This window comes from Aeromonas sp. R10-1, assembly GCF_040908465.1.
Classification (GTDB): Bacteria; Pseudomonadota; Gammaproteobacteria; order Enterobacterales; family Aeromonadaceae; genus Aeromonas; species Aeromonas caviae.
Map to the genome: position 1 here is coordinate 55,242 of NZ_JBFODT010000033.1, position 54,440 is coordinate 109,681.

At 60.8% G+C, this 54,440-nt stretch carries 61 protein-coding genes and 1 pseudogene (2 of these 62 cut by a window edge); 34 read left to right on the top strand and 28 right to left on the bottom strand.

Annotation, left to right across the window (positions count from 1 at the left end; genetic code table 11):
- Window positions 1-283, bottom strand: partial view of a DEAD/DEAH box helicase gene (locus AB5Y93_RS16205; RefSeq protein WP_368229833.1) — the beginning only. It extends 1,118 nt beyond the left edge of the window; only the first 283 of its 1,401 coding nucleotides appear in the window; it begins with the start codon at window positions 281-283; its stop codon lies beyond the left edge, outside the window.
- Window positions 284-621: 338 nt separating this feature from the next.
- Between AB5Y93_RS16205 and AB5Y93_RS16210 the strand changes: the two genes are divergently transcribed.
- On the top strand, window positions 622-1,407 hold the full coding sequence (locus tag AB5Y93_RS16210) for a substrate-binding periplasmic protein (protein WP_368229880.1): 786 nt from the start codon (window positions 622-624) through the stop codon (window positions 1,405-1,407).
- Between the two features lie 87 nt (window positions 1,408-1,494).
- Here the strand turns inward: AB5Y93_RS16210 and aroC are convergent, their stop codons facing one another.
- Window positions 1,495-2,583 carry a chorismate synthase gene (aroC, locus tag AB5Y93_RS16215; protein ID WP_323921189.1) on the bottom strand — a complete coding sequence of 363 codons (1,089 nt, stop codon included), beginning with the start codon at window positions 2,581-2,583 and terminating at the stop codon, window positions 1,495-1,497.
- 16 nt (window positions 2,584-2,599) lie between these two features.
- Complete coding sequence (prmB, locus tag AB5Y93_RS16220; protein WP_286700827.1) at window positions 2,600-3,535, bottom strand: 50S ribosomal protein L3 N(5)-glutamine methyltransferase; 936 nt, start codon at window positions 3,533-3,535, stop codon at window positions 2,600-2,602.
- A 65-nt stretch (window positions 3,536-3,600) separates the two neighbouring features.
- Between prmB and smrB the strand changes: the two genes are divergently transcribed.
- On the top strand, window positions 3,601-4,125 hold the full coding sequence (gene smrB, locus AB5Y93_RS16225; protein WP_041211465.1) for an endonuclease SmrB: 525 nt from the start codon (window positions 3,601-3,603) through the stop codon (window positions 4,123-4,125).
- Window positions 4,126-4,215: 90 nt separating this feature from the next.
- On the opposite strand, the gene AB5Y93_RS16230 is transcribed toward smrB, so the two are convergent.
- The 6 genes from AB5Y93_RS16230 to AB5Y93_RS16255 form a co-directional block, all read right to left on the bottom strand.
- Window positions 4,216-4,626 carry an SRPBCC domain-containing protein gene (locus AB5Y93_RS16230; RefSeq protein WP_042017133.1) on the bottom strand — a complete coding sequence of 137 codons (411 nt, stop codon included), beginning with the start codon at window positions 4,624-4,626 and terminating at the stop codon, window positions 4,216-4,218.
- A 46-nt stretch (window positions 4,627-4,672) separates the two neighbouring features.
- Entirely contained in the window at window positions 4,673-4,900 is a 228-nt protein-coding gene (locus tag AB5Y93_RS16235) for a DUF4287 domain-containing protein (RefSeq protein WP_319907427.1), read from the bottom strand.
- Between the two features lie 29 nt (window positions 4,901-4,929).
- Window positions 4,930-5,328, bottom strand: coding sequence for a GFA family protein (locus tag AB5Y93_RS16240; RefSeq protein WP_288213072.1), 399 nt, complete (start codon window positions 5,326-5,328; stop codon window positions 4,930-4,932).
- A gap of 207 nt (window positions 5,329-5,535) precedes the next feature.
- Window positions 5,536-5,901 (bottom strand): VOC family protein, encoded by a 366-nt coding sequence (locus AB5Y93_RS16245; protein WP_323956080.1) that lies wholly within the window; start codon window positions 5,899-5,901, stop codon window positions 5,536-5,538.
- 122 nt (window positions 5,902-6,023) lie between these two features.
- Window positions 6,024-7,469, bottom strand: coding sequence for a chitinase (locus tag AB5Y93_RS16250; protein ID WP_368229834.1), 1,446 nt, complete (start codon window positions 7,467-7,469; stop codon window positions 6,024-6,026).
- Window positions 7,470-7,657: 188 nt separating this feature from the next.
- Complete coding sequence (locus AB5Y93_RS16255; RefSeq protein WP_368229835.1) at window positions 7,658-8,851, bottom strand: methyltransferase; 1,194 nt, start codon at window positions 8,849-8,851, stop codon at window positions 7,658-7,660.
- 179 nt (window positions 8,852-9,030) lie between these two features.
- Between AB5Y93_RS16255 and AB5Y93_RS16260 the strand changes: the two genes are divergently transcribed.
- From AB5Y93_RS16260 to AB5Y93_RS16275, 4 genes are all read left to right on the top strand, one after another.
- A complete protein-coding gene (locus AB5Y93_RS16260) occupies window positions 9,031-9,609 on the top strand; it encodes an alkylphosphonate utilization protein (protein WP_039040739.1) in 579 nt (192 codons plus the stop codon).
- A gap of 521 nt (window positions 9,610-10,130) precedes the next feature.
- Window positions 10,131-10,766 (top strand): LysE family translocator, encoded by a 636-nt coding sequence (locus tag AB5Y93_RS16265; RefSeq protein ID WP_368229836.1) that lies wholly within the window; start codon window positions 10,131-10,133, stop codon window positions 10,764-10,766.
- 123 nt (window positions 10,767-10,889) lie between these two features.
- The gene (locus tag AB5Y93_RS16270; protein WP_039040737.1) at window positions 10,890-11,093 is read left to right on the top strand and encodes a hypothetical protein; all 204 of its coding nucleotides are present in this window, start codon (window positions 10,890-10,892) and stop codon (window positions 11,091-11,093) included.
- 121 nt (window positions 11,094-11,214) lie between these two features.
- Entirely contained in the window at window positions 11,215-11,793 is a 579-nt protein-coding gene (locus tag AB5Y93_RS16275; RefSeq protein WP_368229837.1) for a hypothetical protein, read from the top strand.
- Window positions 11,794-11,861: 68 nt separating this feature from the next.
- On the opposite strand, the gene AB5Y93_RS16280 is transcribed toward AB5Y93_RS16275, so the two are convergent.
- From AB5Y93_RS16280 to cmoM, 10 genes are all read right to left on the bottom strand, one after another.
- Window positions 11,862-12,353, bottom strand: a complete 492-nt coding sequence (locus tag AB5Y93_RS16280) for a histidine phosphatase family protein (RefSeq protein WP_368229838.1) — start codon at window positions 12,351-12,353, stop codon at window positions 11,862-11,864.
- A 38-nt stretch (window positions 12,354-12,391) separates the two neighbouring features.
- Window positions 12,392-12,613, bottom strand: coding sequence for a hypothetical protein (locus AB5Y93_RS16285; RefSeq protein ID WP_319885851.1), 222 nt, complete (start codon window positions 12,611-12,613; stop codon window positions 12,392-12,394).
- Window positions 12,614-12,705: 92 nt separating this feature from the next.
- Complete coding sequence (locus AB5Y93_RS16290; RefSeq protein ID WP_368229839.1) at window positions 12,706-13,014, bottom strand: putative quinol monooxygenase; 309 nt, start codon at window positions 13,012-13,014, stop codon at window positions 12,706-12,708.
- A 265-nt stretch (window positions 13,015-13,279) separates the two neighbouring features.
- A complete protein-coding gene (locus tag AB5Y93_RS16295) occupies window positions 13,280-13,765 on the bottom strand; it encodes a GNAT family N-acetyltransferase (RefSeq protein ID WP_368229840.1) in 486 nt (161 codons plus the stop codon).
- A gap of 16 nt (window positions 13,766-13,781) precedes the next feature.
- The gene (locus AB5Y93_RS16300; protein ID WP_041215097.1) at window positions 13,782-14,255 is read right to left on the bottom strand and encodes a cupin domain-containing protein; all 474 of its coding nucleotides are present in this window, start codon (window positions 14,253-14,255) and stop codon (window positions 13,782-13,784) included.
- A gap of 288 nt (window positions 14,256-14,543) precedes the next feature.
- A complete protein-coding gene (locus AB5Y93_RS16305) occupies window positions 14,544-14,930 on the bottom strand; it encodes a septal ring lytic transglycosylase RlpA family protein (RefSeq protein ID WP_043156536.1) in 387 nt (128 codons plus the stop codon).
- Window positions 14,931-15,080: 150 nt separating this feature from the next.
- Window positions 15,081-19,508, bottom strand: coding sequence for a chromosome partition protein MukB (gene mukB / locus AB5Y93_RS16310; protein ID WP_368229841.1), 4,428 nt, complete (start codon window positions 19,506-19,508; stop codon window positions 15,081-15,083).
- Window positions 19,509-19,553: 45 nt separating this feature from the next.
- Complete coding sequence (gene mukE, locus AB5Y93_RS16315; protein WP_029314572.1) at window positions 19,554-20,291, bottom strand: chromosome partition protein MukE; 738 nt, start codon at window positions 20,289-20,291, stop codon at window positions 19,554-19,556.
- The gene (mukF, locus tag AB5Y93_RS16320) at window positions 20,272-21,591 is read right to left on the bottom strand and encodes a chromosome partition protein MukF (protein WP_042863922.1); all 1,320 of its coding nucleotides are present in this window, start codon (window positions 21,589-21,591) and stop codon (window positions 20,272-20,274) included. Before mukF ends, mukE begins: the two co-directional genes overlap by 20 nt.
- 114 nt (window positions 21,592-21,705) lie before the next feature.
- Entirely contained in the window at window positions 21,706-22,482 is a 777-nt protein-coding gene (cmoM, locus tag AB5Y93_RS16325; protein ID WP_039040723.1) for a tRNA uridine 5-oxyacetic acid(34) methyltransferase CmoM, read from the bottom strand.
- Window positions 22,483-22,610: 128 nt separating this feature from the next.
- On the opposite strand from cmoM, the gene elyC reads away from it, so the two are divergent.
- From elyC to pfkA, 3 genes are all read left to right on the top strand, one after another.
- Window positions 22,611-23,396: an envelope biogenesis factor ElyC gene (elyC, locus tag AB5Y93_RS16330; RefSeq protein WP_043156258.1), complete on the top strand. Its 786-nt coding sequence runs from the start codon at window positions 22,611-22,613 to the stop codon at window positions 23,394-23,396.
- A 135-nt stretch (window positions 23,397-23,531) separates the two neighbouring features.
- Entirely contained in the window at window positions 23,532-24,287 is a 756-nt protein-coding gene (gene tpiA / locus AB5Y93_RS16335; protein WP_029314576.1) for a triose-phosphate isomerase, read from the top strand.
- Window positions 24,288-24,430: 143 nt separating this feature from the next.
- Window positions 24,431-25,402 (top strand): 6-phosphofructokinase, encoded by a 972-nt coding sequence (pfkA, locus tag AB5Y93_RS16340; RefSeq protein WP_010674852.1) that lies wholly within the window; start codon window positions 24,431-24,433, stop codon window positions 25,400-25,402.
- Between the two features lie 235 nt (window positions 25,403-25,637).
- Here the strand turns inward: pfkA and AB5Y93_RS16345 are convergent, their stop codons facing one another.
- Window positions 25,638-26,639, bottom strand: coding sequence for a tyrosine-type recombinase/integrase (locus tag AB5Y93_RS16345; protein WP_368229842.1), 1,002 nt, complete (start codon window positions 26,637-26,639; stop codon window positions 25,638-25,640).
- Window positions 26,640-26,726: 87 nt separating this feature from the next.
- Window positions 26,727-26,975: a transcriptional regulator gene (locus tag AB5Y93_RS16350; protein WP_368229843.1), complete on the bottom strand. Its 249-nt coding sequence runs from the start codon at window positions 26,973-26,975 to the stop codon at window positions 26,727-26,729.
- Window positions 26,976-27,135: 160 nt separating this feature from the next.
- On the opposite strand from AB5Y93_RS16350, the gene AB5Y93_RS16355 reads away from it, so the two are divergent.
- The 8 genes from AB5Y93_RS16355 (at window position 27,136) to AB5Y93_RS16390 (ending at window position 32,152) form a co-directional block, all read left to right on the top strand.
- On the top strand, window positions 27,136-27,453 hold the full coding sequence (locus AB5Y93_RS16355; RefSeq protein ID WP_368229844.1) for a Cox family DNA-binding protein: 318 nt from the start codon (window positions 27,136-27,138) through the stop codon (window positions 27,451-27,453).
- A gap of 49 nt (window positions 27,454-27,502) precedes the next feature.
- The gene (locus tag AB5Y93_RS16360) at window positions 27,503-28,018 is read left to right on the top strand and encodes a phage regulatory CII family protein (protein ID WP_368229881.1); all 516 of its coding nucleotides are present in this window, start codon (window positions 27,503-27,505) and stop codon (window positions 28,016-28,018) included.
- Window positions 28,019-28,031: 13 nt separating this feature from the next.
- Window positions 28,032-28,487, top strand: coding sequence for a hypothetical protein (locus AB5Y93_RS16365; protein WP_368229845.1), 456 nt, complete (start codon window positions 28,032-28,034; stop codon window positions 28,485-28,487).
- Between the two features lie 67 nt (window positions 28,488-28,554).
- Window positions 28,555-28,743: a hypothetical protein gene (locus AB5Y93_RS16370; RefSeq protein WP_368229846.1), complete on the top strand. Its 189-nt coding sequence runs from the start codon at window positions 28,555-28,557 to the stop codon at window positions 28,741-28,743.
- A 2-nt stretch (window positions 28,744-28,745) separates the two neighbouring features.
- Window positions 28,746-29,006, top strand: a complete 261-nt coding sequence (locus AB5Y93_RS16375) for a DNA-binding transcriptional regulator (protein WP_045526461.1) — start codon at window positions 28,746-28,748, stop codon at window positions 29,004-29,006.
- A gap of 184 nt (window positions 29,007-29,190) precedes the next feature.
- Entirely contained in the window at window positions 29,191-29,646 is a 456-nt protein-coding gene (locus AB5Y93_RS16380) for a hypothetical protein (RefSeq protein WP_368229847.1), read from the top strand.
- The gene (locus AB5Y93_RS16385; protein ID WP_368229848.1) at window positions 29,643-29,900 is read left to right on the top strand and encodes a hypothetical protein; all 258 of its coding nucleotides are present in this window, start codon (window positions 29,643-29,645) and stop codon (window positions 29,898-29,900) included. Before AB5Y93_RS16380 ends, AB5Y93_RS16385 begins: the two co-directional genes overlap by 4 nt.
- Window positions 29,897-32,152 carry a replication endonuclease gene (locus AB5Y93_RS16390; protein ID WP_368229849.1) on the top strand — a complete coding sequence of 752 codons (2,256 nt, stop codon included), beginning with the start codon at window positions 29,897-29,899 and terminating at the stop codon, window positions 32,150-32,152. The genes AB5Y93_RS16385 and AB5Y93_RS16390 overlap by 4 nt, the downstream gene beginning before the upstream one ends.
- 230 nt (window positions 32,153-32,382) lie before the next feature.
- Here AB5Y93_RS16390 and AB5Y93_RS16395 read toward each other — a convergent pair whose 3' ends face one another.
- The 4 genes and pseudogenes from AB5Y93_RS16395 to umuD form a co-directional block, all read right to left on the bottom strand.
- Window positions 32,383-34,398 (bottom strand): AAA family ATPase, encoded by a 2,016-nt coding sequence (locus AB5Y93_RS16395; protein ID WP_368229850.1) that lies wholly within the window; start codon window positions 34,396-34,398, stop codon window positions 32,383-32,385.
- A 406-nt stretch (window positions 34,399-34,804) separates the two neighbouring features.
- A pseudogene (locus AB5Y93_RS16400) lies at window positions 34,805-34,952 on the bottom strand (transcriptional regulator); the annotation flags it as partial.
- Between the two features lie 72 nt (window positions 34,953-35,024).
- Window positions 35,025-36,305: a translesion error-prone DNA polymerase V subunit UmuC gene (gene umuC / locus AB5Y93_RS16405; protein ID WP_368229851.1), complete on the bottom strand. Its 1,281-nt coding sequence runs from the start codon at window positions 36,303-36,305 to the stop codon at window positions 35,025-35,027.
- Entirely contained in the window at window positions 36,302-36,724 is a 423-nt protein-coding gene (gene umuD, locus AB5Y93_RS16410; RefSeq protein ID WP_368229852.1) for a translesion error-prone DNA polymerase V autoproteolytic subunit, read from the bottom strand. Before umuD ends, umuC begins: the two co-directional genes overlap by 4 nt.
- A gap of 104 nt (window positions 36,725-36,828) precedes the next feature.
- Between umuD and AB5Y93_RS16415 the strand changes: the two genes are divergently transcribed.
- Window positions 36,829-38,730: a P-loop NTPase fold protein gene (locus tag AB5Y93_RS16415; protein WP_368229853.1), complete on the top strand. Its 1,902-nt coding sequence runs from the start codon at window positions 36,829-36,831 to the stop codon at window positions 38,728-38,730.
- 110 nt (window positions 38,731-38,840) lie between these two features.
- On the opposite strand, the gene AB5Y93_RS16420 is transcribed toward AB5Y93_RS16415, so the two are convergent.
- From AB5Y93_RS16420 to AB5Y93_RS16430, 3 genes are all read right to left on the bottom strand, one after another.
- On the bottom strand, window positions 38,841-39,092 hold the full coding sequence (locus tag AB5Y93_RS16420) for an ogr/Delta-like zinc finger family protein (RefSeq protein WP_368229854.1): 252 nt from the start codon (window positions 39,090-39,092) through the stop codon (window positions 38,841-38,843).
- 62 nt (window positions 39,093-39,154) lie between these two features.
- Window positions 39,155-40,171 carry a phage portal protein gene (locus tag AB5Y93_RS16425; RefSeq protein WP_368229855.1) on the bottom strand — a complete coding sequence of 339 codons (1,017 nt, stop codon included), beginning with the start codon at window positions 40,169-40,171 and terminating at the stop codon, window positions 39,155-39,157.
- The gene (locus AB5Y93_RS16430; RefSeq protein WP_368229856.1) at window positions 40,168-41,994 is read right to left on the bottom strand and encodes a terminase family protein; all 1,827 of its coding nucleotides are present in this window, start codon (window positions 41,992-41,994) and stop codon (window positions 40,168-40,170) included. The genes AB5Y93_RS16425 and AB5Y93_RS16430 overlap by 4 nt, the downstream gene beginning before the upstream one ends.
- Before the next feature lie 191 nt (window positions 41,995-42,185).
- On the opposite strand from AB5Y93_RS16430, the gene AB5Y93_RS16435 reads away from it, so the two are divergent.
- From AB5Y93_RS16435 to AB5Y93_RS16510, 16 genes are all read left to right on the top strand, one after another.
- A complete protein-coding gene (locus AB5Y93_RS16435) occupies window positions 42,186-43,067 on the top strand; it encodes a GPO family capsid scaffolding protein (protein WP_368229857.1) in 882 nt (293 codons plus the stop codon).
- Between the two features lie 14 nt (window positions 43,068-43,081).
- Window positions 43,082-44,158 (top strand): phage major capsid protein, P2 family, encoded by a 1,077-nt coding sequence (locus tag AB5Y93_RS16440; protein WP_368229858.1) that lies wholly within the window; start codon window positions 43,082-43,084, stop codon window positions 44,156-44,158.
- A gap of 3 nt (window positions 44,159-44,161) precedes the next feature.
- The gene (locus AB5Y93_RS16445; RefSeq protein ID WP_368229859.1) at window positions 44,162-44,878 is read left to right on the top strand and encodes a terminase endonuclease subunit; all 717 of its coding nucleotides are present in this window, start codon (window positions 44,162-44,164) and stop codon (window positions 44,876-44,878) included.
- A gap of 110 nt (window positions 44,879-44,988) precedes the next feature.
- Window positions 44,989-45,450 carry a head completion/stabilization protein gene (locus AB5Y93_RS16450; protein WP_368229860.1) on the top strand — a complete coding sequence of 154 codons (462 nt, stop codon included), beginning with the start codon at window positions 44,989-44,991 and terminating at the stop codon, window positions 45,448-45,450.
- On the top strand, window positions 45,447-45,956 hold the full coding sequence (locus AB5Y93_RS16455; protein ID WP_368229861.1) for a phage tail protein: 510 nt from the start codon (window positions 45,447-45,449) through the stop codon (window positions 45,954-45,956). Before AB5Y93_RS16450 ends, AB5Y93_RS16455 begins: the two co-directional genes overlap by 4 nt.
- A complete protein-coding gene (locus AB5Y93_RS16460; RefSeq protein WP_368229862.1) occupies window positions 45,953-46,678 on the top strand; it encodes a phage virion morphogenesis protein in 726 nt (241 codons plus the stop codon). Before AB5Y93_RS16455 ends, AB5Y93_RS16460 begins: the two co-directional genes overlap by 4 nt.
- A gap of 1 nt (window position 46,679) precedes the next feature.
- Window positions 46,680-47,789 (top strand): DUF2586 domain-containing protein, encoded by a 1,110-nt coding sequence (locus tag AB5Y93_RS16465; RefSeq protein ID WP_368229863.1) that lies wholly within the window; start codon window positions 46,680-46,682, stop codon window positions 47,787-47,789.
- A gap of 3 nt (window positions 47,790-47,792) precedes the next feature.
- Entirely contained in the window at window positions 47,793-48,245 is a 453-nt protein-coding gene (locus AB5Y93_RS16470; protein WP_368229864.1) for a phage protein, read from the top strand.
- Window positions 48,246-48,261: 16 nt separating this feature from the next.
- On the top strand, window positions 48,262-48,576 hold the full coding sequence (locus AB5Y93_RS16475) for a phage holin, lambda family (protein ID WP_368229865.1): 315 nt from the start codon (window positions 48,262-48,264) through the stop codon (window positions 48,574-48,576).
- A 27-nt stretch (window positions 48,577-48,603) separates the two neighbouring features.
- Window positions 48,604-48,864, top strand: coding sequence for a putative phage tail assembly chaperone (locus tag AB5Y93_RS16480; RefSeq protein WP_368229866.1), 261 nt, complete (start codon window positions 48,604-48,606; stop codon window positions 48,862-48,864).
- A gap of 41 nt (window positions 48,865-48,905) precedes the next feature.
- Entirely contained in the window at window positions 48,906-49,049 is a 144-nt protein-coding gene (locus AB5Y93_RS16485; RefSeq protein WP_368229867.1) for a hypothetical protein, read from the top strand.
- Between the two features lie 4 nt (window positions 49,050-49,053).
- The gene (locus tag AB5Y93_RS16490) at window positions 49,054-50,931 is read left to right on the top strand and encodes a phage tail tape measure protein (protein WP_368229868.1); all 1,878 of its coding nucleotides are present in this window, start codon (window positions 49,054-49,056) and stop codon (window positions 50,929-50,931) included.
- Window positions 50,928-51,263 carry a DUF2590 family protein gene (locus AB5Y93_RS16495; protein WP_368229869.1) on the top strand — a complete coding sequence of 112 codons (336 nt, stop codon included), beginning with the start codon at window positions 50,928-50,930 and terminating at the stop codon, window positions 51,261-51,263. The genes AB5Y93_RS16490 and AB5Y93_RS16495 overlap by 4 nt, the downstream gene beginning before the upstream one ends.
- On the top strand, window positions 51,260-52,447 hold the full coding sequence (locus AB5Y93_RS16500) for a baseplate J/gp47 family protein (RefSeq protein ID WP_368229870.1): 1,188 nt from the start codon (window positions 51,260-51,262) through the stop codon (window positions 52,445-52,447). The genes AB5Y93_RS16495 and AB5Y93_RS16500 overlap by 4 nt, the downstream gene beginning before the upstream one ends.
- Window positions 52,440-53,030 carry a phage tail protein gene (locus tag AB5Y93_RS16505; RefSeq protein WP_368229871.1) on the top strand — a complete coding sequence of 197 codons (591 nt, stop codon included), beginning with the start codon at window positions 52,440-52,442 and terminating at the stop codon, window positions 53,028-53,030. The genes AB5Y93_RS16500 and AB5Y93_RS16505 overlap by 8 nt, the downstream gene beginning before the upstream one ends.
- Window positions 53,027-54,440, top strand: partial view of a phage tail protein gene (locus AB5Y93_RS16510; protein WP_368229872.1) — the 5' portion only. 758 nt of this gene lie beyond the right edge of the window; only the first 1,414 of its 2,172 coding nucleotides appear in the window; the start codon lies at window positions 53,027-53,029; its stop codon lies beyond the right edge, outside the window. The genes AB5Y93_RS16505 and AB5Y93_RS16510 overlap by 4 nt, the downstream gene beginning before the upstream one ends.

A 54,440-nucleotide genomic window follows, 5' to 3' on the forward strand; every position in this document is an offset into this window, starting at 1 on the left:
GCACGCTCTCGCCCACCTGGGCGGCCAGCTCGCGGGTCGGGGTCAGCACTAGGGCACGGATGCGATTCGGGGAGACCTTGCGCTTGCTTTCAGTCAGACGCTGCAGCATCGGCAGGGTAAAACCTGCGGTCTTGCCGGTCCCGGTCTGGGCGGCGGCCATCAGATCACGGCCAGCCAGTACCGCCGGGATCGCTTGTTGCTGAATGGGAGACGGGGTGTCGTAGCCTTGCTCGGCAACGGCACGCAACAAGGGTTCGGCCAGACCGAGGGAAGTAAAACTCATAGTTACCTGCTAGGGATAGGGGCGCCAAAGATCGTGGTGGGGCTCCTCTGCTGAGCCGATGCCATCTCACAGGATCCGGGCCTATAGAGAAAACAACGATTTCCCCGGGGAGCAGAGCAAAGGGGAAAGAATAGAGGCGCAGTCTAACGGAGTTGGCGCACTTAGACGAGGAAAATGTGATGCACCTCCCAGCGCGGCTGGAAATAGCGACAAAGGCAGGACAAAATGGCCCGAATCGCCGTATGTATCAAAGCCCCTGCACAGCCTGCCGGGGACGGCGCGATACACGGAACAGGAGGTTTTGATTGAAACGGAAGTTCACCCCCACCGCCCGGCGCATGCTGGGCCTCGTCTTGCCCCTGCTCTTCGCCCAGCCCCTCGTCGCCAGGGAGACCCTGTCGGTGGCCTGGAGCCACTGGCCCCCCTTCAGCCAGATCGCTGCCGACGGCACCCTCGGCGGACTGGACGTGACCCTGACCCGCCAGATCCTGGACAAGGCAGGCGTTGAGCCCGCCTTTCGCAACCTCCCCTGGGCCCGGGCCCTCTACCTCATGGAGCGCCAGCAGCTGGACGTGGCCATGGGCGCCCTGAAAACCCCCGAGCGGGAGCGGTTCGCCCGCTTCTCCGCCCCCTATCGGCGCGCCAGCTTCGTGCTGCTGAGCCAGCGCCCGCAGGCCGGAGAGCCCGACAGCTGGCAAGGGTTCACCGAGCTGGCAACCCTGTGCCAGGCCAAGGGGCTGCGACTTGGCAAGCTGCGGGGTACCCGCCCCCTGCCGATGAACGAGGAGTGCCCTGCCCTCGGGCAGGCGAGTGAATACAACAGCGATGACAGGCTGCTCACCCTCTTGCTGGCGCGCCGCCTCGACGGCGTCATCATGGAGTGGCAATACGCCCGCTACCACCTCGGCCAGCTCGGGGCGAGCGATGCCATCCAGTGTCAGGTGCTCTTGCACCAGCAGCCGGTGCGCCTGATGTTTGCCAAAGAGGCCGTGAACGATGAGGCGCTCGCCCGCATCGATGCCGCCATCGCCACCCTGCCCTCACCGGATCCCGCCTTTGCGCCGCCCCGCTGCCGCCTTGACGCAACCCGGCTCCCATCGTTCTCGACGCCATCGGCCCCCTGACGCCGACGCCGGCAAAAAACCATGAAAAAGGCGACCCTGGGGTCGCCTTGTGGTTTCTGGTGATCACTCACCCTGCCCGCAGCGTGATCAGCGCAGCTGCGGGGTCTGGGTGTGCACGCCCTGGTTCTGGGCGCGGTGGCGCAGCAGGTGATCCATCAGCACCAGGGCCAGCATGGCCTCGGCGATGGGCACGGCACGGATGCCGACGCAGGGGTCGTGACGCCCCTTGGTGATCATCTCGGTGGCCTCACCGCTGGTGGTGATGGTCTTGCCCGGCACCGTGATGCTGGAGGTGGGCTTGAGGGCCATGCTCACCACGATCTCCTGACCCGACGAAATGCCCCCCAGGATGCCCCCCGCATGATTGCTGGCAAAGCCGGTCGGAGTCATCTCGTCCCGGTGCTCCGAGCCTTTTTGCTCCACCACCGCGAAGCCGTCACCGATCTCCACCCCTTTCACCGCGTTGATGCCCATCATGGCGTGGGCGATGTCGGCGTCGAGGCGGTCGAACACCGGCTCCCCCAGGCCCACCGGCACGTTGCGCGCCACGACGCACACCTTGGCCCCCACGCTGTTGCCCTCTTTCTTGAGGGCACGCATGTATTCATCCAGCGCCTCCAGCTTGCCCGCATCGGGGAAGAAGAAGGGGTTCTGCTCGATCTGGCTCTCGTCGAACCCTTCCGCCTTGATGGGGCCGAGCTGGGAGAGAAAACCCACTATCTCGATGCCGTGCACCTGTTTCAGGTACTTCTTGGCGATGGCCCCCGCCGCGACCCGCATGGCGGTCTCGCGGGCGGAGGAGCGGCCGCCGCCACGGTAGTCACGCTGGCCGTACTTCTGGTGATAGGTGTAGTCGGCGTGGCCGGGGCGGAACAGATCCTTGATCTCGGAATAGTCCTTGGAGCGCTGATCGGTGTTCTCGATGAGCAGCCCGATGGAGGTGCCCGTGGTCCTGCCCTCGAACACCCCGGAGAGGATCTTCACCTCGTCCGCCTCGCGGCGCTGGGTGGTGTAGCGGGAGGTGCCGGGCTTGCGCCTGTCCAGATCCCCCTGCAAATCGTCTTCGCTTATCTCCAGCCCCGGCGGGCAGCCGTCGACCACGGCGCCCAGCGCCAGACCGTGGCTCTCGCCGAAGGTGGTGACCCGAAAGAGTTGGCCGAAACTGTTCCCTGCCATGGATGCTCCTTGCTGCTTAGTTCTTGTAAATGGCGAAATGGGCCTGGTACTGCTCGAGCTCTGCGCGGGTCATCACAAAGACGCCGTGGCCGCCGTTTTCGAACTCGACCCAGGTGAAGGGCACCTCGGGGAACTGGGCTTCCAGGTGGATCATGCTGTTGCCCACCTCGACCACCAGCACGCCATCCTCTTTCAGGAAGTCGGCGGCATTGGCTAGCAGGCGCTTGGTGAGCTTGAGGCCGTCGGAGCCCGACGCCAGCGCCAGCTCCGGCTCGTGGCGAAACTCGTCCGGCAGATCCGACATGTCTTCGGAGTCCACGTAGGGCGGGTTGGAGACGATGAGATCGTACTTGTCACCGGCCGGCAGATCCCGGAACAGATCGGAGCGAATGGGGATGACCTGCTGCTCCAGCCCGTGATCGTTGATGTTGCGCTCCGCCACGTTGAGGGCATCGACGCTGATGTCGATGGCATCCACTTCCGCATGGGGGAACTCGTGGGCCATGATGATGGCGATGCAGCCGGAGCCGGTGCACAAGTCCATGATCCGGGTCGGTTCGTCTTTCAGGAAGGGGGCGAAGCGGTTGGCCACCATCTCGGCGATGGGGGAGCGCGGAATGAGCACCCGCTCGTCCACATAGAACTCCCAGCCCGCATACCAGGCCTTGTTGGTCAGATAGGGCGCCGGAATGCGCTCCTGCACGCGGCGGATGATGAGCTCGGCGATGCGGTGGCGCTCGCTGGTGGTCAGGCGGGAGTGGCGCATGCCCGGATCCACGTCCGGCGGCAGATGTAACGCGGGCAGCACCAGTTGCACGGCCTCATCCCAGGCGTTGTCGGTACCATGTCCGTAGAAGATCCCGGCGTCGTTGAAACGACTCATGGCCCAGCGCAACATGTCCTGGATGGTGTGCATTTCGGCAACCACCTCATCGATAAATATCTTGTCCAAATCCACCTCCAAGTCGAGTAATATCCGGCCCGAGAATTTTATACAGCGAGCAAGACGAGTACCTGATGAAAAAAACGCCCTCACTCACAGACGAGGAAAGCCTGCTGTTTCGTGATGCTGTCAAAGGTACCCGGAAAATTAAGCAAGATACCATAAGGGCCTCCTCAAGCCCGGTCAAGCAGAAACGCGAAGTGCGCGAGAGCCGCGAAAAGCTTGGGGTTGACCACTTTTTCAGCGACGAGTACCAGCCCCATCTCGAGGCGGACGGGCCGACCCGTTACGTGCGCGACGACGTGTCAAAATTCGAGCTGAAAAAGCTCAAGCGCGGCAGCTACCCGCCGGAGATTTATCTGGATCTGCACGGCATGAACCAGCACCAGGCCAAGCAGGAGCTGGCGGCCCTGCTCACCCTGTGCCGAAAAGAGAACATCCACGTCGCCTCGGTGATGCACGGCATCGGCAAGCACATCCTCAAGCAGCGCATCCCGAGCTGGCTGGCCCAGCACCCCGCTGTGCGCGCTTTTCACCAGGCGCCGCGGGAGTGGGGGGGCGAGAGCGCCATCCTGGTGCTGCTGGACATCGAGGAGTGACCCCCTTCCCCGCCCCGCCTTGCTCCGGGCGAACGCCATAAAAAAACCACCGCCAGCTTGCGGTAGTTTTTTATTGGCGCCCCACAGGGGTCAGCCGACGGCTTCCATATGGCGCTTGAAGTTATCCAGGATGCTCTGCCACCCCGCCCGCTGCTGTTCGCCGCTGTGCAGGGACTCGGCATCGAACCGCTCCTCCACCCGGGTGCCCCCCTGCTCTGCCACGAACCGCACGCTCACCTCGCGGCCATCGTCCATGACGTAGCCGAGCCCCGTCGGCGCTGTGACCTCGGTGAAGGTCCCCTCGAAATCAAACCCCGTGCTGCCATCCCGCGCCGCCATGTGGTGGCAAAAACGCCCACCCACCCGCAGATCCACCCGGCTTTGGGGGCAGTGCCACTGCGGGGAGGCGGCGTTCCACGCCATGATGCTGGCGGGGGTGTTCCAGCCCTGCCACACATCGGCAATCGGCCTGGCAACCCAGACGCTGACGCTTATCTTCATCTCTCTGCTCCTCTGGCTTTCCTGCACGTTTTGCACTGTGGCACTGTCATGCCACGCCGGGCGCATCGGGCTGCGCCAAAAAGTGGGCCACCAGGGCATTGGCATGGCCGTGGCCCAGGCCATGCTCGGCCTTGAGCCAGGCCACCAGCGCCATGTGTTTGCGCTCCTCCCGCCCTGCCAGCAGGGTCAGCCAGTGGACGATGGGCTGGCCGTATTTCTGCTCAATGGCGGGAAAATAGAAGGCAGGCCCCTTCACCTTCGGTTGTTCATCCATGATGGCTTCTCCTCGGGGTGAGTACAGGCTCAGGGTTTGGGGGCGAACTGCTCGAACACCTGCTGTCCGGTCAGGGTCGGGGTGTCGTTCTTGAGGGCATAGAAGTCGGGCTTCTCGTCGATGAAGATCTGCCCGGTGAGCTCGAACCCCTGATCCTGAAACAGGCCGGCACAGAGGATGTACTCGTCCGTCGGCAACAGATGGTAGAAAAGATGGGTGCCGCAGGTGGGGCAGAATCCGCGCTCCGCCCACTCCGACGAGCGGTAGGCCACCGGGGCCATCCCGGTGAACCGCACGCCCTTGCCCCCGTGCACCGCGAACATGGGCCCCCCTGACCAGCGCCGGCACATGGCGCAATGACACAGGTTGACCTCCTTGTGATCGCCGCTCGACACGGTGATCCCGCCACACAGACAATGTCCTTCCATGATGCCTCCTGAGAGTTGGGGCGACAGACCGGGCGAACGGGTGCTCGCCTTCTTGCCGCACCAGATGAAGTAGCACGGGATCCGGGGGGCGGCAACTGACCATACCGGGGCCTCACCGCGGGGCTGAGGCTCCCGGAGCGGGAAAATCCCCCTCTTTATTCATTGTGTGAATGACTCAACACATCCCATGCACCAGATAAATAATGGTCAGGTTCCCTCCTGCAAGGCGATGCGATTCCCCTCGCAATCCCGACACTCCGCCACCCGGAGGCTCTCCCCGACCCGGGTGACGGGATAGAGACAGGCTCCGCCCGATGCCAGTGCTCGGGCCATGGCCCCCTCGATGTCAGCCACCCGCAGATAGATCCGGGTGCCATCCAGACTCGGCACATAGCTCTCCCCCTTCGCCAGGGCGCCGGAGCAGCCCGCCGTGCCACTTTCCAGGGGAAAGAGCGCCATCTCGTTGCCATCGATCTGCACCCGCTCCAGCACCGTCTCGAAGACCCCCTCATAGAAGCGAATGGCTCTCTCCATATCCTGTACCGGAATTTCAAAATGAATGGCGATGTTCATGGTCATCCTCCCTCGGTGTGAACCCGCAGGCTATCAGTGCCAAAAGAGGCGCAACAAGCCAGCGCGGCGATCAACAAGGGAGGCGCGCGGCCTCCCCGGAGTGCTTGCGCTTGTACTGACTCTCAGGTCACCGGTGCCCAGGGATCCCCCTTGCCCGGCTCGTTGCCCTGGGTCCACCACTTGGCCTGATAGATGATCCCCTTGTGGCTCACCTTGTTGCCCGCGGTGTAGACCTTGCCTGCCTCCCAGGCCGGTACCCCGTCCACCGGCGGCGTGCCGGGGTCGACCGGGGCCGGATCCAGCGTGGCCACCACCCGAACCTTGGGCCAGCTGGCGTGGGAGCCGTAGAAGTTGGTCACACACTTCTCGTAATCCCCCGGCACCAGGGCCGAATAGGCGGTCTGGTACCCCACCAGATCGCACTCGAAGGAGTAGCCGCCGGGTCTGTCCGGGTAGTATTTCCAGTTGCCGTCCCAGTTGGTGTAGAGCACGTCAGTGGCGCCGTTGAGGTTGAGACTGCCATAGGGGGTCTGCTGCCAGCAGGTGTTCTTCTCGTCCGCCAGCAGCGGAATCCCGTAGTGGGCCGCGAGCCCCTCCCAGTAGCGGATGCGGTTGACCGGCTGGCCCTTGTTCTTGTTCTGCTCGCCGCACTCGATGCCACCGTTGATGATGTTGATGGTGGTGCCAAAGCCGTAGCCGATGCCCGCCGCCAGCTCACGCTGGGAGGGCACCCAGGTCCGGTCGATGACGTGCAGCATGGCGGGTTTGGGAGCCTGGGGCGTCAGGAAGAACCAGATGGCGGAGGCGAGGTTGAGCCAGGAGTCCGCCACCAGCCCGGGGTTGTTGAGGAGCACAGAGGCGTCGCCGTCGAACATGGCCTCGGAGAAGGCGCCGTAGTTGAAGTGGTAGGAGAGCTGCTTGGCGCCGCGACCGAAATAGCCCTGACCGGTGCTGCAGGGCCAGCGCCGGTTCTGCCAGTCACTCTGGCCACACCCCGTGGTGTAGCCGGTCTGCCCCTCAGACCAGCCTATCTCCCGCACGTGCACCAGGGCCTGTTGCCACTCTTCCAGCCCCAGGGGGTTGTCGGAGACATTCTCCTTGGCAATGTGGCCGCCGGTCTCCTGGGCAAAGTGGGCGAAGGCGGTGATGATGGACTTCTTGCAGATGGCGTCCGCATTGCGCCCGTCCGTGTAGTCGCCGCAGAAGGCGGGGAACTTGCCCACTGCCCGCAGGAAGCGCTCGTAGGTGTACTCCGGGGCGGCCATCTGGGTCAGGAACTCCCAGTCCGATTCGGTGAAGACCCGCTCGACCCGCTTGACGTTGTCCGGGTTGCCGGGGGCGCGTGCCACGATGGCCTCCACCACCGAATTGGGCCGGGTGGCCAGGGCGTGGGACCAGATCCCGTACATGGGGTTGGCGGTCTTGGCCTGGGCCGCACTGGCAAGATCCGCCGCCGCCATCACATAGCCGCCGCTGTTCTGGGGATCGGGCTGGATTGTCATGGCGCTCTGGCCGGGCAGTGCCCAGACGAGGGCAACCAGGCAGGCGGTGCGCGTGAGCATGAACATGGGTAACCATCCTTGTCTTGAAAATGTCAGGGCGAGCATAGGCATCCTGGCAACTAAATTCACGACAAGAATTAAGAATTTGGCGAAATTGTGAGCCATGCCTCCCTGCACTCAGATGGCGCTCGTTTGCAGGGGGATCCAGCCCCTGGTCTTGTTGGCGCAGCCATCCAACCTGTGCGGACGCTTGTTCAGATCCCCCCTGCGCGCACCGCCCGGATCAGCAGATTGCGCGGGGTCATGGGTTTGGGACAGAAGGTGCCCACCTCCACCCGGTAGCCCTGCTCCTCGAGGAAAAGGGCGCGATCGAGCAGCAGCCAGATTTCCAGGGGGCGGCGAAACAGGTGGCGCACCAGCTCCATGCGGGCGACATCGCCAAAACGCCGCTCTCCCTGCGCCAGCAAGGCGGCGTAGTCGAGCCCCGCGGGCAAGCCCATCCCCTTGCGCTCGGCGGCCCAGTGGCAGAAATCCTCGAAGTCCCCGGTCAGCAGGCTCTTTTGCAGGTTGGGCACCGGCAGGTACTCATCCACCCCGCGCACCTGGCGCTGCAGGCAGTCGAAGGCGAGGCGCCACACCACCTCCCGCTCCCGCAACCGGGCGATGCGGGCGCCGCCGGTCACCGTCTCCTGCAGCGGCAGCTTCAGGTCGCTCTTGCCAAGGCGCAGGGCACTGGCCCTGGCGGCCCGGGAGAGGGGCGCATAGCGCTCTCCCCTGATGAGGTGGTAGCAACACGGGGAGAGGGTCACCCCCTGGGCGCCCCCCTCGGCCACCCGCGTCAGCAGATGGGTGTGCAGATCGCCGCAGGCATGGAGCGCCATGGCGTGATGGTCCGGGGCGATGAGGGCCCCGGACTCGGTGGCAAAGGCATCCGCCTCCACGAACCGCATGTTGGCGCCGTCGCGCGCGGCGAGCCGCCGCCCCTCCTCGCAGAGCGCCCCCTGCCACTCCAGGCTCAGGATCTCGGCGCCACGGTGCAACGACACCAGGCGTCCCAGATGCCCCTTGCCGGCGCACCACTCCAGATAGGGACCTTGGTGGGGGGGCAGGCAGCCGGTGAAGGCCTCTATCTGCCCCTGCTTGCGTCCCGGCATGTACATCGCCATGGCCCTGGCGCAGTGGACGGGTTCGGGGGCGAAAGTGGCAAGCTCGCCGAGGGCCTGCAACTCGGCCCCCGCCGGGATCCAGGGGGCGAGCAGGGTGCAGAGCGCATCCATGTCCCCGTCGAGGTGCGCTATCTCGTCAAGGGTCAGGGCTGCCAGGCACTTCGCAAGGGCTGGCTCCTCGCGGGCAAAGGCGATCCCCAAGTGGTGATAGGGCTGGTATTGCCACCAGCGTCGCTCGGCGGTGAGCAAGCAGTCCAGTTGTCGAAAACGGTGGGCCAGCACGGTGAACCTGTCCTTTGGCGCAAAAAGGGAGGCTCATTCTAGCGATCTGCCGTCAAAAAGCACTCGCCTGTGCGCCGCTGGTAGCCTGACAAAAAGCAGGGATTTGTGCTATATTCCGCCCCCTCATTCGCGCAGCCCGCCACGGCGAGCCGCTTTACCCCTATAAACGGAACCCAATCATGACCATCAATGCCATCCTGCAAGCCCGTGCAAATGCCAAATGCGAGCTGTGTGGCGCAGAACATGCGCTGACTGCCTTCCCGGTGCCGCACTCCCCCGCCAGCGACGACGACCACAGTGTGGCCCTCTGCGCCACCTGCCGCGGCCAGCTGGAGCAGCCGGACACCACGGAGGTGAACCACTGGCGCTGCCTGGGTGACAGCATGTGGAGCCAAGTGCCGGCGGTGCAGGTGATGGCCTGGCGCCAGTTGAAGGCCCTCGTCGCCCGGGGCGAGCTCTGGGCCCAGGACATGCTGGACATGATGTACATGGAAGACGAGGTCAAGGCCTGGGCAGACGCCGGCGTGACCAGCGACGATGACGACAGCGTGCCGACCGTCGACTCCAATGGCGCAGTGCTGGTGGAAGGAGACTCCGTCACCCTGATCAAGGATCTGGACGTCAAGGGCGCGGGTTTCACCGCCAAGCGCGGCACCCTGGTCAAGGGCATTCGCCTGACCAACAATCCGCTGCACATCGAGGGCAAGGTCAACGGCATGCAGATCGTGCTGGTGGCCGCCTACCTGAAGAAGGCCTGATTCCGACCCCTTCAACCCAGAAGCGCCCCCAGGGGCGCTTTTTTGTTGTCTCTGTTTCCTGCCGTTCGGGTGGCACCCGCGGGAAACTGGACTATCCTGCAAACCAGTTCCGCGGTATGCCCCTCCCCTGACTGTCAGTGCGCCAATGGAGAGGGCCTTCCCGGCACGCATGGAAAGACCCCGGGCACCCTGATCCCCATGGCGCCCACAAAACCAAGGAGCCGCCCCATGGCCAGCAAGAAAGAGATCAAGAAGAAGATCGCCGTCCGCCAGGCGAAAATCGCCAAGCACGAAGGCAAGATCAAGAAGCTGAAAAAGGCCCTGAAATAAGGGCTGACAACCATAAAACCGCCTGATGGCGGTTTTTTTATACATATCCTTGCCTATTGCATTTCCTGCCGCAGACCATGCTGCACCGGATTGCCCTCCCCTGAATCCTCTTCGGGGGCCGGGAGAGACGCCGCTGGACGACTCGTCAAAGAGGCTGGCATCATGCCAGCTTTGACGCCAAGGACGTGCTCATGAACCCGAATACCTGGATGCTGTTTGCGCTGGCCTATCTGCTGGCGACCCTGACCCCTGGCCCCAATGTGCTGCTGGTGGTCAAGAACGGTCTGCAACACGGCTGGCGCGCCGCCCTTGTCAGTATCCTCGGCAACCTGGGGTGCCAGGCCATCCTCATCGGTCTGGTCGCCATGGGGGTGGGGGCCATGCTGCAAACCCTGCCTCCCCTCTTTGTCGCCCTCAAGCTGGCGGGGGGTGGCTACCTGGTGTATCTGGGCTACAAGGCGCTGCGCGCGGCCAATACCAATGCCCAAGGGCTCTCTCCCTCCACCGCTCGGGGACGCACCAGAACCACCCTCTCCTTGTTGCGAGAAGCCTTTCTGGTCTCCGCCAGCAACCCCAAGACCATCGTCTTCCTCTGCGCCCTGCTGCCCCAGTTCCTCGATCACCAGAGTCCGCTGACGCTGCAGTTCATCACCATGTACCTGACCATCTGCGCCATCGTCAGCCTGGTGCATCTGTGCTATGTCGCCCTGGCCAGGCGCGCCGGTCGCTACTTCAAGCCAGGTCGCAGCGAGCGCCTCGTTGGCCGCATCACCGGCGGGCTCTTCATCACCCTGGGCGGCGCCATCCTGCTCAGTGGTCGTCCCTGATCCCTGTGCCTCACCGCGGCTGACATTATCTGCACCATCGGCGCCGCTTGGGCGCCGCGGATCCCGGCCACCGGGGCTAGAGTTGTAGGCGTGTCTGTATATGAGCCTGCGGTGGAGCGCCATATGTATTCCTACACCCTCACCTTCCGGGAGGAGGCCGACAAGCTGACGGCCCCCGAACACGAGATCCGCCTGCAAAGCCCGGCACAGGCCGGTGATTTCATCATTCTCTCCGATGGCAGTCGCCATCAGGTGATGTTCGTCACCCACCGCGCCCACTACAGCAGCCTCTACCTCGACAAGGGGGTCCGCATTCCCCAGAGCTGACGCAGGCATCGTCTTTCGCTCCCTCCTGCTATGGTGAGATAGGGCTGCAGCTCGCCAACGCAAGCCCCTTGCCGCCCAGGGAGCGGCAAGCCCGAATGACCCATTGCCAGAGGTATTGATCATGTTCAGACAGACCGCGCTCATCCTGACCCTCACCCTGTTGGGCAGCGCCCAGGTTCACGCCATCAACCACAAATACGCCGAGCAGCTGGAACGCTCCGGCTGCACCCAGGTGACCGAAGCCCAGGGCTGCGATATTCACAAGAGCAAGGCGGAAAACGCCAAGGCAGGATTTGGCACCGCCGACGGCGGATTGAACATGAGCTATGAGCAGAAGCTGGAGCGCTCAGGCTGTACCCAGGTGAGCGAGCTCAACGGCTGTGACATCAACAAGAGCAAGGCCGAGAACGCCGCCGCCGGATTTGGCGCCGCCCCCGCAGCGGCCAGCGCCAGCCCCTACACCGGCAACTGGGTCGCCACCTTCCCCGAGACGGGCGCCACGGTCGCGAACATCCGCATCGATGACAAGGATCAGGTGTGGGTCAACGACAAGCAGGTCAGTGCCAGGAAATCCGACGGCGCTCTGGTGTTCAAGGAGGGCATGGTCATCTACACCATCCAGGGGGATCGCCGCCTCAAGGGAGAAGATGGCTGGGTCGACAACGACGCGGGCACCAAGGGGCCCATCGCGGCCAAATGACCCCGTCACCATCCCGACAAGGGGAGCCGAGGCTCCCCTCGTCGTTTCTGCCTGCAACCGACGCCTCTCTACCCCTTCTTCGGAAAGTCCAGCACGGCCACCACCGGCGAGCAGGACGGGAGCGCCGACCAGGAGGGGGCATCGAAGGTGAATCGGGCGATGGCGCAGGTCGGCATGCAAGTGATACCAGAGGAAAAGCCATGAGCCAGGTCGGTGAAGGCAGGATCATGGCCCACCAGCAGCACGCAGGCGAGATCATCTGAAAGCGCCCCCACCACCCCGAGAAGGGTCCCGGCATCGCTCTCGTAGAGGCCCTCGTCGATGACGATGCGGTCCGGGGAATAACCCAGCTCCCCGGCAAGCAGCCGGGCGGTCGTCAGGGCCCGGCAGGCGGGGCTCGAGAGGATGAGATCGGGCTTCACCCCCAGGTGTGCCAGGCGAGCCCCCATCAGGGGCGCATCGCGCAGCCCGCGCGCAGCCAGCGGACGAGCGCGGTCAGACAAAGATGCGTCCTTCCAGCTCGACTTGCCATGACGTACCAGGATCAGGATTCTTCTCATGACGCACTCTCTGGTTGATAAGGGCGACAGGCAGCCCCTCAGACCGCCCCACGTTTGCCGGCATGAAGGGGAAGCAGCACCATGACCATCATGGTCAGCAGCACACCCCCTACCCCCCAGCCTACCTGTTCCCAGTGTACTGTCTCCCCGGTCAGCATGCCGGTGAGCAGCACAGTGGCGCAGATGAGGGTCCAGCCGGTCAGGTGGAGGAAGGACTCCCCCCGGTAGCAGCGCTTGATCAGGATGGGGTTGAGGGCCATGGCCACGCAGCCGAGCAGGTAGATGCGATTGCCGGGAGCGAGGCTGAAGGCAAAAAGCCCGATGAGGGGATCATCGGGCTCTGCGGCAAGGATCAGGGGCTCACTTCTTCCATGAAAACAAGCCGAAGGGGTTCGGCCAGCAGCTCGTCCGCCTGGCGGGCGAAAGCCTGGAAATACGCGGTCTCACAGTGGGCATTCAGGGCGGCCTGACTCACGAAGGCTTCCCGCATGTAGAAGGTGCCGGGTTCATCCTTCAACTCGAACAGCACGTAATCGAGGTTGCCCGGCTCCTGGCGAGTGGGACCAATCAAGGTAAGCAGGGCATCGCGAAGGCGCTCTCTCATGCCGTCACGGGCCTTGAGCACCGCGATCGATACCAGTTTGTCTGTCTCTTTTTTCATCCAGTTTTCTCCGTTGTACATCGTCAACACGCCAGAGAGTGCAACCTGGACAGCGATTTATACTGCCGGATGCGCCCCCATCAGACGTTGCCCAGTGTAGGCAGGACGGTGGGGGCCATATAGGGGGGCAGAATGAACACTGTGTTCAACGGGGTGGATAACCACGCCGTGCACGGAGGAACAAACGAGTGGGAGGGATCATGGCGCAAAGGGTGGCAACGGGACCCGCCAGGAGGCGGCACGGCTTGCTGACCCCTGGTCCAGTCTAAGGGCCTGCAGACCAGCGCTCAACGTCAAGGCAATAGGTGGTGAAAGGGTGTTCGCCCAGGCGCGTTTTCCTCACCCAGATGGCCCGTCTGGCGAGGGACAGATAAGGCGGGCGGGTATCCAGCAAGTGAAAGAGTATCGTCCGATGGCCAAGCTCCCTCGCCCACCTCATCATCTCGTTGAAAATCGCCACGCCGCTTCCCCAGCCGGCCCTGGCGAGCACGATGGCAAGCTCCACCCCCTCGTCATCGGGCTGGATACCGCACCACCCCGCCAGGGTGCCGTCGAGGAAGATGGCGCGCACGCGGCAACCTGGCAGGGCGTCGACTCCCAGCTTGTACGCCATCCAGTCGCGCACCCCGGCCACATCGAAAAGCGGGTGAGGGATCAGGTGCTTTCGCAGCGTCTCGTCGTTGAGCAGCGGCAGAAAATCCTCTGCCCTGACAGCAGAAAAGGGGCTGAACACCATGGAGGTCTCTCTCATTGCCCGAAGAGGCACCCTAGTAGGGGGTGCCATCCTTGTGTCTGGCTGACCAGGCGCCATCGGCACCCTGTACCAGGGCCAGATCGTCGTCGGGATAGTCGACGGTGTCCCCTGGCAGCCTGTCCCCCACCTCGAGATAGACGGCGTCCACCTCACCGTGGTTGAGCAACTGGTGGGCCAGGCCGCTGCCCCCCTTGAAGCCGATGCACTCCCCCGGCGACATCCGGTACTCCTCCTCCCCGTGGCGCAGGGTGGGATTGCCCGAGAGCACATAGACGAACTCGTCCTGCAGGCCGTGATGGTGCTTGAGCGCCGAGATGGCCCCCGGTGCCAGGGTCGTCAGGTTGACCCCGAAATTGGCAAGGCCGAAATGATCCCCCAGCCTGCGCCGGGTGCGGTGCTTGACCAGGGAGGCAAAGGGCTCCGGATAGAGGGACTTTGCCTTGTGCTCGGGGATGGCCGTTGCCTGAATGGCACGCTTGTCAGTCATGTTCTGATCCTCCCTGTGAATGACGTCTCTCTTTATAGCCTGCTCCTTAGCTGCGAAACATGGGCAGGGGGTTGAAAGGGTGTCTCACACACCATGCCATGCCCGATTGCCGCCAGATGGCAAAGACGCCCTGATTTTCGTTTGGCTATCTTAATGGCACACCGGAAAATGGGAAGTCACGTTGGCGACCTCACCAATGGAATGAAGAAGATGGCCCGCGATCACCGGGAAATGCCCTCTTCCAGCGGCCCGGGTATGGAGGGGCACCGGCACATGCAGACCCGGTGACTAGAGCACCTCAATCCTGACCTTGATAAGCCCGGATCGGGGATTGCCGATGGCGCTGAACGCCGCCCTGGAGAGATCGATGATGCGCCCGCGGGGGAAGTTACCCCTGTCGTTGACCCGCACCACCACGCTCTTGTCGTTGGCAAGGTTGGTGACCCTCACCAGAGCGCCAAAGGGCAGTGTCATGTGGGCGGCGGTGTTGGCGTGGCGCTGGTAAGGCTCCCCGCTGGCAGTGCGTTTGTTGTGGTAGCGATCGGCGTAATAGGAGGCGAGCCCCGTCTCGCTATAGCCTCGCCAGTTGCCCGCACTGCCTGCATCAGGCTGGCTGCTGCAGGCCGCCAGCAGCAGGCACAGGGAGGCCAGCAGCCCTTTTTGTCGCGTCGTCATGCGTTGCTTCCTCGATGGGACAGAGCGACCAGCATCGCCAGTCGGGCTTCCGTTAACAGGGGCCTACTCTCTCATATTTCCCATGGAAAACGGGAGGCCCAGGCCTCCCGTTTTGCGTATCGCTCCGTCAGCCCCTGTCAGGGGAAGGGGTCAGGCGATGAGCTTGTCGTCGGCGAAGCCAAAGCCGCGCAGCCCCACCACATGCACATGTTCGTGCTTGCCCTGCACCTTGCGGATGAGCTTGTAGGTAGTGCCCTTCTCGGGGCTGATGTTCTCCGGCGCCGCGATAAGTAGCTGCATGTCCTGGCGCTCGCACAGCTCGAACAGGGTGGCGATGGATTTGCCATCAAGCCGCGCCGCTTCGTCCAGGAACAACAGGCGGCAGGGAGCGATGTCCTTGCCGCGCAGACGGCGGGACTCCTCCTCCCAGCTGATCAGCACCATCAAGAGGATGGCCTGACCGGTGCCGATCGCCTCGCCGGTGGAGAGGGCGCCGCTCTCGGCCCGCAGCCAGCCGTCGGCCCCGCGCTGCACCTCGATCTCCAGCTCCAGGTAGTTGCGATAATCCAGCAGCACGTCCCCCATCACCTGATAGTTGCGCTCCCCCTGCTCCACCTGCGGATTGAGACGCTGGAAGAGCTTGGCCATGGCCTCGGAGAAGCTGAGCTCCTTGTCGGCGAAGAGATCGTTGTGCATGGCGCTCTGATCGGCGAGTGCGGTCAGGAGGCGAGTGTGGGCTTCGCGGATATTGACGTTGAGACGCACCCCGCGCACCAGACCAAAGGCGATGTTCTGCAGGCCCTGGTTCAATACCCGGATGCGGTTCTGCTCCCGGCGGATGATGTTGGTGATCTTGGCCGCCACCTCGTGGGAGGAGAGCGACAGATGGGTTTCCCGCTGCTTGAGCTCATCGGCGAGGCGCGCCAGCTCGATCTCCATCTCCTCGATGGCTTCCACCGGATCGTCCGAGCGGATGATGTCGTTGCGGATGCGATCTTTCAGGTAACGGTAGACCTGCACGTAGAAGGCGACCTTCTGCTCGGTGCTGCGGTTGCCTTCCGACAGACGCAGCGCATCACGCAGGGCCTCGTCGTGGGCCACCGCCACCCGCAGGGCGCCGAGGGCCTTGTCCGACATGGAGCGCAGCTCGTCGCTGTCAAGATAAGCCAGCTCGCGCTTGTTCAGACGCTTCTCGACGTCGGTCTCCCGTGCCAGACGCACCACCCGCGACCAGCTCGCCTTGTGACCCACCAGGGATTTGCGGGCGCTGTAGTAATCCTTGCCTTCAAGCTTGAGACGACCGCCAAGGGATTCGATTTCGCGCTTGCACACCTGCAACTGGGCCTCGGCGCTGGTGCGGCGGGTCCGGGTGCGGATAAGCAGCTCTTCAATCTCTTTCTTGTGGGCACGGGCCTTCTCTTCCATGTCATCCGACAGGGTCAGCCCCATGGCCGCCAGCTCCTGCTCGAACTCCGCCAGGGTCTGGCCCTTGGCCGAGGCGCTGGAATCGAGCGCCGTGCGCAGTTGCAGCGCCTCGGTGTGGCGCTGGGTGATCTGCTTGTGCTGCTCACCGGCGGTGCGGGCGGCAAGCTCCGCCGCCTTGAGCTTCTCTTTGAGTCGCTCGCTCATCTCGGACGCCTTGCCCAGCAGGTCTTGCGCATCCTGATAGGCAAAGTGCGGCAGACGGGCCACCAGCTGATCGAGGGCGTAGCAGCGGCGCTTCTGCTCGGCCAGCAGGTCGCTCACCTCGTCAAAGGCCGCCTGCAGGGCCGCCAGATCCTGGGGATCCTGGCGCAGCACCTGCACCATGGTGTCCAGTTTTTCCAACGCCTTGCCGTGCCTGGCGATAAAGGCTTCGGCTGTTTTAAGGGCCTCGACGTCGGCATGAGCCGCCTCGAGGCGGGCCGCCAGGTCTGCCTCGGCAAACAGGTGGGCAAAGGGCAGCATCCCCTGCACCAGCTGGATATGGCGGGTCAGCTGGGCGGCGGCTGCTTTGGCATCACTCAGCTGCTTGTTGCACTCGGCGATGGTTTCTTGCAGCTTACGCTGCTCGTGCTGTTTGGCCTGCACCTCGGCTTCGGGGTCCGGGCGGAAGGCGATATCCAGATGCTGACCGATAAAGTCGCGGAAGTGGCCGTAGAGACGGTGGTACTTCTGCTGCTCGAAGGCGGCCTTGGCGTAGCCCTCGATGAGGTTTTCCCGCTCAAGATCGAGCTGCTCGATCCGTTTTTCCCGGGCGGCGCGGCCAAACAGCGGCAGCTCGGGGTAGCGGGAGAAGCGCACCTGACGCTTGCTGGTGCGCACCAGCACGGCGTCCCCCAGCTCATCCGCTTCCACCAGATCCTCGTCAAAGGAGTCTGGGTTGCCCTGGATGAGGTAGATATCTTCCGGGCAATCTTCCAGCTTTTTCAGCCGCTCGATGGCGCCTTCGAGGTCGAGCACCACCAGGGCGCTGCGAGCCGGGCCGTAGAGTGCGGAGTAGTAAGGGGCATCATCGATGGAGATGTCGTCATAGACGTCCGAGAGCAGCACGCCCCCCACCTGCTCGGCGATGCGGGCAAGACGCGGATCCGCCTCGCCGGCACCCAGCTGCAGGTTGCGAATTTGCATCTCCAGCGCCTGTTTCTGGCCCTGAATGCGGTTGCTCTCCTGCTCGAACTCCCGCTCCTTGTCGAGCACGCTCTGCATGCCGGAAGAGAGTTCTTCGGCGGTGGCCAAGGCCAAGCCACTCTGCTCGCGCAGTTGCTCGAGTTTTTCAAAGGATTTGAGCCAGCGCGGGGCCAGCTTGGTCAGTTCCGCGATATCGCGACCCAGCTGAGTGCCCTGATGCTCGAGGCTGGCGCAGCGCTGATTGGCCTCTGCCTGCTGCTCGGAGAGCTCCTCCTGGCGGGTGCGCTGGGCTTCGAGGAAGATCTCCAGCTCGTCCTGGCTGGCAATGTGCTGACCAGACGCCTGGGCCAGCTCGTCTCGCAGCCGCAAGAGCGTCTTCTGGCTTTCGCTCTCTTTCTCGAGGCGAGCCAGGGCGACGCGCAGACCCTGCCCCTGGGCAATGCGGGCCTTGTCTTCGATGTGGCGCTTGAGCAACCCCTGCGCGGTGGGCCAGGCGGCCTCGCGCACTGTCTCGGGTGCGATGCTGAGCAGCAGCGCCAGCGCCGCTTCGTGTTCGGCCACCGCCGCCTTGGCCAGCGCCAACTGCTGCTCGGCCCCCAGCACCCGGCTGGTCAAGCTCTGCTCGGCTGCGCGGAACTGATGCAGGGTGTCGCTCGCCTGCGCAGGCTCGAGCCCCGGCAGCTCGCACTGCTCGCGGGCGTTTTCCAGGGCCTGCACCGCCTGACGGTACTGGATGGCGCGGGTCTGCTGGATATCGAGCGCCTGCTGGTAGTCGGCGAGCTGGGTCTTGAGGCTGTCCACCTCTGCCTGGGCCAGCTCCTTGCGCTCCTCCACTTCCAGCAACTGGCCATGGATCTCTTCCACCACCGCCTGCTGCTGCTCGAGCTTGTCGTTGAGCTCCGCCAGATCGGCGCGGTAGAGGGCAATCTTCTTTTGCAGCGCCACGGCCGCCATCACCTTGGCCAGGTGCTCGGCGGCGGACTCCAGCTCGTCGGTCAGGAGCTTCTCGCGGTTGGTGAGCTGATCCACCTCGTCCGCCAGATAGATGGCGCGCTGCTTCTCCTCGGCCAGCAGGCGGCGTTTGCCGGCGAGCTCAGAGCGTGCCTTGAGGGCCAGCTCGGAGAGGCGGCTCTTCTCGGCGGCGCCTCGCACATACTCTGCGGCCACATAGTGGGTGGTCTCGGTGATCAGGTTCTTGAAGAGATCCCGCTGACCCTGGGTCTCCTTGATGGCTTCCAGGGTGCGGCGGTTCTCGTAGATGGCCGCCTCCATGTCCTGGAACGCCTTGCGCACCCCGGAGTTCTCCGGCAGCAGGTATTCACGCAAGGAGCGGCTGATGGAAGACGAAATACCGCCGTAGAGGGAGGCTTCGATCAGGCGATAGAACTTGCCGCGATCCTTTTGATCCCGCAGCTTCTTCGGGGTGATGCCGAACTCGAACATGAAGTTGTGATAATCGGTCACCGTATTGAACTTGGCGACCTTGATGGCGCCAAGCTCCGCTGCCGCCCCTTTCAGATCGGCGAAGGCACGTACCCGGCCCTTGCCGTCATCGAGCTTCTCCAGCAGCAGATCCGTGGGCGCCAGGTGCTCGGGCACATCCACCAGGGCGAACGGGGTGATGTTGACCTTGTTGTCACGGTTGGCCACCTGCTCCAGGTGCACGCCGACCCAGATCCGCTGCTCGCGGCTGTTCATCACTTCCAGCAGCGAATAGCAGTGGCCACGCTGCAGCTTGCCGTAAAGCCCCTTGTCGCGGGAGGCACTGCTGGAACCCGCCTCCGTGGTGTTTCGGAAGTGGAGCAGTGACTGGTCGGGAATGAGGGCCGCTATAAAGGCCGCCATGGTGGTGGACTTGCCCGCGCCGTTGCCGCCGGACAGGGTCGTGACCAGCTGGTCGAGATCGAAGGTGCGGGCGAAGAAGCCGTTCCAGTTGACCATGGTCAGGGATTTGAATTTGCCTCTCACGCCACACTCTCCATCAAACCGGCAGACACCATCAGTGCCGGCACATTAACGTTGCAGATCATCTTCCACCTCCAGCTCCAGCTGCTCTTCGTCCAGATCCTCTTCAATATCCTCGAACAGGGAATCGCTGCTCGGCATCTCGTCGTCGTGGAAAATGGCCTCCCCTTCCTGGATCATCCGCAGTTGCACAGCACGGGGATCCTCGTCGGAGCGCACATCGGCGGCGAAGCGGAATACGGACTCGTTGACCCGGAATTTGTCGCTGTTGCCAAGGGGGGTGATCATCCCGAGGCGTTTGAGGCGACGCATGGAGGTGCGGATCTTCTCGAGGAGCTTCTTCTTGTCGAGATCAGTGCCGCCGGAGCGGCTGTTGACCATGCGCAGCAGTTGCTTCTCGTCCGCCAGACTCAGCACCTCTTCTTGCAGCTCGCCCATGGCGAACACCCCTTCAGAGGCGAGCCTGTCCGGGCTCAGGAACAGGTAGCAGAGCACCTTGCCCACCAGCATATCGAGCTCAGATAACACTGTTGTTCCGATGTCGGCGCTCGGGCGCGGACGCAGGTAGAAGAAGCCTTCCGGCGCCTTGATGAGTTCCACCTGATAGCGGCCGTAGAAGATCTCCAGCTCCTGGTGGTACTCCACCAGGGCAGAGTGCTGCTCGAATTCGTCGGCACTGATGTGGCGACCGGAGCGCAGGGCGGTATCGATGCGCGGAAACAAGGGGTTGGCGATGGCCTCTGCGAGACGCAGGGGCAAGGGGAATTCAGTATTGATCGATGACATAGGCCTGAACCTTGGATCCAGCTTGGTTGATGGGTTTCCATGCGGGTTGGCGGTGGTGCTCGCGCTCACCGCTGGCATGGCCGAGACGCACGGCCTGATCGATCAGGAGGCGCGCCACGTCGAAGTGGGCATGGGCCGGGTAATCCAGCAGGTATTCCCGCAGCACGTCGGCAAGATCCAGCCGATCTCCCTGCTCCGGGTAGCGGGCCAGGTAGCGCTCGATGCGCTCCGCCAGCTCCTGGTTGATGTCCACCATCTCCACATACTCCATCTCGAGGGGCACCTCGCCGGTCACCTCCTCGTCGTGGATGGCGATGGTTTCATCCCGCAGCTCCAGCAAACGGGGCTCTTCGGCCACCCGCAACAACCAGCTGTGCTGCTCGAAGTTGCGGATGGATTCCCGCAGCCGCTGGCTGAAGGCGCGGTTCTTGTCCATGTCGATGGCGTTGCGGATGAACTTGTGGACGTGCCTGTCATAACGGGACCAGAGCTCGATGCACTGCTGGCCCCACGCGGTGATGACGTCCAGACGCCCCTGCAGGGCGTGGGTCAGCTCTTCTACGTGGAACAGATCCTCACGCCCCTGGGCCGCTTCCTGAATGTTGAGCAGCCCCGCCTGCAGGCGGTGGCCGGCGGCGTCCAGGGTGTCCTGCAACTCGCGCAGGGTCTGGCCGGTCTCGTGCAGGAGCTTCTCGCAGCTGTGGATGGCATCGACCCAGTTCTGGGTCAGCAGGGCCGCGATCTCGCTCTTGACCTGGTTTTGCTGCTCGTCCATGGCGCGCTGGGTGAGATCGATGCGCCCGAGCGTCTCTTCCAGGGAGAAGGAGAGGCGCGGCAGCACCTCGGCGTCCCACTGCTCCCGGGTGTTGGTCTCGAGCGCCGCCTTGCGGGCGGTGTCGAGCTCGGCCGCCAGGTGCTCGAGCAGGATGGAGAGCTTGATGGAGTCCACCTGGCGCTGATCCATGAAGAAATCGACGATGCTCATGCCAAGGCGCGACAGGCGGTAGAGGCTCTCCCCCGCCACCATGTCGGTGGTGAAACGCGACAGCAGTTGCTGGCGAATGAGATCGTTGATGGCGTTGTTGGCGCGACCGGTGAGGGTCTCGTCCATCTGGCCGAAGGCACTGCTGACATAGCCAAAGGCATCGTGCAGCGCGGCCTCCGAGAGATCAGACTCGTCCTCGGAGAGCGTCTTGATCGCTATCAGAAAGGCCAGCCTGTCGGTGGGGAGGTTCAGCGCCAACCCCTCCTGTCTGACCCATCCCACCGTCTCTGGCAGGGTACGGGATGTACTCATCATGACGTTATCATCTCGTTGTTATAGTCGGCAGGTCTTTGCCCGCCGTGGTGATATAGGCCGGGGTCGGTGGCGCCCCGGCGGCTGGATCCCGCATCGTATTCACGCCGGTGTGTCTCAACCGGCCGGTTTCTGGGCCATCACATGGATGTAGCGCCCCAGGGAAACAAAGGGCTCCTGGCGGCAATATTGCTGCTCCATGGCCAGCAGGTCCTCGAACTTCTCGACCTGATCCTGCTTGTGGCGCATGTAGTCGTGGATGACGCGCACCCCGGTCTTGCCGATGATCCGCAATCCCCCCCGACCTATCCAGTCATAGACCTGCTCCGGCAACTGGGGATTGGTGGGAGTCAGGGCTGTCTGGCGTTTCTTGCGAAGGCCCAGGCGCACATAGTCGAAATTGCCCACCACCAGGCTCTGGAACAGGAGGCCGTGACGATTGTAAAAAAGCAGCGACAGTATGCCCCCTGCCTTGACGAAAGGGAACAGACCCAGCAAGGTCTGGCGCGGCTCGGCGAGCCACTCCAGTACCGCGTGACAGAGCACCAGATCGAAGGTGCCGGTCACCTGGTGCTTGAGATCCTGAATGGGGCAATGGATGAGACGAATTCTGTCTTCCAACCCCTTCTGGGCGATCTGCTCCCGGGCCAGATCCAGCATTTCTGCCGACAAATCGCACAGCTCCACCTGATGGCCCATGGCCGCCAGTTTCTGGGCGAAGTAGCCAAAGCCGCCGCCGGCATCCAGGATGCGCAGCGGCCGGTTGCCCAGGCGCGCCAGGCAGGCTTCGATGTCACTCCAGACAATGGTGGTGCGAATGCGCCCCTTGGTGGAGTCGTAAATGTTGCGAGCGAACTTGTCCGCGCGCCCGTCAAAACTCTGATCTTGCTTCAAAACACACTCATCTTCGACCGCCCCGCCATGAGGGCCGCAGGAGGAACCACACAGAATTGGGCCACAGGAAAAAAGAGGGGTATTCTGTCACATCCCGAATTTGCTGAAAACTCAAGGACGTGTCTGTCGTGTTCGAGCTCAACTTCTTTGTCATCAAGAAATGGCTGGGCCATCTGCTGATGCCGCTCCCCTTCTCTCTCTCCTTGTTGGTGCTGGCGCTCGTGCTGCTCTGGTTCACCCGCTTTCAAAAAAGCGGCAGGCTGCTGGCGACCCTCTCCTTGGTGATCATCGCCCTGATGGGGACGCGGCCGGTGAGCTACGAGCTGGCCCGCAGCCTGGAGCAGACCTATCCCCCCTTCGAGGTGAGCCAGCATCCTGACATCCAGGCCATCGTCGTGCTGGGCAACGGTCATGTGAGCGATCCGGCCATCCCAGAGCGCGCCTGGCAAAACAACATCTCCCTGGCGCGCACCCTGGAAGGGGTTCGCCTGGCCCTGGCCTATCCAGAGGCCGAGCTGGTCTTCTCCGGTGCCGTGGCCGGGGATCCCCTGTCGAACGCCGAGGTCAACGCCCGCATGGCGGAAAGCCTTGGCATCCCGCGCGCGCGCATGACGTTGTTTGAAAACAACAAAGACACCCATGACGAGGCGGTCAGCATCGCCGCCCACCTCAACGGCAAGCGGGTGGCGCTGGTGAGTTCTGCCACCCACCTGCCCCGGGCCATGGCCCTCTATCGCAGTCAGGGACTCGATGCGGTGCCGGCTCCCACCGATTACACCGCCAAGCAGAGTCAGGAGCCGCAACCCCTCTACAGCTACCTCCCCAAGGGGCGTTATCTGATGTATTCCGAGGCTGCCATTCACGAGTGGATTGGGGTATGGTGGGCCCGTTTGCGTGGGCAGGTCACCGAGTGAGCAATCGCGCCTTGCATTCCTGATTTGGATCAGGAAAGCGAAAAAAAATTACGTCATTTGCCGCCGGGTCAGCTATCTTGGGCTCGGTTCAATTCATATAATGTTGCGCAATCAAATGCCTAGGAGATATAGAAGATGAGACAGCACCTGGTAATGGGTAACTGGAAACTGAACGGCACCAAGGCTTCTGTAGAAGCCCTGATCAAAGGACTGACCCCGGCCGCTGCCGCTCATCCTTCCGTGCAAGTGGCCGTCTGCCCGCCGGTTATCTTTTTGGGTCTGGTTGAACAGCTGACCGCTGGCAGCAAGATCGCCTACGGTGCCCAGAACGCCGACGTTCACGAGTCCGGCGCCTTCACCGGCGAAAACGCCCCCTCCATGCTCAAAGCCTTCGGCTGCACCTACTCCCTGGTCGGTCACAGCGAGCGTCGTACCCTGCACGCAGAGACCGACGACGTGGTGGCTGCCAAGTACGAAGCCATCCAGAAGGGCGGCCTGATCCCCGTGCTGTGCATCGGTGAAACCCTGGCCCAGTTCGAAGCCGGTACCACCAACCAGGTGGTCGAGACCCAGCTCAAGGCCGTGATCGATCGCTGCGGCATCGCCTCCTTCGAGAACGCCGTCATCGCTTACGAGCCGGTATGGGCCATCGGCACCGGCAAGACCGCCACCCCGGAGATCGCACAATCCGTGCATGCTCACATCCGTCAATACCTGGCCGGTTTTGATGCAGCCGTGGCTGCCAAGGTACAGATCCTGTACGGCGGCTCCGTGACTGGCGCCACCGCTGCCGACCTGTTCGGCCAGCCGGACATCGACGGTGGCCTGGTGGGTGGCGCGTCCCTGAAAGTGGACGACTTCTCCCAGATCATCGCTGGCGCCGCCAAGTAAGCGCCAAGCAAAGAGGGGCCCCGCCCCTCTTTGCATATCGCTTTCCTATGGACCCTCTCGCCATAGGAAAGCCGATATAGTAAAAGCGGCCAGCCGTATTTTTCAGAATCTTGATTTTCGACAACTCAGATCCAGAGGCACTCATGACCAAACAAATCAAACGTATTGGTGTTTTGACCAGTGGTGGTGACGCACCGGGTATGAACGCAGCCATCCGCGCCGTGGTGCGCGCCGGTCTGCATCATGGCCTGGAAGTTTACGGCATCTATGATGGCTACCTCGGTCTGCACCAGGACCGTATCGTCAAGCTCGAGCGTCACAGCGTCTCCGACGTCGTGAACCGTGGCGGTACATTCCTCGGCTCCGCCCGTTTCCCCGCCTTCAAGGATCCGAAAGTCCGTGCCGAAGCGGTCGAAAACCTGAAGAAACACGGCATCGATGCCCTGGTGGTCATCGGCGGTGACGGCTCCTACATGGGTGCCAAGAAGCTGACCGAAGAGGGCTTCCCCTGCATCGGCCTGCCGGGCACCATCGACAACGACATCGCCGGTACCGACTTCACCATCGGCTTTGACACCGCCCTGAACGTGGTGGTTGACGCCATTGACCGCCTGCGCGACACCTGCAGCTCCCACCACCGCATCTCCGTGGTCGAGATCATGGGCCGCCACTGCGGCGATCTGGCCATGTCTGCCGCCGTTGCCGGTGGTGCCGAATACGTGATCGTGCCGGAAGTGGCCTTCGACAAGGAGAAGCTGCTGCAACAGATCAAGGAAGGGGAAGCCAAGGGCAAGAAGCACGCCATCATCACCATCTGCGAGCATGTCACCGACGTCAACGCCCTGGCAAAAGACATCGAGGCCATGACCGGCCGCGAAACCCGCGCCACCATCCTGGGTCACATCCAGCGTGGCGGTTCTCCCACTGCCCGTGACCGTATCATGTCCAGCCGCATGGGTGCCTTCGCCGTCGAGCAACTGCTGGCGGGCCAGGGTGGCCGCTGCGTCGGCATTCAGGGCAACGAGATGGTGCACCACGACATCATCGACTGCATCGAGAACCTGAAGCGCCCGTTCAACCAGGAGCTGTACGATCTCTCCACCACCCTGTTCTAAGGGCTGTGGTCTGACAAAAAACCCTCCTCTGGAGGGTTTTTTTATCCCTACACGGTTGGGCTGTAAAAGTGATCCCCCGTATTTACTGGGTTACAAGGTGCTGTAAGTAGCTGTTGAGTGCCACTGTGTGGACTAAATGTGGACACATTTTTGTGCCTGCTGCGTCCACCAGGTCATACCAACTCCTTATTGATTTGTAACAATGGGGCCTCCTGGGCCCCGGTTTATTCAGCTATTACACTGCTTGTTCGGGTGAAACCCCTACCCCACCCCGTAACGGGTTCAGCGCCACTGCATCTTGTAGGTAGTCAGGCGCGAAATGGGCATACGTCATCGTCTGCTGGATACTTGCGTGCCCCAGAATTCGCTGCAGCGCGATAATATTGCCGCCATTGATCATGAAATGAGTGGCATAGGTATGTCGCAAAATGTGCAGTGCCTGCCCCTTCGGGATCTGCGGCTTAGCCGCTTTGATTGCCAGCCTGATCTGCGTGTAATCTGCGTCGGGAAACAGCAGCCCCTTGTCCACGCCGGAAATGAACTGCTCCACTTCCGCAGAGAGCGGTACCACCCGTGAACGCCCGTTCTTCGTCTCAACAAACATCGCCCGCTGGTTGATCACGTGCTCGGCCCGCAGCTCTGCCGCCTCGCTCCAGCGAGCTCCAGTGTTGAGGCAAAACACCACGATTTTCAGATCATCCCCCGTCAGAGTCGCCAGCAAGGTATGGATCTCCACCAAGGTGAGATAGCTCATCGCCGTAGGGACCGTCTTCAACTTACCAACCCTGCCCACCCGATTCTCTTCCTGGTACAACTTGGCGTTGATCAAGAAGGTGAACATACCGCTAAGGCAAGTGACTTCGCGGTTCACCGTGCTGGCTTTACAACCAGACATCAACCGCTGGGTACGATAGGCAGCAATGTGTAACTCATCGAGCTCGCAGGCTCGTAAAGAACCCATCTCCTGATCCATTCGTTCAAGCACCAGCTTGTTTCGTTCCCCCCACTTCGCATGTTGGCCGTGATAGGCCCACCAGAGTCGGATCAGCTCTGCCAGAGGTCGGGCATCCTTCGGCTTATCCAGCCAGGCCTTGTCATGCTGATTGGCCAGCACATACCGCTCAAAAGCTGTCGCCTCGTGCTTCTTGTCAAATTTGCGCCGGACTCGCTTTCCGTTGCGGCCCTGCGGTCTTACGTCCACTTCGTAGCGACCATCATCGAGCTTCTTAATCGTCATAAGAGAGCCCTCCGATTTTCACTGCGTCATTCGCCTGATGGCTCAGGCTCATGTTCTCAATGGCGTCGAGAAACGCCAGGTGCAAGGTCAGCCAGTTTGCTTGCCGGAGGCTGAACAGTCGGTTTTGTCTTGCCCAAAGTGTGCGAGAGCCGGTGCAATCTGACCGGCTGCCGGGTCAGTCGTATCAAACATCAACCAATCTCGATACTTAGCGAATGTAGGATGAGAGAGGATTTTTACTAACGCACCCATTCCAGGCTCTTTCCCCTGATTTTCATATCCCGCGATTGTTCCGTAAGGAACACCTACTGCTTCTGAAAAAACTTTTCGGTTCATCCGCTCAGACTCCCGCATCAATACAAACTTTTGTCCTATCGGAGTTGACATAATTATCCTATTGAGTAAATCTAACGCCAATGGGAGCCGCCATTGCTCGATAAGGTTAGGCAAAGGCAGCCGCAAGCCGCTGCAAGCAGCCAACGAGGAAGAATACCAGATGAGACGCACAGCCAGTACCGAGCCAAAAACCACCGAATCGAAAAAGGCATCCGAGATCCCATTTCTGGTTAGTTCTCGCTCGGATGTGATCACCCAAGAGCTGTTTGCTCTGGAACTCGGTAAATCAAACGGCGCCGTCAAGGACATGGTTGATGACGGCAAGGTGCCCTATGTCGAGATGAAAAAGCCGGGGGGCGTACGCGCCGAGCGTTACATCTACCTTCCCGCATGGAACGCGGGTATGAAGCTGGCCTTTGAGAGTCGTCCCAAGGAGATCCGAGATGGTTGGCTCACATGGCTGGGGCTGAGTGTGTGACCCATCGCGATAACCTGCAGACACGATAAGGGGGCGAGGGATGAAAGACATGTATGTCGATTGGGCCAGCACACATCCGCACTGGGTCAGCGCCTGCCAGCGATTTGCTGAGACACACAAGGGAAGCGTGGCTGAGATCGCACGCTCCATCGGCATGAATCCACAGACCCTGTGCAACAAGTTGAACCCAGAGCAACCTCATGAGCTGACTGTCGCCGAGCTGATTGCCCTCACCCATGCCTGCGACGGTGACGAAACCCTGTTTGACGGGGCCCTGCTCTGCTGCGGCCTGACAGCTGTAGCCATCCCCCAGACAGAACGAGCCCCTTCCCTGCCCCATCAGGCGATCGACCTCAACGCCAAGGTGGCCAGCATTGGTCAGCGGGCACTGGAGCTAACCGACCGGGGCCGCATTACACGCTCCGAGCGCAACACCCTGGTGAGCGTGGCCACCTCGGCCATGGGGTCACTCGCCATCTTGATCCATGACATCGAGGCCCGCTTCCAAGCGGTGCCGACCCTGGCCTGCGCCTCAGACATTCTGCTGCAAGCCGCAACCATGTAAGGGAGACAACCCCATGCAACCACACCTCAACACCGAACAACGAAATCTCGCTGGCCTGACGCCATCAGAACAGGTCGCCCTGAATACTGCCGGCTGCATGCTACTGAGAGAGCTGTTTGGCAAGACGAGCTCCAGCCTGAACGTTGATTGGCTAGCGATCGACACCACACAGAAAACCGCCATCTTGACCATCGCTCGCCAGCCGAGAGATTCCCTGATGCACGCCACCCTGTCGGCGTTACCACACCAGCAACGTGAAGCGATCCGGTTAGCCGTTATCGCCCTGGATTATCAGAAGTTGTTCCGCTGCGGCTGTGACACGAAAGCATGGCACCCCGCCCCCACCACCAGAGCCATGGGAGATATCGAGCGAGAGAAGAAAGAGAGAGCCGCCCGCCTGCGAATGAAGAATGCGGTGCTGGCTGGCCGTGAGATGTGCAAACAAGGCCCGCGACCAATCGGGCAATAAAAAAGCCCGCATTACGGAGCAGCAACTCCAAGCGGGCCTTCTATCAACAACGTATGAGGAAGTCGACATGGCAACTTTAGCGATCCCCTGCGCCCTGCGCAACCTTCGCATCCAGCAACGCAAGCTAATGGGCCGCTATGGCACCCGTCTTAGCCAACATCCTGACGGGATTGCGCTTATGGAACGCACCACCGCACTGGCTTGGGCTTCTCTGTTCAGCCGCATCACCCCCTGCACTCTTTCACAAGGAGCCTGACCATGCACACACAACCAACCCAGATCAATCTGCTCAATCACCATGCAGCCAAGCGACTGCGCCAGTTGCGGGAACAGTTGAAGCTGAGCCGCCCCAAGTTTGCCGATCAGCTCGGCATTCCGCCCACCACGCTCAAGAACTACGAGCTGGGATACCGCGAGATCGGCGGCGGATTGTTCCTACTGATAGCAAATCACCCGGAGCTGAAACATCACTGCGACTGGCTGCTGACTGGCATCGCCACGCCGGAGGTGCTGGCATGAGCCGGATCTTTCATCCCGTATCGGAACAGGAGGCACTGGCCCGAGCGGCAGAGCTGCCCCTTAACCTCGCCAGATTAACCCGTGTGCGTTTGCGGGGACCGGAAGGACGCAACCTGCGTGCCCAGGGCAAAACCAGCCAGGGCTGGCACCAGCTCTTTGTCAGCTTGAACCGGAGGACCTGCCCATGAGCGACGCCATCAAGATTGCCCGTCATGCCCCCAAGCTCGTCGAGGGGTTGCTGGCCGACATGTTCGCCGCCAATGCCGAAGATAACCGCATCGCCCTGGGCGGGATTTACTCCGGCCAGCAATACATCCAGCTCCAACTGGTCGCCACCTGCAATCCGGCCGCCCTGCTGGATGACGACAGCGGTGAGGACGATGACGAAGAGGGGCCAGCCATGACCCCAACTCATGGCCCGTTGGTCACTCACTGGCTGGCAGCCCGCGCCGAGTTTATCGCCGCCGGAGGCGAGGCCAGGGGGGATAGAGACATCTCCCGGGAGCTGCTGGCGCTCGGGGCCGTGCGATCCGTCTATTGGCTGGCACTGGGCCAGGGTGAAACTGCCCTAGCCAGGGAAATCGGCGACTGGTGGCACGAGTGCGCCCCACTGCACGGACAAGGTGAGGTGATCCAATGACTCATCACCTGCAGCAGGAACTGGCCAGCCTGATGCACCGTTGGCAAGAGACCTATCGGGAAGACGCAGCGCGGCTGCGTCTTTATCAGAAGGAGCTGGCCAATGCGCGCCGGCTGCCTGCCCGCCCCCGGGCCAGTATCACGCTACTGCTGCGCCAGTGTGCGGCAGCTCGCCGCATGAAAGCCCATGCGCAGCAGACCATCCAAGGCTGCCAATCCCGCATTACCTTGTTGTCCGGTACCGCCATACAATGAGTCGAACAGCCACCCGGTTGCCGCTGTCGAAAAGGACGCTGCGGCAGCGTATCGATACCCTTTCCAATGCTCTGCCCGGCGTCAATCTTGACGCCGCTTTCGTTGGCACACCCGGTCAATCTGATCTGGCGTGGGCCGTGCAACTGCTCGATGGCCTCTCCCCTCAGCTCAGCTTGACCCTGTTCAAGCAATACGTGCGACGCCGCAAAGATGGCAGCACCCGCCATGCCCGCAATGGCAACATCTGGCTTCGTGAGCGGACCAAGCTGGTGCGCAGCCTTATCCAGACCCTGCCAGTGGATCCGCAGGCCCTGCGCGATGAAGAGAGCCGCAAGCGGCTGGCGCACAAGTTCGCCAACCAGACGGCCGCCATCTGGCACAACATAGAGCAGGGCATCAAGGCCGGCGATGAGCCGGATCTGCTGCAGGCATGGGAGGTCATCCGCCAGCCTGCAGACCAGTGGGGTTTTATTGGGGAGCTACCCGAATTCAAAACCGAGGAGGTGCGTGATAACTGGATCCTGAGTGTGATGGTGCGCCTGCTCTCTGCCAAGTGGTGGGAAAAGCGCATCAACCGCACCTGGGACAGACTGCAGGAGCACATCAACATTGTGCTCGGCAAGGTGCGCAAGGGAGTGTCGGCGTATGTGTCGAACGCCACCATGAAGGTGGTGCGCGAGCGCAAGCGGGCCATGATGCGCTGGTTGGCCGAGTCTGAGGTGATGAACAAGCAGTATGATCTGGTGATCTCGATGAAGGATTGCTGGGAAGCCAGCCACGCCAACCCAGTCAACCGCCGCAACGAGATGATGGTGCGGATGCGCGGCTTTGAGGATTACGCCGAAGAGCAAGGGCATGTGGGGGTCTTCTTCACCTGGACGGCCCCTTCCCGCTTTCATGCCTGGACACAGAAGCACGACGGCAAGACCGTAGAGAACAAGCGCTATGAAGGGGCTACGCCGCGCGAAACCTGCGCCTATTTGGCCAAGCTGTGGAGCCTGACCCGGGCCGCGCTCAAGCGGGCCGATGCCCCCGTCTACGGCTTTCGGGTGTGCGAACCACATCACGACGGTACCCCGCACTGGCACATGCTGCTCTTTATGCGCCCAGCCAACAAATGGCGGGTGATCAGCACCCTGCAACGCTATGCCCTCACCGATGATCATCAGGAGCTGGTGCGCGAAATCCAGGGGCGCCCCCCCTTCACTGACATAAAACCCCGTTTTGACTGGAAGGAGATAGACCCGGCCAAGGGCGACGCCACCGGCTACATTGCCGCCTATATCGCCAAGAACATCGACGGTGAGCATGTGGATGGTGATCAGGAGTCTGACACCCCAGCTGATCAAGGGGCTCAACATGCATGCGCTTGGGCCAGTTGGTGGGGGATCCGCACCTTCCAGCAGATCGGCGGCGCCCCTGTCGGGGTCTGGCGCGAGCTGCGCCGCATCAGCAACGCCAAGAAGCATGGTGATCTCGTGGGCCCACCTAAACCGGTGCTGCAAGACCCACGCTTTGAGGCCGCCCGCTTTGCCGCGGATAACGGCATCTTCCGCTGCTACCTGCAGGCCATGGGCGGCGCCCTGGCGACTCGCTCCGAACACCCCATCAAGTTGGCCCACCTCATCGAGGAGCAGGCCAACGCTTACGGTGAAGACATCAAGCGCCTGATGGGCCTGCACACCTCCCGGCTGGGTGTGCGCACCCGTTTGACTGGGTGGGAAGTGGTACCTGCCGGTACCTTCGAAGCCACCAAGGCCGCCGAGGGTTCGGTTTGGGGGGTTGGGGTTAAGTCGGGCGACAGCCCGGCTCCTTGGAGCTCTGACAATAACTGTACGCGGCCAGATCCTGATGCCTTCGCAGACCAGATCATGAGGGAACAATGGGGGTTATCACCCTTCTCCATCGACCGTTTACGGGATGGCGCCAGTGTCTGCACGGACGGTTTCACCCTCTGGCTTGAGAACGGCCAGCTGCAGTCGAGCAAAGCACTCCCGAGTGAGCCTGATTGGGAGCCCGATGGCCAGCCGTCAGCAGAGCAGGCCGATAGGGATGAATACGCGATTCCGGACGGTGACCAAGAATGGCCGATTCTGGTTGAGCTATGCGGCAAGGTGTACCAGATAAAGGGGCATGCTGGTACATGCAACTGGATAGCGATGCTACCTGAACCATACCAGTCAGAAATGTGGCGAGTACTGGAGGGGATAGATATACCGGAGTGGATGCAAGAACAGGAAGACTACAGCTAACCAATGTAGAAAGTATAAGGTGAACCATAATCCCAAGGACGCCAGCACCCAAACCGTCTGGCAGTAAAGGCTATCGCCACTTGGATAACAGGGTGACTTACATCTTTCAGCAGTGCTGGTCACCCGGCAAAACCATCTTGTGGATAGGACTGCTGCTAGGTAAGCAGCAGTCCGTGGTTTTCGCAGTCCCACTTTGTTCTCATCCAAGATTTTTTACGTTCCCATCACTTTCACTTCAATGCTTTGTTAATAGCCTCAATTAACTTACCCCATTGTGAAACCTCTTCAAAATATAAGTCAGCAGCAGTATGACTCCTTGTCCAGCGAATATACGCCTTAGCCAGATCATATTTCGAGAACCCTTTTATTTCACTTGAAAACAACTCTGCGATCGGCCTTTTAAATTGTTCCTTTGCCTTTTGCACAAGGTCAATATTATACTCTGATTTGACTATGTCAACGAGAGTGGTTCGTAATATGTCTTCTATCTCTGCTTTCGGTACATCACAATAATCTTTTGTACGAAGAATATTTTTATTCCCTAATGTGTGAACGAGACTTTCTTGTTGAGCCGCCTGGTCACCTGCATTGTCAGAATCCAGTATTGCTGCAACCTTTAAGTTGTGTGCATGCAGTATTGTAGCGTAATAAACTACTTTTCCTGCTGTATTAGCAAAAACTAGCGCTACTTTGTTGTTTATATATGGCTTGCCGGCTGCTTTAAGTAGTTCGGAAGTTGCCTCAACATACCAATAATCTGTTATCCCCTCTAATATTAAGTTTCGCTGTTGGGAAAATAAACTATTTGCAAGATCATAACCAAGCGCTTCTTGCAATGGAAGCATTCCCGCAGGATCTTCTGAAGATAAAGTAGTATGAACTTTTGTTCCTGCTTCACGAGTCTTCATTTCCACTACTCGAACAATATCTAACTCATCTGGGCCAACAAGAAATGGTGAGTGGGTTGAGAAAAGTGTTTGATTGGCCTTTGATAACCGCGAAATTGTTTCCCTGAAATCTCTTTGTTTCAGAGCATGTAAACTCATTCCTGGCTCATCTAGAAGTAAAATTGCATTTTTATGTTTATCCATGGCTTCAGCAAAAAATACTACGAAAAATGAGACCAACCACTGAAAACCTTCCGACCTCTGGTCTAGTTCTACTTCAACGCCAAGATCATCTTCAACCACTACTTTCAGATATTGGCCATCAGCAGTAACTTTTAGTTTGTCTGCCTCTGGTCTATCAGGGTTCGGCATCCATACTGCTCTAATCTCTTTTGTGAGTTTTACACTTGCGGCATTTAACTGGTACGTTCTAGAATCCAGGTTGTCTCGATAAGTCCTTAGAGCAGCAACATCATGTATATTTGGACTTGGCGTTGAGCCTAAATTTGCTAGTTCACGAGGAGTAAATCCGAGTAATTTTAGTAGACACAAGTTCCCATAATCATAGTATTTATCATCCAAAATATCACTCTCAACTCTTTGTGCAAGATGTTCCAAGTGAATTGATGGCTTTACTTTAAAATAGTTATTAAACAAAATGAAAACAGGCGTGCGCTCCTCAAGTTTTTTTAAAACGCTATCATAATTTTCATTGAAATTAGTGGCAGCCAGCAAATCATCATATCTTGCCTCTTCATTTTTATTGCCTTCGTCAACAAACTCTAAGTGTTTTTTCAACCACTCACTTAATTGTTTTGCATTACCATTTGATATAAAAGTAGAACCAGTCCAACTAGACACTATTATTTCTAGTGCAGAAGATGGTTTAGTCCCTTCCTCCCCTTGCTCTAATTTTTCATATTGCTTATCCATATGTAACGCCATACGATTCAAGCTTTTATTGATGCTTTGGTATGTTATTTTATCTGGGGCATCAATTAACGAATGGTAGCCCTTATTATTTAAGTTACGATATAGTTTGTATTTGCAATTGTGGAACTCAGAAGGAATTACGGCTTTATCCTCGTCCTCAAGCTCAAAATACCCAGTAACTACTGTAACATCATCCACACTAACTTGACCGGTAGTAATATCGTTATACCTGGATCTAGGATAGTCTCTAAGAGCATCAAACCCTTCGACATCCTTGGGTTTCTTTAATTGCTGAAGTGCACGAAGCAATACAGTCTTACCTGATTCATTCGGCCCAACCAATATTGTTTTTAGATGTTCAATATCAAATTCACCGGTATCAATTATGCTTCTATAATTTTCTACCTTAGCTCTTGTTAGTCTCATTTCCCCTCCTGATTTATAAAATCTCTCTAGACTAATAGCGATATAACATCCACAACACTAGGTACCATTCGTCTCTCAGAAAGTAACATTGCTACCGCACGAGGTTTCAGCTCCTCGCATGTTGTTTTTAATTGTATTGAAGATACAGTAATTATCAGACACACCTCGGTTGCGTTTAGAACTTTGAGGGCCGGATGAGTAGGATATCAAACGTTGACCGCGTTAGTGAGTGATAGATTAACTGTCGAACAACTTTTCTTTGGTCAGCAAAACTTAGGAAATGAAAAAGATAGGTAGTTGCGACCGATACTGGTCTGTACCTTGTGGCGTATGGCGTATGGCGTATGGCGTATGGCGTATGGCGTATGGCGTACTATAAAGCGAAAGAAGTAAACAGCTGGGAATGCTAACCTTCGAGTACCAACTGCCGCCCCTCAGGCGTCAGCGAGCCCATCAAGCTCAACACCAACTGATTCGTGGTCTTGGCTGACATACTCGGTGTGGGTAAATGATAAGGTAGTCACCCAGATCTGGCCAAACTTCTCATCGGTACACGGCAACACGCTTAAGCCCTCCTCTTCCTGCGTGACCGGACACAACTCACGCGCAGGTGATCTTGAGAGAGGCTATGTTTTCACTACCAGCAATTCGCCAATCGCCGTGGTATAGCGGGGGCTTAGCTGCTCCCGCTTCATCATCCACTCTCGGGTGTCACGGCCACGGGCCGCGAAGTAGACCTTTCCCAGCCGCCCCTGGTTGATCTTGTCGATGACCTGCATCAGCGCATCGCTGCGTGGGGATTGCTGCTGTGGGGCGAACAGGTCCCCTTGCTGCATGCTGGCGGGGGTGAAGTCGGCCAGCATGACGCCGCCTTTCTGGTATCGTTGCTCATCGCGCCAGATGCGGGGCAAGAGCACCGGGATCAGGGCCAGCAGGGCCCGGGTGTCATGGGTGGACATCGCCAGCTTGGTGCTCACCTGGTTGCCGTAATAGGGCTCCCGGTCGCTGAACGGGCTGGTGCGAATGAACAGGGTCACGTGCCGGCAGCACATCCCCTCCCCCCGCAGCTTCTCGGCGGCCCGCTCCATGTAGCCGGCCAACGCCTGGTGCATGGGGCCTATCTGGGTGATGCGCTCCCCAAACGAGCGCGAGCAGATGATCTGCTGCTTGGCCTGGGCCTCCTGCTCCAGCTCGGCGCAGGGGATCCCCCGCAGCTCCTGCACGGTGCGCTCAACCACCACGCCATAGCGGCGCCGCAGCGCCTTGGGGTCGGCAGCGACCAGGTCGGCCACGGTCTTGATGCCCTGGGCCTCCAGCTTGGCCGACAGCCGCCGGCCAATACCCCATATCTCGTCAACCGGGGTGATCGCCATGAGCCGAGCGCGCCGCGCTTCATCCCCCAGATCCACCACCCCTCCGGTGGCTGGCCACTTCTTGGCGGCGTAGTTGGCAAGCTTGGCGAGTGTCTTGGTGGGGCCGATGCCGACCCCCACGATCAACCCGGTCCATTGCTGCACCCGCTCGCGAACTTGGCGACCATAAGCCACCAGGTCGCCTGCCCAGGACTCGCTTAGCTCAATGAAGGCCTCGTCGATGCTGTAGACCTCCACCGTCGGGGCCATCCCCTCCAGAATGGTCATCACCCGGTTCGACATGTCGCCATAGAGGGCGTAGTTGCTGGAAAACCATACCCCACCCATGGCCTCGAAGCACTGGCGGATCTGGAAGTAGGGAACCCCCATCTTGATGCCGAGCGCCTTGGCCTCCGCCGAACGGGCCACCACGCAGCCATCGTTGTTGGAGAGCACCACGATGGGCCGCCCCTTCAAATCAGGGCGAAAAAGCCGCTCGCAACTCGCGTAGAAGTTATTCACATCAACCAGGGCGACGGCGCAGCGCTTGTTCATGGGGTATCCACCTGATGCACGATAAAGGACACCACCCCGAAGATTTCCAGCTCCTGCCCCTCACTGAAATGGATGGGCCGATATGCTGGGTTGCCAGGGAGCAAGGCCACAGTGGGATCAAGCTGCAGCTCCTTCACCGTGAACTCGCCATCGACCGCGGCGACCACCACACTGCCATGCTTGGCCTTGCGGCTACGGTCGACGACCAGCAGGTCGCCATCGCGGATCCCGTGGTCAACCATGCTGTCACCGGCTGCACGCACGAAGTAGGTGGCAGCCGGGTGGGCAACACACAGCAGATTGAGGTCGATGGTCTGCTCGGTGTAGTCCTGCGCTGGAGACGGGAAGCCGCAGGCCACCGGGGAGAGGAACAGGGGTAGCTCCAGCAAGGGAGCATCAGGGGTGGGTTGAGCAAACATGCGGGCCATCTCGATTAGCTGTACAAAAACACAGTATAGCAATCAACCCAGAGAGGATCACCGTTCGACGTTTGGCTCCACTCGTTACAACTTGGCTGGAAAATATGGCAATATTGAAAGGCCTAAAATTAGCCGGCGATTCAATAAATTATAACTGGAAAAGAACTATGAATATAAACAGCCACGTGATAGAAAATTTGGATAATTATTTTGAATTGAATAACCCCGAGTATGCATTCCTAATTTCTGGCGAATGGGGGGTCGGGAAAACGTACTTTGTTGACTCGCTTATAGAGCAATATAAGATAGAGAAAAAAGATGTAAAAATAATAAAAATAAGCCTTTTTGGATTAAAAAAATCTTCAGATATTAATGATCTTATTTTTCAGGCGCTTCACCCACTCCTTGGCTCCAAGGGGGTTAGAATGGCCGGCAACATGATTAAAAGTGCCATAAATTTTGGCCTTAAAGTAGATATAGATGGTAATGGAACAAAAGATGGTAATATCAATGCCTCTTTGAAGAGCACAGATTTAACTCAGTTTTTTGTAGAGCCAATGAGCAAGAAGAATTTTATATTGATACTTGATGACTTGGAAAGAACTGAAATATCAATCAAAGAAATCCTTGGTTATATAAATTTTTTGGTTGAAATATCAAAATTAAAAGTTGTTCTGATCTCTAATGAATCACAAATATCAAGCGAAGATAAAATAAAATATGATTTATTCAAAGAGAAGGTCATTGGTAAAACTTTCGAAATTAAACATGACTTCGACAATGTAATCGTCAAGATATTAAACGAACACAAAGAATCAAAACTAAATGAGCACATAACAACAATAAAAGACATATATGAAAAATCACAACTCAAAAATATTAGAAAGATAAAACGATGCATTGAAGACTTTGAGTACTTAACGAGTAAAATTGATAAAGAGCAGATAAAGCATGTAGAGTTCTACACCAACTTGGTTAGGTGCTTCTTTACATTGAACATGCAGATTTCAACGGGAAAGTTGAATGAAGAAAGCATAAGAAAAAATTACCCATTCAACGACCAAAAAAACTCCAGCCAAAATGAGCTAACAAATATATATGAGTTATATTTCAAAGGATACCCTCAACTTTACTCGGGAGATTCCTGGTGCGATTTTATATACGGTGGTGACTATGGAAAAATAAAGTCAGACACTAATGAATTAGTTTATTTCAAAAAGAGCGAATCTCAGACTCCCCCCGTTTGGCTGCAGCTTTGGAATTATCAAAAATTAGAGTACTCAGATTTCTTAGAGTTAAGTGGCAAGCTAGTCGATGAATTTAAATCACTGAATGAGCCGGCACCAAATATATATTTACACATAGTGTCACACATGATTAAATTCATTAAATCAGAGTTGATTGACTTCAAGATGGAAGATATCAAGGAGTCAGTTTTCATGTATATAGACAAATATAAAGATAGTAAAAAATGGAAAGAAGGGTATATTTCAAAACGAGGAATGAATGGAACTGGATTTAATTATCTGAGTGAGGGTGACAAAGATTTCGATGAGTTAAGAAATTTAATTCACATTGAAAACGAAAAATCATACCAACAAGGGTTGAAAGAACTTCACCAGATAGACATGGATAAAATCCTGGCTTTATTATTCGATGGTGACGATACTAAAGAAAACATCGACACATATAGAAAATACAGATACGATCCACTATTTAATAACTTTGACCCATATGAATTCTCAAGAAAACTATTGGCTGCGGAAAATAAAAACATATCACAATTCAATCAAGAACTATTTGTCAGATACACTGATAATGTTAATTTCAATAGCCAAAGTGTCTATTTTTATTTTAAGAGTGAACTCGAGTTTTGGAAGACAGTTCAAAGTGAACTGCAAACACACATATCAAAAGTAAATCCATTAAAACAACTCATACTCAATGAGTTGATGGAATTTAATTTGATAAGGATTATCAATAAACTAACAGAATATGAAAGTTAAAATTCACCACGATAAACTATTTAACCATCTATTACCAAAAACCTAACCTGTAAAGGTCAAGAGCAAAAAAAGCCCACTCGGAAGAGGGGGCTTTTTCATAATCCATTCGGCTAGCATCCTCCCAGTCCTTGCAACACCATCTGTTGTCCTTCGGGGCTTAAGCCCCGTATTAGAGCCAGCGCCATCTGGTTAGTCGTTCTGGCTGAAGGACTCAGAGTGTGGGCAAATGACAGCATCGCCACCCAGGTATGGCCACACTCGGCATCGGTGCACTGGCAGTACAGGTCGGCCACCGTATCGCTCAGGTGGTTGGTCTTGGTGATACGACCCCGCACACCACACTCTTTGCAATAAATCCGCATGTTTCCTCCACTGCCACGCCATTATCCAAAGGGTCGATTATACGCCAATCAGCCCTGTTTTTTTATACAGTCTCTCCGATGGTTTCCCGAAAATCGACCCAGAGCGAGCGCGGGATCCCGCTGCTGTTGATGGTGTCCTTGATAAGCTCACACAGTGGCAGCACTTCGTTCCTGGCATAGGTCGCGCTGTACTTCTCAGGGTCACCGAGGGCACTGCCGTTGACCGGAATAATGCCAGCCAGCGCCGCCGGGAAGCGGTGGCTAGTCAGTACGTCCTGGCTGGTGATCGCCTTGATGGCCGCAAACTCGTCCTTGGTGGCGATGTCCCCTACCGGGATCAGCTTGATGCCGTCCGGCTTGCCGTTCGGGATGTTGACGAACATGGAACGGAAGTTCCCCACCCCCTTGGCGCTGGCGATCATCTCCTTCATCGCCTCCTCCTGCTCGTCGTCCATGTTCGGGTCGGTGGCGTAGAAGATGAATCCCATGTGCGCGCCGTTCAGGAAATACTTGCGCCGAAACAGGGTGGCGTCCCGGTTGAGCAGCGCCGACTGCATGCCCCCCAGGTAATCCGGCAGGCCATAAACCTGCTGCTCCGGGTCGTACTGGGCCAGCCAGATCACGTCATCCTCCGGGATCACCCGCTGGAAGCCGTTGGGCTGTAGCAGCACGAACCGGCCACGGCCCCGGCGCAGATAGACGCTGGAGAGCGGCACCAGCCCCACCACCTGGCCCCAGTAGTTGCGCAGCTTGAGCAGGGCCGCGTCCCCGCTCTGCAGGTAGTTGTGCACGAACGCCGTGATAGTGGTGCGCGGTACGCCCTCGCTGGTGAAACGCCCCGCCACCATATTGCGCCTGGCCATCAGGATGGCGCCGTGGTGGGCATTGGCGCGGGTCAGTCTGGCCAACCCCTTGCGGTCGATGGGCGGTTGGTAATACTCCCCCCAGGGGTCGTAAAACACCTCGGTGTAATGGGTCATCCAGGAGGTGGGATCCACCGGCTCGGGCAGCTCGAACATAATGCTCGGCTTGTCGTTGACGGCCGCCTGGGCCGCCTTGGTGCGTTGTGATTTGGTCATGTGGCTCTCTTCTCTGGGCTCACCGCCCAGGTGGATTTGCGTTTACGGGTGGTGTTGAGCGGCTCGTTCGCCACGGCGTGGGCCACGGCCCAAAACACGTCGGCGTGACCGGTCACGCTGTCGCGCCCGGCCTTGAAGGTCATCTGCCCGCCGCCGGTGGTGGCGCGCTTGATAGCCAGGAACGCCGCCGGGATGTCCCTGTCGTCTGCGGCCCACTCGATGCGGTCGGCCTCCACCACGTCGATCATCTTGAGCACCATGGCCCCCTTGGTCTCGACGCTGTAGTGAATGGGCCGCAGTACGCCCTTGAACACCGGTTGCAGCAAGTCGACCACCCCGGCGCCGATGCCGGAGACATCCACCCCGAGGTAGGTCACGTTGAATTTCTTGGCGATGCGCTCTATCTCCTGCGCCTGGTACTGGAAGTTGAGGCCGCGCCAGTAGTGGCGCTCCAGAATGCGGAACCGCTCGCCGGCGGCCATGGGCGGGGCGACCACCACCAGGGTGGCGTTGTCGCGGGTACGGCTTGGGTCATAGCCGAGCCACACCTCTCGCAACCCGAACGGACGCGCCGTGCCGCCCTGGTAGTCTCCCCAGCGACTGGGATCGACCCCGGCCCGCTCCATGTGCTGGAACTTGAACACCGACAGGGCATCGTCGATGAACTTGCACATGAACAGCCGATCGAACGCTTCCCCCGGGTATTCGTCGCGCAGCTGCTCGATGTCGATGAGGTGACAACCCAGGCGCACCGCATCTTCCACCGTGATGATGTAGCGCCACTGACCATCGGGGCAGACCCGGCCACCGTCCTGCAGCTCCTCGGGCTTGGGAAAATCCACCGCTTGACGCTTGGGCACGTCCCCCTTCCAGCGCTCGCCGGTCCAGAACCGATAGGCCTGATGCGCCTTGCTCGAGGGGGTGGAGAAGAAGGTCTTGCGGTAGTGACTCTGGGTCGCCATGGCCGAGGCCACGTCGGCCAGCTTCTCGAAGCCACCGATCCAGAAATATTCGTCGATGTAGACGTTGCCGCTGCGCGACTGGGCGCTGTCGGAGTTGGTGGAGCAAAAATGCAGCTCGGCCCCGTTCGACAAGACGATGGGGTTGCCGTTCGAGAGAGTGACCCCGAGGAAGGTGCTGGCGATCTTGCGGATGTAGGAGCGAAACACCTCGGCCTGCACCTTGGTGGCCGACAGGAAGATCTGGTTGTGGCCAGTGAGGACCGCATCCTCGAACGCTTCGCCGGCGAAATAGTAGGTCATGCCGATCTGGCGGGATTTGAGGATATTGCGGGTACGCGGCACGGCCGGATCGTCCTTGGCCGCCCGCACGTATAGCTGGTAGCCGAACAGGGTCTCGAGCCAGGGGGCGAAGTCCTCGGGGGTCAGCTGGCTGACGTCGTTCTTGCCGCCCTTGCGGGGCTTCTTCTTGCCCTCCCCCCTTCCTTCGCCACGTCCCTCGCTCCGGCTCCCTGATGACGGGCTCGCCTCTCCCTCGCTGCGCAGCCGTTCGCTGGCCGCCGCCTGACGCTCGGCCAGGCGCACCGCCTTCTCCTTGAGTTTGACGTGGTGCTCGATGAGACGGTCGAGTTCCTCCTGCTCGCCCTGGCTCTTCTTCTCGCGGTTCAGCAGGGTCTGCACCCGGCGGGCGATGGCATCCTCGACCGACTCCTCGGTCAGGAGGTCGCGCCAGCCGAACTTCTCGGCCCAGTAGTAGACAATGCGACAGGAGTTGAGCCCCAGTTCGTCCTTGATCTCCTGGGGTGTCCAGCGCTTAAGATACAGCCCCCGCGCGGCCGCGCGGAGCTCTTCGGGATACGCCACAGCGCCTCCATCCGGTGAATGATGGCGCCATCTTAGCGACCCCTTCCCCCCGACTTCGGCCCCCAATGTTCGGACGAATTCGGATATGCGCCGAAATCCGAATCGTCCCGAACACCATCGGGTGAATCACCCTTGCCGACCCGATAGCCTGAGCCCGCATAGACAATCCGAAAAGGCACCGCGAGCACGGCATGAGCACCCCCACCGATCCCACACTGCGCACTGGCTGGGTCTGTATCGCCACCGAAGGCACCACCGTCGACGATCGGGAGATCACGGCGGCCTGGCTGACCGACATGGCCGAGACCTACGACCCCAGCTATTACACCGCCCTGATCTGGCCCGATCACGATCGCTGGTTCAACTTCGGCTATGTGCAGGAGCTCAAGACCGAGAGCGTGGATGGCAAACTCAAGCTGTTCGCCATCCTGAGCCCGACCCGGGATCTCATCTATTACAACCAGACTGGCCAATACCAGTTCTGCTCCATCGAGCCCCAGGAGCAGTTTGCCGATCTGGGCCGCACTTACCTGCGTGGCCTTGGCGTCACCGATGAACCCGCCAGCACCGGCACCACCCACCTCAAGTTCAAGGATGGCCGCAGCGAGTCGCGCCTCATCGGGCGCAGCGAACCGCTGGATCTCTCCGCGTTCAAGCTCCCCAAACACGAGAAGGCCGACGGCCTGCTCAAGAAATTTTTCAGCTTCCTGGCCAACCATGGCGAGGAGCTCGACATCACTCCACCGCCCACCCAAGAGGACGAGGCAATGAACCCTGAACAATTCAACCAGATGCTGGGGGCGCTGACCGGCCTTGGCGGCAAGCTCGACACCCTCGCCAGCAAGGTCGAGACCTTCTCCGCCAAACCGGACGACAAGAAGCCAGCCGAGCAACCGGAGGCCACCGAGCAGCCCGTTATCAGCGCCGAGCAGTTTGGCAAGCTGGAGCAGGCCCTGACCGGCATGGCCGGCAAGCTGGACTCCCTGACCCAGACCATCGAGCAGTTCTCCGCCGAGAAGCCGGGCCAGCGCCCGGGTCTGCTCGGTGGTGACGATCTGCCCAGCCCCGTTTAAGGAACCCCACGATCATGAGTCAAACCCTGACCCCGCAAGCCGAGCAGGTATTGCAAAAATACTGCTCGCAACTGGCCAAGGCCTACAACATCCCCGAGACCAACCTCAGCAAGCAGTTCTCTGTCACCGGCCCGGTGGAGACCAGGCTGCGCCAGGCACTGCTCGACTCCGTCGAGTTCCTCAAACTCATCACCTGCCTGGACGTCGACCAGATCAAGGGCCAGGTGGTGCAGGTCGGTGTCGGCGGCCTCTACACCGGCCGCGTGGCTGGCGGGCGCTTCAAGAAGTCGATCGGGGTCGATGGCAACACCTTCGATCTGGTCGAGACCGATTCGTGCGCGGCGCTGGACTGGGCAACCCTGTGTTCCTGGGCCAACGCCGGCAGTGACGGCGAGTTCATTCGCTTGGTGAACGACTTCACCAACCGCTCCTTCGCCCTCGACATGCTGCGCATCGGCTGGAACGGCGTCTCCATCGCCACCACCACCGATCCGGACGCCAACCCGCTTGGCGAGGACGTCAACAAGGGCTGGCACCAGCGCGCCCGCGAGTGGAACGAAGGCAGCCAGATCGTCAAGGCTCCCGCCGGCGACAAGATCTATTTCGACCCAGCCGGCGCGGGGGATTACGTCACCCTGGACCAGATGGCCAGCGACCTCATCAATGCCACTATCGATCCGGTGTTCCAGAACGACCCGCGTCTGGTGGTACTGGTCGGTACTGACCTTATCGCCGCCGCCCAGGCCAAGATTTACAGCGAGGCCAAGACCCCCACCGAGCAGGTGGCCGCCCAGCAGCTCGCCAAGTCCATCGCCGGGCGCCGGGCCTATATCCCGCCTTACTTCCCGGGTAACCGCATGGTGGTCACCACCCTGGACAACCTGCACATCTACACCCAGCGCGGCACCCGCAAGCGCGAGGCCAAGGACAACCAAGACGCCAAGGCGTTCGAGAACAAGTACTGGCGCATGGAGGGTTACGCCCTGCCCGAGTACAAGGCCTATGCCGGTTATGAAGAAGCCGATGTAGTGATCGGGCCCCGCCCTGTCACCCCTCTGGCAGCTAGTGCCCCGGATGGTGAGGACGCCTAAGCCATGCTCTCCCCTGCGCTGCGCCACAAGTTGCGCCACGAGGCCAACCAGGCGGCCAGCAAGGCCGCCGTCACCGGTCAGGCCACCGGCGCCATGGCGAACAGCCTGCATCTGCAGTTGATTGCCCTGGAGCAGGACATCCACCGCCTGCGCCAGTGCACCCGCATCGCGGACCGGGTGACCATGAAGCGCGGCGAGCTGCTCCCCAAGTACCGCCCCTATGTGGAGCGTTACCTGGAACAGGGGGTGGTGCACCGTAACGAGCTGTTCGCCCAGCTCATTATCTGGGCGTTTGACGTGGGGGATTTTGATACCGGGATCGCCTGGGCGCTGCTCGCCATCGCGCAGCACCAGCCCACCCCGGGCAACATCAAGCGCGACTGGGCCACCTTCGTGGCCGACACCGTGCTCGAGTGGGCAGAGACCCAGGCCACCAACGGCCACGCGGTCGAGCCCTGGTTTTCCCGGGTGTTCGACCTGGTGCGCACCCAGTGGCGCCTCAACGAGCGCATCACCGCCAAGTGGTTTCGGGCTGCGGGCTTGCTCCTGCTGCGCGACAGCGAGGGGCAGCCCCGCCCGAGCGCCGTCAACGATTGCAACGTGCTGGAGCAGGCCGACCACTGGCTGGCCCAGGCCGAGCAGTACCACGGCAAGGTCGGCGTCGCCACCTTGCGCCACAAGATTGCCATGCGCCTGCGGGCGCTTAACCCAGAGCAATAACGGCTCTCCGTGCCGCCGCCCCCCGGCGGGAAGGAGTGGGACGCCACCAGGCTCACCCCGTCTCCGGTCCCGTGGCCTCAGGGGGGCACCCATGACAGCGAGGGCGAGATATGTTCACCGGTAAACAGATCGATTACAGCGAGCAGACCATCCGCAACGACGGATGGTGGCCCGACGTGGCCGTCGCCGAGTTCGAGCGGCGCACCGCCCAGCCGGCCGATCTGGACAGCCAGACCATCGCCTCGGCCCTGCTCTCGGCCATTGGCCAAATCAACCTGCAGCTGCAGGCCTACCAGGACAGCCAGCGCGAACAGGGTTACCTGAACGCCGCCGCCGTGCCGGGCGTCGCCATCGAGGGCGGCCACAACGCCCTGACCGAGCAGTACCTCGGCGCCGCGTTCGCCCGCGCCCAGGCCGAGCTGCTGCCGGCCGCCGCCAGCGTCACCGAGCGCCCCGTAGCCAACAAGACCAGCGAGCGCGAGCCCCAGACCCGCGAGCAACTGCTCGCCATCAGTCAGCAACTGGTGCGGGTCATCAAGGGCAAGCGCCGCGCGGGAGTGGCCCTGATATGAGCCTGCACCAGGGATATCTGCTGCACGCCCTGCACCAGGCGCTGACCGAGGCGCTGCCCGGCAAATGCCAGGGTCTGCTCGACAGCTGGATGGAGAACGGCACCCTGCGCCTGGACCCCAAGGACATGGGGCCGACCGGTGCCATTCTCGGCTATCTGAGTTATCAGGCGGTCTACACCCTGGAGGCGCTGCCGTTTCGCGAATGCGATCCGGCGGTGCTGCTCGCCACCGTGATGGCCTGGTTGCAGGACCACGACCCCGAGCGCGAGCGCTTCGAGTTGGCTGATCCTGAGTTTCGTATCGAGCCCAATGACGAGCACAGCGCCGATCTGGAGGTGCAGATCGACTTTATCGAGCCGCTGCGTCTGACCCCGGATGAACAGGGGCCGGTGCGCTGGGCCGGCCGGCGCTGGGCGGTGATGCCCTATGCGCTCTGGGTGGCCGAGGCGGCCCTGCTGCACGTCGGCACCCTTCGCCCGCCGGCGCCCATCGAGGGGACACCATGATCACCCTGACCCTCGATACCCGCCGCACCCAGGAGCAGCTCAAGCTGCTGGCCATGCCCCCCAAGCAACGCCAGCGCTTGATCCGGCGCGCCGCAAGCGAGATCAGAAAGCTGAGCGTGCGCAACCTCACCCGCCAGCAGACCCCAGATGGAAAAGCCTGGCCCGGCCGCAAACACGGCAAGCGCAAAATGCTGCTGGGGCTGCGCAAGCTCATCGTCATCGCCGAGAAGCCAGGTCAGGACCAGGCACAGCTGCGCTTTCAGGGTGGCAACTATGGCGCCCATCCCGGCGTCATCGCCGGTACCCATCAGCGTGGCCACACCTACCAGGTCAACGCCGCCCAGCAGGCCCGCAAGCTGGCCAAACCGGAGCAAGGCGCGGGCACCGCATCCGGTGATGCCCCCGCCTCCCCCGACAAGATAGCGACCCGGGCTCAGGCCAGGAAGCTGCGCGCCCTCGGCTTCAAGCGACCAGGCAAGCGCAAGGGCCATTACCGCTCGGCCTCGCTCGGATGGATCACCGAGCACCTCGGCTACGCCCAGGCAGGGCTGCTTATCAAGAAGCTCAAAGACGAGCCCACCAAGACCAGCTGGCAGATAACGTTGCCGGCCCGGGCCTTCCTCGGGGCGACCAAGGCCCAGCGTGAGCAGGCCTTTGCCCGCGCACTGCAGGGCATCCACTACGGCTGGGACCTCAACAAACAAGACCTAAGGAGCAAGTGAGATGTGGCCATACGTCCAGATCAACAACGACAACCAGCAGCAGGGGCCGCTCACTGAGATTGAGCGCCACCTGTTGTTCGTGGGCAGCGCCCCAGAGAACACCGGCAAGCTGCTCGCCTTCAATACCCAGTCCGACTTCGACCTGCTGCTCGGCGCGGCCGACAGCGAGCTCAAGACCAACCTGCAGGCCGCCATGGCCAACGCCGGCCAGAACTGGACAGCTGCGGGCTTTGTCCTGCCCACCAATGGCGACTGGATGGACGCGGTGCGCACCGCCCAGGAAAGCACGAGCGTTGAAGGGGTGGTGGTACTGGGCCAAACCTGGACCAAGAGCAGCATCGAGGCGGCCCATGCGCTCAATCAGGAGCTCATCGCCACCTGGGGGCGCTGGCAATTCATGCTGCTGGCGGTGCAGCCCATCGACCCCCTGACCGAGGCCTGGAGCGATTACAGCGCGCGCCTGATTGCCCTGCAGACGGGGATCGCCGCCGACTCGGTGGGCCTCATCCCGCAGCTTTGGCCAAACCTCATCGGCGCCTATGCCGGGCGGTTGTGCAACCGGGCGGTGAGCGTGGCCGACAGCCCCTGCCGGGTCAAAACCGGCCCGGTCCTGAGCCTTGGCGACAAGCCGGTGGACATGGACGGCGCACCGCTCGCCCTCGATACCCTGCAACTGCTCGAGCAGAACCGCTACGCGGTGCCGATGTGGTACCCGGACTATGACGGGATCTACTGGGCCGATGGCCGCCAGCTCGACGTGGAGGGTGGCGACTACCAGGTGATCGAGAACCTGCGCATCGCCTACAAGGTGGCCCGCAAGACCCGGGTGCGGGCCATCGCCCGGCTCGGCGATCGCGCGTTCAACTCCACCCCCGGCAGCACGGCCGCCGCCGTCACCTATTTTGGCAAGGACTTGCGCGAGATGAGCCGCGCCACCGTCATCAACGGCCAACCGTTCCCGGGGGAAGTGATGCCGCCCCAGGAGGGCGACATCACCATCGAGTGGATCTCGAAGAACCTGGTCAACATCTACATCGTGGTGCGCACCGTGGACTGCCCCAAGGGCATCACCGTCAGCATCGTGCTCGATCTCAGCAAGCAAGAGGGCTAACCCATGACCCGTCGTATCTCTGGCATCAACTTCGACACCGAGCTCGCGGGCGTCATGGTGCACGTCGACAAAGCCAGCCTCTCCATCACCGACAACTCGGCCATCGCCACCAGTCGCGGCATCCCCGACGGCTTCGTCGATGGGGACGTCTCTGCCGAGCTTGAGTTCGAGCTCGACACCAAGAACTTCAACCTGCTGGGGGAGGCTGCCCGCCGGGCAGGCAGCTGGCGCGGGATGGACACCGACGACGTGCTGTTCTACGCCGATTCGGGCAACGACAGCTTCAAGGTCGAGGCGTTCGGCGTGAAGCTGCAGATCTCCGATCTGCTCGACGTCGACCCCGCCGGCGGCAAGAAAAGCACCCACAAGGTCAAGGGGCTGGTCACCAGCCCCGACTTCGTGCGCATCAACGGGGTGCCCTACCTGTCGTCTGACGACACCCGGCACCTGTTCTAACCCGCAAGGATTCCCCATGCCGAACAAGGATCCCACCCTCTGGGCCATCGTCATCGCCTGGCTGATCGAGAACGGCTCGGCCATCTATGGCGCCTTGCTGGCGCTCGCCATCGCCTTTCTGCGCATCACCTACCACGGCGGCCGGGGGCAGCGGCGGCTCATCGAGGCGCTCTTGTGCGGGCTTATCACCCTGGCGGTAGCCACCGGGGTGCGCCTGCTCGGGATCCCGGACGATGCCACCCCCTTTATCGGCGGCGTGGTCGGCCTGCTCGGGGTCGATACCCTGCGAAGCCTCGCCGAGCGCCGCATCGATGCCCGACTCAACGATTAACTCACTCACCGTTAAGGAATACACACCATGAGCAAGACCCTCACCCTGACCGTCGCCGGCCAAGACTTAAGCTTCGAGCCGACCCTGACTGCCTATAACGGCTACATCAACGATCTGCTGCCGGGCGACAAGGTGGCGCCCTCCCACAACTACCTCAAGCGCATCGTGGCCACCGACAGCAAGGCAGCCCTGGATGCGCTGCTGGCCCGCCCCGGCGCCGCCCTGCAGCTGGCGGCCGCCATCAACGAGCAGTTCGCCCCGAGCCTGGAGATCAGCGTAAAAAACTGACCGCGCGCGCCGAGGCCATCGAGCGCAACCAGCTCGAACAGGTGCTGACGCTGCGCCGGCACTACTTGCCGGGAGCGGATGACGACATCGACAGCCTCGCCCGCGCCATCTGGCTCGACAAACACGAGCGGGAACGCCTCAGCCACGCGGTGGCCGAGGGCATAACGAAAGCCTTCAACGGGTAAACACATGGCCTGGATGGAACAACTGATGATGCAAGTGGCGCTGGTTGACGGCGTCACCAAGCCGCTGCTGGGGATCCAGCGGCAGGTCACCGCACTCGGCGACACCGTCGGCCAAGGGTATGAGCAGATGGCCCTGGGCGCCGCAGCCGTGGTGGCGGGCGGCCTGGCGGTGCAGGCCGTGCTGACCCCGGCTATCGAGATGAAGCAGGCGCTGGCCGAAGTGGCCAGCCCCGACATGACCCAGGAGATGCTCGGCAGCCTGAGCAGCGCCGCCCTGCAGTTCTCGGTGGACTACGGCCAATCGGCGGTCGGGGTACTCGAGTACACCGCCGCCATGAAGAAGGCCATGCCGGGGCTGCCGGCGGCCATGCTGGAGAGCGTCACCCAGACCTCGGCCATCCTGGGCGCCGCCACAAAGTCAGACGCCGACACTGTGAGCCAGTATTTTCGGATGCTCTACGGCAACTACCAGCAGTCGGCCGACGCCATGGGCCAGAGCGAGTGGGCCGAGCGGGTCGCCGGCCAAACCCACCTGCTGACCCAGCAGTTCGGCGTCTCCATGGACAAGATGATGGGCGCCGTGGAGGGGATGCACTCCCTGCCCTCGACCATGGGGGTCGCCATGGAGGAGCAGCTGGCCATCCTCGCCATGCTGCAGACCCGCATGGGCGACGGGGATGCGGTCACCCAGTTCACCGCCCTGCTGGAAGGTGCCACCACCGCCCAGGAGAAACTCGGGGTCGCCATGGTGGACAGCCAGGGCAACCTGCTGCCCATCCAGCAGATCCTGCAGAACATCCAACCGCTGATCGACCAGATGGGCGGCGCCGAGGCCTGGGCCCTGCTCGATGAGGCGGGGCTGGGCGATGGCGCCCTGCTGCTGCAACAGCTCATCGGCGACGCCGAGACTCTGGACAAGACGCTGTCCAGCCTCAAAGGGGTGAACGGCATCGATGCGCTCAGCGACAAGCTCAAGGGCACCGTCTCCCAGTGGGAGCGATTGACCAACGCCTGGTACGCCATCCGCGCCGCTGCCTTCTCCTCGGTGCTGCCCGCCATCGAGGCGGTGGTCGGGATGTTTGCCGACGGCGCCGCCGTGGTGGTGCGCTGGACCCAGCTCTTCCCCCACCTCACCAAGGCGGTCAGCTATGCGGTGCTGGCCATCGCGGGACTGGCCATCGTCACCGGTGCCTGGGTGTTGCTCACCGCCCTGGGCACCCTGGTGGCCAAGGGGTGGGCCACCGCGCTGATGTTGCTCAAAATGCCCATTACCGTGGTCAGCAGCCTGCTCAAGACCTTCCGTGCCATCATGCTGGCGGTCAACCTCGCCATGTATGCCAACCCGGCCATGCTGATCGCCATCACCATCGGCGTGGTGCTGGTCGGCGCCATCGCCGCCGCCATCTACTACTGGGACGACTTGATGCAGCTCCTGGCCGACTGGGGCGTATTCGAGGGGCTGGAGAAGGTGATCGCCAGCCTCAGCGCCGGCTGGCAGGCCTTTACCGCCTTCTTGAGCGATCTCTCGCCGTTCGAACTGCTGGGCGATGCGGTGGGCTGGCTTATCGAGCAGCTCAACAAGATCCCGGGGGTCAGCATCGAGTGGGACGGTTTCACCGACTTGCCCACGGCGCCCACGATCAGCACGCAAGTCAGCAACGAGCAGATCACCGCTCCCCTCGCCCGCTACCGCCAGGGCGAACCCGCCGCCATCCCCGCCGGCGGGCTCGGCCAGCAGCTGGTGCAGGCCAACGCCCGCGCCACGGCCGCCGCCCAGCCCCCGGGCAAGCGCATGCAGATAGGCGAAGTGCACAACCACTTCCAGAACCCCATGACCCCGCAAATGCTGGCTGAAAACCTCTGGCTGGAGACCCCCGGATGAGTGAACAGAACGCATCGCAGAACTACGTCGACCTCCTGGTCGAGAACGGCGCCTGGGTGCTGGATGCCGGCAGCCAGCCCCGCATGACCAGTGATCGCCACAGCATCGGTCAGGACATCCAGCACCGGCTGATGGAGTCGGGGCTCGCCAGCAAGCTTATCGGCGAGCGCAGCGCCACCTTGCGCGCCGACGTGATGACCGAAATTGAGCTACAGGTGGAAAGCGATGTGCGCCTGGTCCCCGGCACCATCAACGTCATTGAGGAGGCGCCGGACCGCATCCTGGTGAGCGCCATGACCTACGAATACGGCCTTGTGGAGACCCCCTTATGAGCCAACGCCCCCACGTCGATTTTCTGCCCCTGCTGGCCTCGGCCGGCGTGCCCACCACCGCCGAGGCCATGGAAGCCGAGCTGAAAGCCCAGACCGAGGCCGCCGGGTCGCTGATCTCCAACAACGCCGACGTCTCCCCGTTCTGGCGCCTGGTGCGCAGCGTCGTCATCACCCCGGCCATGTGGCTCATCGAAACCCTGCTGGCCACCCATGTGCTGCCGGCCACCTTCGCCGCCACGGCCACCGCCACCTATCTCGATCTCAAGGCCTGGGACGTGAACCTCAGCCGCAAGCCGGCCACCGCCACCCAGGGGGTGATCGAGTATGTGAAGGCCGACCCCACCGCCGAGGTGCTGATCCCGGCCCGGGTCTGGGTCAGTACCGAAGCCATCAACGGCACCCTCTACCGGGTCAGGCCCACCCAGGATGTACTGAGCCCGGCCGGCGAGGCGGTGGCGCGGGTGATCTGCGCCGCCGAGCTCCCCGGCACGGCCTGGAACCTGGCCCCCGGTTACTACTGCCTGCTCTCCGAGCCCATCGACGGCGTGCTGTCGGCCAGCAACCCGGTCGACTGGATCACCGCCCCGGGCGCCGACCAGGAAGAGGACGACGCCCTTGGCCTGCGCATCCAAAACCAGTTCTCCACCACTGGCCACTACCACATCGACGCCGTCTATCGCGGCATGCTGGCGAGCGCCGCCGGGGTGCGTGCCGATCACATCTTCTTCGAGCACGACGGCCCCCGTGGTCCCGGTACTGCGAATGCCTACGTGCTGATGGAGGTGGGCCAGACCCCGACCACCCTGCTCGATCAGCTCAACGACTACGTGGGCCGCCAGGGTTACCATGGCCACGGCGACGACCTGTTCGTGATGGCACTGCCGGAGACCCAGCACGCCATCCACCTCGCGCTCTGGCCGGTGGCCAACCTCACCGACGAGGAGCAGGCGGCCCTGGTCACCACCACCGAGCAGATGATCCGCGCCGCCTTTCGAGAATCGGCCGATTATCCCGAGGTGACCCGCACCTGGCCCAGCGCCCGCTTCTCGTTCTCCCAGCTTGGCCACGAGATCCACGCCGCCCTGGGGGCTCAACTGCTCAGCTTGCAATTTACCGAGACCGACATCGTCAGCGCCCTCGCCATCCCGCGCCTGCAATCCGTGGAGGTGACGATCCATGAGTAACCCCCACGACGAGCAGGCGCCGCCCCTGCCCCCCTGCGCCCCGCCCTGGTGGGAGGATGGGCAGACCCTGACCGCCACCCTCAAGGAGCCCGCCTTTTTGTCGCGCGGCATCATGGCCTTCTGGCAGAAGGTCCGGGGCTGGCTGCTGATCTCCCTGGGGGCCGTCGACCCGCTCACCTGCAGCAAAGAGCTGCTGGATCTCATCGCCTGGGAGCGGGATATCAAGCGATTCAATGGCGAGCCGCTCGAGCTCTACCGCAAGCGGGTCAAGTACGCCTTCGTCAACGCCCAGGACGCCGGCGAGGTGGCCGGCTTCAAGCGCATCTTTGAGCGCCTCGGCATCGGCTGGTGCGAGATCCACGAGCGGGTCGAGGGGGCAGATTGGGACGTCATCATCATCGAGGTGACTGACAGCGCGCTCTCGAGCAACCAGGCGCTGATGCAGACCCTGATCCAGCACTACGGCCGCACCTGCCGCCGCTACCGCTTCCAGGTGGTCTACCCGGTCAAGGCCGTGTTGCACCACGCCCGTATCGACATGAACCAAGAGGTGTTTGCCGCCTCACTCAAGGGAACCTCATGAGCCAAATCATCACCGACGCTTTCTCCAGCTACTGGCAGCAATGCCTCGTCGAGCAGACCCCGGTCGTGCTCGATGAATTCGTGCTGGCCCATATCCCGGGGCTCGACCCCGACGCCCCCATTGACCCCGCCAGTGGCCTGCCGCCGGTCGACCAGATCGTGCACCGCCACGCGGTCGATCAGCGTGGGCGCATCAACAACGACGCCGTGGCCTACTCCATCGTGATGGACACCACGGTCGGGGATTTCACCTTCAACGCCATGTACCTCATCAACACCGAGCTGAACCTGGTGGGGATGATCGTGCACAAAGGCGAGGAGACCAAACTCGCCACCGACCCGGGCAGCGGCCAGACCGGCAACTCCCTGGTGAAATCCATGCTGATGGAGTACGACCGCGCCGCCGAGGCGAGCCAGACGGTGATCGACGCCAGCACCTGGCAGATCGACTACGCCGCCCGCCTGCGCGGCATGGACGAGGATCTGCGTCGCCAGGCCATGGGCACCTTCGGCCACGCCGCGTTCTACGGCGACGGCTTCAAGCTGGTGAACGATGCAGGGCTCTATAAGGTGCAGCCCGGTCAGGGCTATGTGGGCGGGCTGCTGGTTGAACTCGCCAGCGAGCAGGAGGTTGCTCCCAGCGCCAAACCGGTGGGCCTCTGGCTCGACGTCTACCGCGCCGGTTCCCTGCTCAGCCCCTGGGTCAACCAGGTGACCCTGACGCTCAGTACTGCGGATCTGGTCGATTACGTGGATGCCAACGGCTATCCGCACTTTGTCACCCGGCTGGCCACCATCAACGCGGACGACAGCGTTACCGACACCCGGGCCAGGCGCACCCTGACCCTCACCGGTGACGTCACCGGTCAGGCGTCCTTCAACGGCCCCGACAGCATCGAGCTTGAGGTGACCATCGAGGACAACAGCCACGATCATACCATCGAGAACGTGGAGGGATTACAAGAGGCGCTGGATGGGGTGCTTCCTACTGGGTCTTACAACCCCCGGGCAGACGCAATGAACAATGAAGGAGGGACCATTGGCCAATTCATCGGTGACCTGAACACTCTGACGATGGGCACTTACGTCCTTGCCAAGGGGGCTGGCTCGACCAACTACCCCGACGTGACTGCCGGATATATGTATGTGGAGACCCGGAGCATCTACAGCGCAGATGCGCTGCTACAGGTTGCATGGCCCTACGAGGCGGACAGCGCAGTGTGGTTTCGGAACTACTCCACCAATACCGACAGCTGGTTGCCGTGGGTCAAGATATACGACACGGTGCATAAACCTACCGCTGCCGATGTAGGCGCCATGCCCAAGTCAGGCGGTGCGTTCGACGCAGGAGCAAAGGTTGTCTTTTCCGGAAGTTTCAATGGCCCGGACGACGTCGCACTGGACATGGGCA

Excerpts from the sequence above, each read along its gene's own strand:
- AB5Y93_RS16395 (WP_368229850.1), bottom strand. The coding sequence starts at position 34,398 with ATGAGACTAACAAGAGCTAAGGTAGAAAATTATAGAAGCATAATTGAT.
- AB5Y93_RS16370 (WP_368229846.1), top strand. The coding sequence starts at position 28,555 with ATGGCAACTTTAGCGATCCCCTGCGCCCTGCGCAACCTTCGCATCCAG.
- AB5Y93_RS16295 (WP_368229840.1), bottom strand. The coding sequence starts at position 13,765 with ATGAGAGAGACCTCCATGGTGTTCAGCCCCTTTTCTGCTGTCAGGGCA.
- AB5Y93_RS16290 (WP_368229839.1), bottom strand. The coding sequence starts at position 13,014 with ATGAAAAAAGAGACAGACAAACTGGTATCGATCGCGGTGCTCAAGGCC.
- AB5Y93_RS16460 (WP_368229862.1), top strand. The coding sequence starts at position 45,953 with ATGATCACCCTGACCCTCGATACCCGCCGCACCCAGGAGCAGCTCAAG.
- AB5Y93_RS16470 (WP_368229864.1), top strand. The coding sequence starts at position 47,793 with ATGACCCGTCGTATCTCTGGCATCAACTTCGACACCGAGCTCGCGGGC.
- AB5Y93_RS16360 (WP_368229881.1), top strand. The coding sequence starts at position 27,503 with ATGTATGTCGATTGGGCCAGCACACATCCGCACTGGGTCAGCGCCTGC.
- AB5Y93_RS16300 (WP_041215097.1), bottom strand. The coding sequence starts at position 14,255 with ATGACTGACAAGCGTGCCATTCAGGCAACGGCCATCCCCGAGCACAAG.
- AB5Y93_RS16380 (WP_368229847.1), top strand. The coding sequence starts at position 29,191 with ATGAGCGACGCCATCAAGATTGCCCGTCATGCCCCCAAGCTCGTCGAG.
- AB5Y93_RS16490 (WP_368229868.1), top strand. The coding sequence starts at position 49,054 with ATGGCCTGGATGGAACAACTGATGATGCAAGTGGCGCTGGTTGACGGC.
- AB5Y93_RS16280 (WP_368229838.1), bottom strand. The coding sequence starts at position 12,353 with ATGAGAAGAATCCTGATCCTGGTACGTCATGGCAAGTCGAGCTGGAAG.
- AB5Y93_RS16425 (WP_368229855.1), bottom strand. The coding sequence starts at position 40,171 with ATGACCAAATCACAACGCACCAAGGCGGCCCAGGCGGCCGTCAACGAC.
- smrB (WP_041211465.1), top strand. The coding sequence starts at position 3,601 with ATGAAAAAAACGCCCTCACTCACAGACGAGGAAAGCCTGCTGTTTCGT.
- AB5Y93_RS16480 (WP_368229866.1), top strand. The coding sequence starts at position 48,604 with ATGAGCAAGACCCTCACCCTGACCGTCGCCGGCCAAGACTTAAGCTTC.
- AB5Y93_RS16265 (WP_368229836.1), top strand. The coding sequence starts at position 10,131 with ATGAACCCGAATACCTGGATGCTGTTTGCGCTGGCCTATCTGCTGGCG.
- AB5Y93_RS16440 (WP_368229858.1), top strand. The coding sequence starts at position 43,082 with ATGAGTCAAACCCTGACCCCGCAAGCCGAGCAGGTATTGCAAAAATAC.
- AB5Y93_RS16230 (WP_042017133.1), bottom strand. The coding sequence starts at position 4,626 with ATGAAGATAAGCGTCAGCGTCTGGGTTGCCAGGCCGATTGCCGATGTG.
- AB5Y93_RS16250 (WP_368229834.1), bottom strand. The coding sequence starts at position 7,469 with ATGTTCATGCTCACGCGCACCGCCTGCCTGGTTGCCCTCGTCTGGGCA.
- AB5Y93_RS16345 (WP_368229842.1), bottom strand. The coding sequence starts at position 26,639 with ATGACGATTAAGAAGCTCGATGATGGTCGCTACGAAGTGGACGTAAGA.
- AB5Y93_RS16275 (WP_368229837.1), top strand. The coding sequence starts at position 11,215 with ATGTTCAGACAGACCGCGCTCATCCTGACCCTCACCCTGTTGGGCAGC.
- AB5Y93_RS16365 (WP_368229845.1), top strand. The coding sequence starts at position 28,032 with ATGCAACCACACCTCAACACCGAACAACGAAATCTCGCTGGCCTGACG.
- AB5Y93_RS16505 (WP_368229871.1), top strand. The coding sequence starts at position 52,440 with ATGAGTAACCCCCACGACGAGCAGGCGCCGCCCCTGCCCCCCTGCGCC.
- AB5Y93_RS16465 (WP_368229863.1), top strand. The coding sequence starts at position 46,680 with ATGTGGCCATACGTCCAGATCAACAACGACAACCAGCAGCAGGGGCCG.
- mukE (WP_029314572.1), bottom strand. The coding sequence starts at position 20,291 with ATGTCATCGATCAATACTGAATTCCCCTTGCCCCTGCGTCTCGCAGAG.
- AB5Y93_RS16260 (WP_039040739.1), top strand. The coding sequence starts at position 9,031 with ATGACCATCAATGCCATCCTGCAAGCCCGTGCAAATGCCAAATGCGAG.
- AB5Y93_RS16375 (WP_045526461.1), top strand. The coding sequence starts at position 28,746 with ATGCACACACAACCAACCCAGATCAATCTGCTCAATCACCATGCAGCC.
- AB5Y93_RS16435 (WP_368229857.1), top strand. The coding sequence starts at position 42,186 with ATGAGCACCCCCACCGATCCCACACTGCGCACTGGCTGGGTCTGTATC.
- AB5Y93_RS16270 (WP_039040737.1), top strand. The coding sequence starts at position 10,890 with ATGTATTCCTACACCCTCACCTTCCGGGAGGAGGCCGACAAGCTGACG.
- AB5Y93_RS16245 (WP_323956080.1), bottom strand. The coding sequence starts at position 5,901 with ATGAACATCGCCATTCATTTTGAAATTCCGGTACAGGATATGGAGAGA.
- AB5Y93_RS16285 (WP_319885851.1), bottom strand. The coding sequence starts at position 12,613 with ATGGCCCTCAACCCCATCCTGATCAAGCGCTGCTACCGGGGGGAGTCC.
- AB5Y93_RS16455 (WP_368229861.1), top strand. The coding sequence starts at position 45,447 with ATGAGCCTGCACCAGGGATATCTGCTGCACGCCCTGCACCAGGCGCTG.
- umuD (WP_368229852.1), bottom strand. The coding sequence starts at position 36,724 with ATGTTTGCTCAACCCACCCCTGATGCTCCCTTGCTGGAGCTACCCCTG.
- pfkA (WP_010674852.1), top strand. The coding sequence starts at position 24,431 with ATGACCAAACAAATCAAACGTATTGGTGTTTTGACCAGTGGTGGTGAC.
- AB5Y93_RS16355 (WP_368229844.1), top strand. The coding sequence starts at position 27,136 with ATGAGACGCACAGCCAGTACCGAGCCAAAAACCACCGAATCGAAAAAG.
- AB5Y93_RS16475 (WP_368229865.1), top strand. The coding sequence starts at position 48,262 with ATGCCGAACAAGGATCCCACCCTCTGGGCCATCGTCATCGCCTGGCTG.
- AB5Y93_RS16305 (WP_043156536.1), bottom strand. The coding sequence starts at position 14,930 with ATGACGACGCGACAAAAAGGGCTGCTGGCCTCCCTGTGCCTGCTGCTG.
- mukF (WP_042863922.1), bottom strand. The coding sequence starts at position 21,591 with ATGATGAGTACATCCCGTACCCTGCCAGAGACGGTGGGATGGGTCAGA.
- AB5Y93_RS16240 (WP_288213072.1), bottom strand. The coding sequence starts at position 5,328 with ATGGAAGGACATTGTCTGTGTGGCGGGATCACCGTGTCGAGCGGCGAT.
- AB5Y93_RS16350 (WP_368229843.1), bottom strand. The coding sequence starts at position 26,975 with ATGAACCGAAAAGTTTTTTCAGAAGCAGTAGGTGTTCCTTACGGAACA.
- umuC (WP_368229851.1), bottom strand. The coding sequence starts at position 36,305 with ATGAACAAGCGCTGCGCCGTCGCCCTGGTTGATGTGAATAACTTCTAC.
- AB5Y93_RS16390 (WP_368229849.1), top strand. The coding sequence starts at position 29,897 with ATGAGTCGAACAGCCACCCGGTTGCCGCTGTCGAAAAGGACGCTGCGG.
- AB5Y93_RS16420 (WP_368229854.1), bottom strand. The coding sequence starts at position 39,092 with ATGCGGATTTATTGCAAAGAGTGTGGTGTGCGGGGTCGTATCACCAAG.
- AB5Y93_RS16495 (WP_368229869.1), top strand. The coding sequence starts at position 50,928 with ATGAGTGAACAGAACGCATCGCAGAACTACGTCGACCTCCTGGTCGAG.
- AB5Y93_RS16500 (WP_368229870.1), top strand. The coding sequence starts at position 51,260 with ATGAGCCAACGCCCCCACGTCGATTTTCTGCCCCTGCTGGCCTCGGCC.
- AB5Y93_RS16450 (WP_368229860.1), top strand. The coding sequence starts at position 44,989 with ATGTTCACCGGTAAACAGATCGATTACAGCGAGCAGACCATCCGCAAC.
- AB5Y93_RS16445 (WP_368229859.1), top strand. The coding sequence starts at position 44,162 with ATGCTCTCCCCTGCGCTGCGCCACAAGTTGCGCCACGAGGCCAACCAG.
- AB5Y93_RS16210 (WP_368229880.1), top strand. The coding sequence starts at position 622 with ATGCTGGGCCTCGTCTTGCCCCTGCTCTTCGCCCAGCCCCTCGTCGCC.
- AB5Y93_RS16415 (WP_368229853.1), top strand. The coding sequence starts at position 36,829 with ATGGCAATATTGAAAGGCCTAAAATTAGCCGGCGATTCAATAAATTAT.
- AB5Y93_RS16235 (WP_319907427.1), bottom strand. The coding sequence starts at position 4,900 with ATGGATGAACAACCGAAGGTGAAGGGGCCTGCCTTCTATTTTCCCGCC.
- AB5Y93_RS16385 (WP_368229848.1), top strand. The coding sequence starts at position 29,643 with ATGACTCATCACCTGCAGCAGGAACTGGCCAGCCTGATGCACCGTTGG.
- tpiA (WP_029314576.1), top strand. The coding sequence starts at position 23,532 with ATGAGACAGCACCTGGTAATGGGTAACTGGAAACTGAACGGCACCAAG.
- aroC (WP_323921189.1), bottom strand. The coding sequence starts at position 2,583 with ATGGCAGGGAACAGTTTCGGCCAACTCTTTCGGGTCACCACCTTCGGC.